This window comes from Salinivibrio sp. ML198 (assembly GCF_001996015.1).
Lineage (GTDB): Bacteria > Pseudomonadota > Gammaproteobacteria > Enterobacterales > Vibrionaceae > Salinivibrio > Salinivibrio siamensis.
The window spans coordinates 1-56,329 of the sequence record NZ_MUEZ01000022.1 but is presented as its reverse complement, the minus strand read 5'-3'; the positions used below and the strand labels follow the sequence as shown (position 1 = coordinate 56,329).

At 52.6% G+C, this 56,329-nt stretch carries 55 protein-coding genes, 2 tRNA genes, 1 pseudogene and 1 riboswitch; of the genes and pseudogenes, 16 read left to right on the top strand and 42 right to left on the bottom strand.

Features of this window, described 5'->3' with window-relative positions:
• Positions 1–311: pseudogene (locus tag BZG25_RS16090) on the bottom strand (hypothetical protein); the annotation flags it as partial.
• An 87-nt stretch (positions 312–398) separates the two neighbouring features.
• Here BZG25_RS16090 and rsmD point away from each other — a divergent pair.
• Positions 399–1,010, top strand: coding sequence for a 16S rRNA (guanine(966)-N(2))-methyltransferase RsmD (gene rsmD / locus BZG25_RS14215; protein WP_046074560.1), 612 nt, complete (start codon positions 399–401; stop codon positions 1,008–1,010).
• A 10-nt stretch (positions 1,011–1,020) separates the two neighbouring features.
• On the top strand, positions 1,021–1,287 hold the full coding sequence (locus BZG25_RS14210) for a DUF1145 domain-containing protein (protein ID WP_046074561.1): 267 nt from the start codon (positions 1,021–1,023) through the stop codon (positions 1,285–1,287).
• A gap of 3 nt (positions 1,288–1,290) precedes the next feature.
• Here BZG25_RS14210 and BZG25_RS14205 read toward each other — a convergent pair whose 3' ends face one another.
• From BZG25_RS14205 to BZG25_RS14190, 4 genes are all read right to left on the bottom strand, one after another.
• The gene (locus BZG25_RS14205) at positions 1,291–1,590 is read right to left on the bottom strand and encodes a DUF2007 domain-containing protein (protein ID WP_046074562.1); all 300 of its coding nucleotides are present in this window, start codon (positions 1,588–1,590) and stop codon (positions 1,291–1,293) included.
• A 1-nt stretch (position 1,591) separates the two neighbouring features.
• On the bottom strand, positions 1,592–2,227 hold the full coding sequence (locus BZG25_RS14200; RefSeq protein WP_046074563.1) for a lysoplasmalogenase: 636 nt from the start codon (positions 2,225–2,227) through the stop codon (positions 1,592–1,594).
• A gap of 139 nt (positions 2,228–2,366) precedes the next feature.
• Positions 2,367–2,726: a DUF4145 domain-containing protein gene (locus tag BZG25_RS14195; protein WP_046074564.1), complete on the bottom strand. Its 360-nt coding sequence runs from the start codon at positions 2,724–2,726 to the stop codon at positions 2,367–2,369.
• A gap of 144 nt (positions 2,727–2,870) precedes the next feature.
• Positions 2,871–3,881 carry an acyltransferase gene (locus BZG25_RS14190; protein WP_046074565.1) on the bottom strand — a complete coding sequence of 337 codons (1,011 nt, stop codon included), beginning with the start codon at positions 3,879–3,881 and terminating at the stop codon, positions 2,871–2,873.
• Positions 3,882–4,131: 250 nt separating this feature from the next.
• Here BZG25_RS14190 and BZG25_RS14185 point away from each other — a divergent pair, with 250 nt between their 5' ends.
• The 3 genes from BZG25_RS14185 to BZG25_RS14175 all read left to right on the top strand — a co-directional run bounded on the left by BZG25_RS14185 (position 4,132) and on the right by BZG25_RS14175 (position 7,797).
• Positions 4,132–5,730 carry an AbgT family transporter gene (locus tag BZG25_RS14185; protein WP_046074566.1) on the top strand — a complete coding sequence of 533 codons (1,599 nt, stop codon included), beginning with the start codon at positions 4,132–4,134 and terminating at the stop codon, positions 5,728–5,730.
• 136 nt (positions 5,731–5,866) lie between these two features.
• Positions 5,867–6,886 (top strand): alpha/beta fold hydrolase, encoded by a 1,020-nt coding sequence (locus BZG25_RS14180; protein ID WP_052708049.1) that lies wholly within the window; start codon positions 5,867–5,869, stop codon positions 6,884–6,886.
• Positions 6,887–6,987: 101 nt separating this feature from the next.
• Positions 6,988–7,797 carry a Cof-type HAD-IIB family hydrolase gene (locus BZG25_RS14175; protein ID WP_046074567.1) on the top strand — a complete coding sequence of 270 codons (810 nt, stop codon included), beginning with the start codon at positions 6,988–6,990 and terminating at the stop codon, positions 7,795–7,797.
• Between the two features lie 47 nt (positions 7,798–7,844).
• Here the strand turns inward: BZG25_RS14175 and BZG25_RS14170 are convergent, their stop codons facing one another.
• Positions 7,845–8,300 carry an EVE domain-containing protein gene (locus tag BZG25_RS14170; protein WP_046074568.1) on the bottom strand — a complete coding sequence of 152 codons (456 nt, stop codon included), beginning with the start codon at positions 8,298–8,300 and terminating at the stop codon, positions 7,845–7,847.
• A gap of 96 nt (positions 8,301–8,396) precedes the next feature.
• Here BZG25_RS14170 and BZG25_RS14165 point away from each other — a divergent pair, with 96 nt between their 5' ends.
• Together BZG25_RS14165 and BZG25_RS14160 are read left to right on the top strand one after the other, a co-directional pair.
• Positions 8,397–9,899: a hypothetical protein gene (locus BZG25_RS14165; protein ID WP_077639304.1), complete on the top strand. Its 1,503-nt coding sequence runs from the start codon at positions 8,397–8,399 to the stop codon at positions 9,897–9,899.
• 87 nt (positions 9,900–9,986) lie between these two features.
• Complete coding sequence (locus BZG25_RS14160; protein WP_077639303.1) at positions 9,987–10,697, top strand: tRNA-uridine aminocarboxypropyltransferase; 711 nt, start codon at positions 9,987–9,989, stop codon at positions 10,695–10,697.
• 57 nt (positions 10,698–10,754) lie between these two features.
• On the opposite strand, the gene BZG25_RS14155 is transcribed toward BZG25_RS14160, so the two are convergent.
• From BZG25_RS14155 to ftnA, 5 genes are all read right to left on the bottom strand, one after another.
• Positions 10,755–12,635, bottom strand: coding sequence for a methyl-accepting chemotaxis protein (locus BZG25_RS14155; RefSeq protein WP_046074570.1), 1,881 nt, complete (start codon positions 12,633–12,635; stop codon positions 10,755–10,757).
• Positions 12,636–12,873: 238 nt separating this feature from the next.
• Positions 12,874–14,058 (bottom strand): NAD(P)/FAD-dependent oxidoreductase, encoded by a 1,185-nt coding sequence (locus BZG25_RS14150; protein WP_046074571.1) that lies wholly within the window; start codon positions 14,056–14,058, stop codon positions 12,874–12,876.
• A 76-nt stretch (positions 14,059–14,134) separates the two neighbouring features.
• The gene (locus tag BZG25_RS14145) at positions 14,135–15,256 is read right to left on the bottom strand and encodes a mechanosensitive ion channel family protein (RefSeq protein ID WP_046074572.1); all 1,122 of its coding nucleotides are present in this window, start codon (positions 15,254–15,256) and stop codon (positions 14,135–14,137) included.
• Positions 15,257–15,353: 97 nt separating this feature from the next.
• Positions 15,354–15,701: a universal stress protein UspB gene (locus BZG25_RS14140; protein ID WP_046074573.1), complete on the bottom strand. Its 348-nt coding sequence runs from the start codon at positions 15,699–15,701 to the stop codon at positions 15,354–15,356.
• A gap of 52 nt (positions 15,702–15,753) precedes the next feature.
• The gene (ftnA, locus tag BZG25_RS14135) at positions 15,754–16,284 is read right to left on the bottom strand and encodes a non-heme ferritin (protein ID WP_046074610.1); all 531 of its coding nucleotides are present in this window, start codon (positions 16,282–16,284) and stop codon (positions 15,754–15,756) included.
• 221 nt (positions 16,285–16,505) lie between these two features.
• On the opposite strand from ftnA, the gene BZG25_RS14130 reads away from it, so the two are divergent.
• Together BZG25_RS14130 and BZG25_RS14125 are read left to right on the top strand one after the other, a co-directional pair.
• The gene (locus tag BZG25_RS14130; protein ID WP_046074574.1) at positions 16,506–16,931 is read left to right on the top strand and encodes a universal stress protein; all 426 of its coding nucleotides are present in this window, start codon (positions 16,506–16,508) and stop codon (positions 16,929–16,931) included.
• 153 nt (positions 16,932–17,084) lie between these two features.
• Positions 17,085–17,969: a carboxylate/amino acid/amine transporter gene (locus BZG25_RS14125; RefSeq protein WP_046074575.1), complete on the top strand. Its 885-nt coding sequence runs from the start codon at positions 17,085–17,087 to the stop codon at positions 17,967–17,969.
• A 98-nt stretch (positions 17,970–18,067) separates the two neighbouring features.
• On the opposite strand, the gene fre is transcribed toward BZG25_RS14125, so the two are convergent.
• From fre to trxA, 5 genes are all read right to left on the bottom strand, one after another.
• Positions 18,068–18,784, bottom strand: coding sequence for an NAD(P)H-flavin reductase (gene fre / locus BZG25_RS14120; RefSeq protein WP_046074576.1), 717 nt, complete (start codon positions 18,782–18,784; stop codon positions 18,068–18,070).
• 114 nt (positions 18,785–18,898) lie between these two features.
• Entirely contained in the window at positions 18,899–20,368 is a 1,470-nt protein-coding gene (ubiD, locus tag BZG25_RS14115; protein ID WP_046074577.1) for a 4-hydroxy-3-polyprenylbenzoate decarboxylase, read from the bottom strand.
• Between the two features lie 74 nt (positions 20,369–20,442).
• Positions 20,443–21,459, bottom strand: a complete 1,017-nt coding sequence (locus tag BZG25_RS14110) for a hypothetical protein (protein WP_077578170.1) — start codon at positions 21,457–21,459, stop codon at positions 20,443–20,445.
• 136 nt (positions 21,460–21,595) lie between these two features.
• Positions 21,596–22,861: a transcription termination factor Rho gene (rho, locus tag BZG25_RS14105; RefSeq protein WP_077578169.1), complete on the bottom strand. Its 1,266-nt coding sequence runs from the start codon at positions 22,859–22,861 to the stop codon at positions 21,596–21,598.
• Between the two features lie 183 nt (positions 22,862–23,044).
• Entirely contained in the window at positions 23,045–23,371 is a 327-nt protein-coding gene (gene trxA / locus BZG25_RS14100) for a thioredoxin TrxA (protein ID WP_046074579.1), read from the bottom strand.
• Positions 23,372–23,483: 112 nt separating this feature from the next.
• Here trxA and rhlB point away from each other — a divergent pair, with 112 nt between their 5' ends.
• Complete coding sequence (gene rhlB / locus BZG25_RS14095) at positions 23,484–24,773, top strand: ATP-dependent RNA helicase RhlB (RefSeq protein WP_077578168.1); 1,290 nt, start codon at positions 23,484–23,486, stop codon at positions 24,771–24,773.
• Positions 24,774–24,803: 30 nt separating this feature from the next.
• Positions 24,804–26,318, top strand: coding sequence for a guanosine-5'-triphosphate,3'-diphosphate diphosphatase (gene gppA, locus BZG25_RS14090; protein WP_077578167.1), 1,515 nt, complete (start codon positions 24,804–24,806; stop codon positions 26,316–26,318).
• Positions 26,319–26,386: 68 nt separating this feature from the next.
• Here the strand turns inward: gppA and prlC are convergent, their stop codons facing one another.
• Complete coding sequence (gene prlC / locus BZG25_RS14085) at positions 26,387–28,429, bottom strand: oligopeptidase A (protein ID WP_077578166.1); 2,043 nt, start codon at positions 28,427–28,429, stop codon at positions 26,387–26,389.
• A gap of 283 nt (positions 28,430–28,712) precedes the next feature.
• On the opposite strand from prlC, the gene gorA reads away from it, so the two are divergent.
• Positions 28,713–30,068 carry a glutathione-disulfide reductase gene (gorA, locus tag BZG25_RS14080; RefSeq protein WP_046074583.1) on the top strand — a complete coding sequence of 452 codons (1,356 nt, stop codon included), beginning with the start codon at positions 28,713–28,715 and terminating at the stop codon, positions 30,066–30,068.
• A gap of 85 nt (positions 30,069–30,153) precedes the next feature.
• Here gorA and BZG25_RS14075 read toward each other — a convergent pair whose 3' ends face one another.
• The 4 genes from BZG25_RS14075 to BZG25_RS14060 form a co-directional block, all read right to left on the bottom strand.
• Positions 30,154–30,507 carry an Hpt domain-containing protein gene (locus BZG25_RS14075; RefSeq protein WP_052708052.1) on the bottom strand — a complete coding sequence of 118 codons (354 nt, stop codon included), beginning with the start codon at positions 30,505–30,507 and terminating at the stop codon, positions 30,154–30,156.
• Between the two features lie 314 nt (positions 30,508–30,821).
• Positions 30,822–31,088 carry a hypothetical protein gene (locus tag BZG25_RS14070; protein WP_077606784.1) on the bottom strand — a complete coding sequence of 89 codons (267 nt, stop codon included), beginning with the start codon at positions 31,086–31,088 and terminating at the stop codon, positions 30,822–30,824.
• Positions 31,089–31,868, bottom strand: a complete 780-nt coding sequence (locus BZG25_RS14065) for a class I SAM-dependent methyltransferase (RefSeq protein ID WP_077606785.1) — start codon at positions 31,866–31,868, stop codon at positions 31,089–31,091.
• 35 nt (positions 31,869–31,903) lie between these two features.
• Positions 31,904–35,092 carry an ABC transporter substrate binding protein gene (locus BZG25_RS14060; protein ID WP_241828723.1) on the bottom strand — a complete coding sequence of 1,063 codons (3,189 nt, stop codon included), beginning with the start codon at positions 35,090–35,092 and terminating at the stop codon, positions 31,904–31,906.
• An 89-nt stretch (positions 35,093–35,181) separates the two neighbouring features.
• Here BZG25_RS14060 and asnC point away from each other — a divergent pair, with 89 nt between their 5' ends.
• Positions 35,182–35,643 (top strand): transcriptional regulator AsnC, encoded by a 462-nt coding sequence (asnC, locus tag BZG25_RS14055; RefSeq protein ID WP_046074586.1) that lies wholly within the window; start codon positions 35,182–35,184, stop codon positions 35,641–35,643.
• Between the two features lie 74 nt (positions 35,644–35,717).
• Here the strand turns inward: asnC and hemB are convergent, their stop codons facing one another.
• The 9 genes from hemB to rmuC all read right to left on the bottom strand — a co-directional run bounded on the left by hemB (position 35,718) and on the right by rmuC (position 43,713).
• Entirely contained in the window at positions 35,718–36,770 is a 1,053-nt protein-coding gene (gene hemB, locus BZG25_RS14050) for a porphobilinogen synthase (RefSeq protein WP_046074587.1), read from the bottom strand.
• A gap of 68 nt (positions 36,771–36,838) precedes the next feature.
• Positions 36,839–37,621, bottom strand: coding sequence for a TatD family hydrolase (locus BZG25_RS14045; protein WP_077639302.1), 783 nt, complete (start codon positions 37,619–37,621; stop codon positions 36,839–36,841).
• A complete protein-coding gene (tatC, locus tag BZG25_RS14040; protein WP_046074589.1) occupies positions 37,618–38,370 on the bottom strand; it encodes a twin-arginine translocase subunit TatC in 753 nt (250 codons plus the stop codon). The genes BZG25_RS14045 and tatC overlap by 4 nt, the downstream gene beginning before the upstream one ends.
• 38 nt (positions 38,371–38,408) lie before the next feature.
• A complete protein-coding gene (tatB, locus tag BZG25_RS14035; RefSeq protein ID WP_046074590.1) occupies positions 38,409–38,762 on the bottom strand; it encodes a Sec-independent protein translocase protein TatB in 354 nt (117 codons plus the stop codon).
• Between the two features lie 3 nt (positions 38,763–38,765).
• Positions 38,766–39,014 (bottom strand): Sec-independent protein translocase subunit TatA, encoded by a 249-nt coding sequence (tatA, locus tag BZG25_RS14030; protein ID WP_069361810.1) that lies wholly within the window; start codon positions 39,012–39,014, stop codon positions 38,766–38,768.
• A 53-nt stretch (positions 39,015–39,067) separates the two neighbouring features.
• Entirely contained in the window at positions 39,068–40,714 is a 1,647-nt protein-coding gene (gene ubiB, locus BZG25_RS14025; RefSeq protein ID WP_046074592.1) for a ubiquinone biosynthesis regulatory protein kinase UbiB, read from the bottom strand.
• Positions 40,711–41,325: an SCP2 domain-containing protein gene (locus BZG25_RS14020; RefSeq protein ID WP_077639301.1), complete on the bottom strand. Its 615-nt coding sequence runs from the start codon at positions 41,323–41,325 to the stop codon at positions 40,711–40,713. The genes ubiB and BZG25_RS14020 overlap by 4 nt, the downstream gene beginning before the upstream one ends.
• Before the next feature lie 9 nt (positions 41,326–41,334).
• Complete coding sequence (gene ubiE, locus BZG25_RS14015; protein WP_046074594.1) at positions 41,335–42,102, bottom strand: bifunctional demethylmenaquinone methyltransferase/2-methoxy-6-polyprenyl-1,4-benzoquinol methylase UbiE; 768 nt, start codon at positions 42,100–42,102, stop codon at positions 41,335–41,337.
• 72 nt (positions 42,103–42,174) lie between these two features.
• The gene (gene rmuC / locus BZG25_RS14010; RefSeq protein WP_077639300.1) at positions 42,175–43,713 is read right to left on the bottom strand and encodes a DNA recombination protein RmuC; all 1,539 of its coding nucleotides are present in this window, start codon (positions 43,711–43,713) and stop codon (positions 42,175–42,177) included.
• Positions 43,714–43,845: 132 nt separating this feature from the next.
• Here rmuC and BZG25_RS14005 point away from each other — a divergent pair, with 132 nt between their 5' ends.
• Positions 43,846–44,751, top strand: coding sequence for a DMT family transporter (locus BZG25_RS14005; RefSeq protein ID WP_077578163.1), 906 nt, complete (start codon positions 43,846–43,848; stop codon positions 44,749–44,751).
• 58 nt (positions 44,752–44,809) lie between these two features.
• Here BZG25_RS14005 and BZG25_RS14000 read toward each other — a convergent pair whose 3' ends face one another.
• Entirely contained in the window at positions 44,810–45,103 is a 294-nt protein-coding gene (locus tag BZG25_RS14000; RefSeq protein WP_046074614.1) for a hypothetical protein, read from the bottom strand.
• Positions 45,104–45,310: 207 nt separating this feature from the next.
• Positions 45,311–46,516: a multidrug effflux MFS transporter gene (locus tag BZG25_RS13995; protein ID WP_077578162.1), complete on the bottom strand. Its 1,206-nt coding sequence runs from the start codon at positions 46,514–46,516 to the stop codon at positions 45,311–45,313.
• A 98-nt stretch (positions 46,517–46,614) separates the two neighbouring features.
• On the opposite strand from BZG25_RS13995, the gene BZG25_RS13990 reads away from it, so the two are divergent.
• Complete coding sequence (locus BZG25_RS13990) at positions 46,615–47,595, top strand: LysR family transcriptional regulator (protein ID WP_046074598.1); 981 nt, start codon at positions 46,615–46,617, stop codon at positions 47,593–47,595.
• A 63-nt stretch (positions 47,596–47,658) separates the two neighbouring features.
• Entirely contained in the window at positions 47,659–49,446 is a 1,788-nt protein-coding gene (locus BZG25_RS13985) for an aminopeptidase P family protein (RefSeq protein WP_077639299.1), read from the top strand.
• 53 nt (positions 49,447–49,499) lie between these two features.
• Here BZG25_RS13985 and BZG25_RS13980 read toward each other — a convergent pair whose 3' ends face one another.
• The 10 genes from BZG25_RS13980 to BZG25_RS13935 form a co-directional block, all read right to left on the bottom strand.
• Positions 49,500–49,730 (bottom strand): glutaredoxin family protein, encoded by a 231-nt coding sequence (locus BZG25_RS13980; RefSeq protein ID WP_046074600.1) that lies wholly within the window; start codon positions 49,728–49,730, stop codon positions 49,500–49,502.
• A 13-nt stretch (positions 49,731–49,743) separates the two neighbouring features.
• On the bottom strand, positions 49,744–50,895 hold the full coding sequence (gene thiH, locus BZG25_RS13975; protein WP_077578160.1) for a 2-iminoacetate synthase ThiH: 1,152 nt from the start codon (positions 50,893–50,895) through the stop codon (positions 49,744–49,746).
• A complete protein-coding gene (locus BZG25_RS13970; protein WP_077578159.1) occupies positions 50,895–51,668 on the bottom strand; it encodes a thiazole synthase in 774 nt (257 codons plus the stop codon). Before BZG25_RS13970 ends, thiH begins: the two co-directional genes overlap by 1 nt.
• A 2-nt stretch (positions 51,669–51,670) precedes the next feature.
• Complete coding sequence (thiS, locus tag BZG25_RS13965; protein WP_046074603.1) at positions 51,671–51,868, bottom strand: sulfur carrier protein ThiS; 198 nt, start codon at positions 51,866–51,868, stop codon at positions 51,671–51,673.
• The gene (locus BZG25_RS13960) at positions 51,852–52,619 is read right to left on the bottom strand and encodes a HesA/MoeB/ThiF family protein (RefSeq protein WP_077578158.1); all 768 of its coding nucleotides are present in this window, start codon (positions 52,617–52,619) and stop codon (positions 51,852–51,854) included. Before BZG25_RS13960 ends, thiS begins: the two co-directional genes overlap by 17 nt.
• A complete protein-coding gene (gene thiE, locus BZG25_RS13955) occupies positions 52,603–53,271 on the bottom strand; it encodes a thiamine phosphate synthase (protein ID WP_077578157.1) in 669 nt (222 codons plus the stop codon). The genes BZG25_RS13960 and thiE overlap by 17 nt, the downstream gene beginning before the upstream one ends.
• Positions 53,268–55,244 (bottom strand): phosphomethylpyrimidine synthase ThiC, encoded by a 1,977-nt coding sequence (gene thiC / locus BZG25_RS13950; RefSeq protein ID WP_077578156.1) that lies wholly within the window; start codon positions 55,242–55,244, stop codon positions 53,268–53,270. Before thiC ends, thiE begins: the two co-directional genes overlap by 4 nt.
• Before the next feature lie 93 nt (positions 55,245–55,337).
• Positions 55,338–55,437: riboswitch (TPP riboswitch) on the bottom strand.
• 56 nt (positions 55,438–55,493) lie between these two features.
• On the bottom strand, positions 55,494–55,874 hold the full coding sequence (crcB, locus tag BZG25_RS13945) for a fluoride efflux transporter CrcB (protein WP_158010013.1): 381 nt from the start codon (positions 55,872–55,874) through the stop codon (positions 55,494–55,496).
• A 146-nt stretch (positions 55,875–56,020) separates the two neighbouring features.
• Positions 56,021–56,097 (bottom strand) — tRNA-Trp (locus BZG25_RS13940).
• A 148-nt stretch (positions 56,098–56,245) separates the two neighbouring features.
• Positions 56,246–56,322 (bottom strand) — tRNA-Asp (locus BZG25_RS13935).
• Between the last annotated feature and the right edge of the window lie 7 nt (positions 56,323–56,329).

The window sequence follows — 56,329 nt, the reverse complement described above, 5'->3', positions numbered from 1 at the left end:
GGCTCTGGCTCTGGCTCTGGCTCTGGCTCTGGCTCTGGCTCTGGCTCTGGCTCTGGCTCTGGCTCTGGCTCTGGCTCTGGCTCTGGCACGGTATTGACTTCGCTTTCGCTATCAGATGCAAGGGTTTCTTGCGGTTGTTGCGAGTTCGCCTCATCAATCGATGTTTCTACCGATGTGGTTGACTCTGCCGTCTCTTCCGCCACGTCTGGCGCAGTCGTTGGTGACGCTTGTTCTGGTTCAGGCTGTGTCTGGTCTTTTTTCCGACCCAGACCCAACCATGACATAAATCCACGTTTCTTTTTTTCTGCCATTGGCAAATCCTAAAGCATGCTTGATACAATCAGCGGCTCAATACCGAATCGGCATAGTCTATCACCTTCTTTACGGTCAAAAAATCTATGGTTAAACGCGCCAACCGCAAATCTTCATCAGCTCACGCTTCCCGTGGGGCTGGAGCTGTTCGTATCATTGCTGGCCGCTGGCGTGGCCGTAAGCTTGTCGTGCAAGACGCACAGGGGTTACGCCCCACTACCGACCGGGTGAAAGAAACCGTATTTAATTGGCTGGCGCCCCATCTTCCGGGAGCGCGCTGCTTGGATGTGTTTGCGGGCAGTGGTGGACTGGGCTTTGAAGCGCTCTCTCGCGGCGCGACTTGGACGCAGTTTTGCGAAAAAAACCCCGTAGCGGCCAAACAACTTCGAGATAACCTCGATCAGCTTGGCGCAGAGAATGCGCAAGTAGATAGCACAGATGCACTGACTCTACTCGCCGCGCCACCGCAAAACAGCCCGTTCGATGTGGTCTTTGTCGATCCCCCGTTTCATCAAGGGTTGCTTAACGACACCTTGGCTGCGCTCGCAAACAACGGATGGCTCGCACCTGGGGCATGTATTTACGTTGAAGCGGAAAGTGAGCTGGATGACTATCACGTCCCAGGAAACTGGCACTGTCATCGTGAAAAACGTGCAGGACAAGTCAACTTCCGTCTATATTTCAACGACCAAACGTAAGAGACACACTATGAAAGGACTAATTCTACTCGCCAAAGCGGCCATCGCCTTTGTTTGGATCGTCTTACTGGCCAACATCGTTCACCCGTTTCCAGGGGTGGCCGCCATGGCGCTCTATATCATGACCGGCTTTTTGTTGGTGATGCATGGGCTACAAATGCTGATTTTCTTAGGAGCATTTGGCGACAAAATTACCATGACGCGCTGGGAAAAATGGTCAATCCTGATTTTTGGGATTTTTGCGCTGCTCGATATTCGCCGCAAGCATATGATGTAAGTGTCATTCGCGACTATGCTGGCATTGCCAGCATAGTTCAAAACTGCCGGCGTTCTCTTCTCCACAGTGCTGGCATACCCAGTGTGTCTCGCTTTGCTCTTCATACGCCTGCAGTAATTGCCTTGCTTGAGCGACATTTTCTGGGGCAACCCATAAGGTTACGCCTTGCACATCAGTGGGTAACTCGCCCACTGCCGCACTCAGCGCTTCGCCTTTCAATACACAATCAATACGATGGCTGGATAACAGGCCTTTTAAGCTGTGCGCCTCCAAGGTGTTCATCGCTTGATAGACTTTTTCCATCTCACCCTCCTTGGGCGATCACCACCGAGGCACTGATCAGTGCTTGCGCTAAAAAATAACTCGACATCACCATCGCTTGTGCCGCACGAAATTCGCCCTTAAAACGCGCAAACGCCAGCACGGTATCTGACACCATAAAACAGATAGCACCGGCCAGTGCGAGTGCCGCCGCGGGGGAGTGAGTATTGAGCCAGTATTCACCGGCCGCCCATACCATCTGGGTGATCACGGCAATATACACGGCCACAGGCAGCGCGAGCTGCCCTAAGTTTGGGAGCAGTAAAAGAAAGACGATAATGCCCAGGCCAGACAACATGGCGGGCAGCCACCATACCATATGGCCGTCAAATTGCGCCCAAAACGCGAAGATATAGACCAGGTGTGCGAGTAAAAAACTGGTTAACCCCTGCACAAACCTGTCTTTGGGGAGCATTAAAAAGACATCGCCCACCACAGAGAGCAATAGCGCGACGAAGACCCATTGCGCATAATGAGAGACGCTAATGTGAGTGCCCACTATCGCCATGAGCATCACAATAGTCAGCGGTTTAAAAAGATAAAACTGCCAACGCGGGCCCCGGTAGGCTGCGGAGATATGCAGCAGTCCAGAACAACAGACAGCGAACCAGCTCCACATGAGTATCATTCCTTTCAAGACAAGGACGCCAAGTCTAGGCTGGCTGGCGGAGATGTCCAGCGTCCCTTGATGAGAACAAGATCCAGTTTAAAAAAATCGTAACGTTAACCGTGGGGTGACAACCGATTCTTGTGGTTAGCTAGCCACTCCATTGCGGCCACACTTGCGCGTAAAAACCAATTGCCCCCGCGGTAAACAGCAGGATAAGCCCCGCGGCAAGCCGCCAAATCAATCGGTTGCTTCGCGGTACTAATTCTGACTCACAATACTTACTCACCGATATAAATTCACGTATATCGTCCACTTCGTAACCCTCTTCATGAACGACTTTGTTACGAATAGTGGCGACAAAGCGCAGTTTTTTGATCACATCATGCGGCAGGCGTTTTTGGCTACTGTCGATGAGCTGATGGAGCCCCTTCCCTTCGGCGTGATAGTGCTCACGCAGCAAGCCTTCTAGGCGCTTACTGTGCTTAATCACGACTGCGACGTCATCCATGGTCTCTCTCCTTACCAGCTCCCATTTTATGAGTATGGTGGTTTTTATACCATTTAGGGGCATCAGGCTTCATGATTGCGATCTGATCCTGTCATCCTATATTCAATCAGTTATGACCGCCGTTGTCGTCAAAAGTGTCATCATTTATGGCACCAACCACGCGGTGGCGCGATATCGTTGCAATATAGCAGTGGTCAGCGCCGCCCCCGCAAAGGCATATAGCGTCAGCAAGGGGATCCAAACCATAGCGGGCGATAAAGTGGGCCAGTAAGCCCTGACGGGCCAAAGGAACACTGGGTGAATCAAGTAGATCCCTAGGCTATAACGACTCAGGGTTGCAACCCACGATGGTGTCGCTTTATTCGCTCGCCAATGTTTGACGGCAAGGAAAAGTGCCGCACTAATCAGCACCGTGTTGATCGTGGTATACGATAACCAACCCTCAGTGATATAACGCTGATGCGCAACACTGGTGGTTAACACGTGATACTCGGTCATACCCAAAGCCAGTAAGCCCAGCGCCCACCACAGTAACAACGCACGTGGCGCTTGGTGTAGCCAATAGCCTAACCATAAGTAGCCGCCATAGAGGATAAAATCATTCCGCCACCAGCCATGCGCGCCGGTTAAATACCAAGCCGTTAAGCTTATCCATGCTAATCCGATAAAAGCCACTGACCATGACGGTAAGCGTGGCATTAACGGGCGTAGCAATGGCACCCACAGCAGCAACGGGATGTAATAGTAGAAAAAGCCAAGGTGATAATAAGTTTCATGCTGAGGGGCCGCGCCCAATGTTTGGGTGACGGTCTGCCACGAAAAACCATCCGGCGTCAGTCCAGACAGACACGCAAACGCGAACGACCACACCAGAAAGGGCACCACCACCTTAACCACGCGGCGACGGATAAAATGGCGCAAGCGGAAAGGCCGCGTCGACGAGAGCAGCAGTAAGCCCGAAATCATAATAAAAATCGGCACCGCCCAGCGACTTGCACTGTTTAGCCCTACCGCGACCACCCAATCACTCAGCGCAATATCACCAATTTGAAACCGATACGGACCCAGTACATGAATCGCCACCACGAAAAAGGCAGCGAGGACACGCAATATGTCGAGGTAATCAATATGTGTCTGTGTTTCAGTCTGTTGCATTTGTTAACACTTTTAACCAGTGACCGGATCGAGCACGCATCCATCATACGCCAACTTCGCGTCAAATGATGTCCGTTAAAGTCATTATCCAGTCAAATATGTTTCTTTTTTGCCTCATTAGCAGCACGTAGATCGAGTTTTACGCTCACTAACTAGCTTTTAATCTTGCTATTTAAGTTAAAAAACAATTAACATTCGGCCTCCTTTTCCCATAGACGGGAAATGCAGTACAACCAAGGAGACCAACCCCATGCACTCAAGTACCACAGAGCAACAAGGTGGGCCGCACAAGCGCACACTGTTTACGCGCTTTCTCGATACCGTCGAGTGGCTCGGCAACCTGCTCCCTCATCCAGTGACCTTATTCGCGATTTTCTGTGTCGCTATCCTGATCGCCTCGGGTGTCGCTGGCTACTTTGATGTGTCTGTCGCCGATCCTCGCCCAGAGGGCGCAAAAGGACGTGCGGCAGATGGCATGATTTATGTGCAAAGCCTGCTCAACGCCGAAGGCTTGCAAATGATCGTCACCAACTTGGTGAAAAACTTTACCGGCTTTGCCCCACTCGGCACCGTGCTGGTGGCCATGCTCGGTGTGTCGGTCGCAGAACATTCAGGACTGCTGTCAGCCTCCATGCGCGGCCTGGTAATGGGCGCGTCGCGCCGTACCGTCACCTTTACCATTGTCTTTGCCGGTATTATCTCGAATACGGCTTCAGAGCTCGGTTACGTGGTTTTAATCCCGCTTGCCGCGATGATCTTCCATTCATTAGGCCGTCATCCATTAGCCGGGCTTGCCGCAGCGTTTGCCGGGGTATCAGGCGGTTACTCTGCTAACTTGTTGTTGGGAACTGTCGACCCCTTGCTGTCGGGGATCACCGAGTCAGCCGCGCAAATGATTGACCCAGACTACATCGTTGGGCCCGAAATGAACTGGTACTTTATGTTCGTTTCTACCTTCTTCATCGCGATTGTTGGTGCATGGATCACCGATAAGATTGTCGAGCCTAAGCTGGGCCAGTATGACCACGACCAAGCGTCTGAAGATGTCGCCGCCGCCTCCGCGAGCAAGCTTAATGATGACGAGAAACGCGGTCTTCGTAATGCCGGGATTGCGGTGCTGATTGTCAGCGGCATTTTAGCGCTCACCATCGTCCCTGAGTGGGGACCACTGCGTCACCCCGAGACCAATGAAGTGGCAGGCTCGCCGTTTTTGAAAGGCATTGTTGCCTTTATTATGGTGTTCTTTGCCGTTCCCGGTATTGTGTTTGGCCGTACCGTCGGCACCATCAATAACGATCGCGACGTGATTGATTCGATGTCTAAGTCGATGAGCGCCATGGGCATGTATATCGTGCTGGTGTTTTTCGCGGCGCAATTTGTGGCGTTCTTTAAATGGACCAATTTTGGTCAAGTGATTGCGGTCGGCGGTGCTGACTTTTTGCAAACCATCGGTTTAACAGGGCCTGCATTATTCTTTGCCTTCATCTTGATGTGTGGCCTGATTAACCTCTCGGTCGGCTCGGCATCGGCGCAGTGGGCCATCACCGCCCCCATCTTTGTACCTATGTTGATGCTGGTCGGTTATGCCCCAGAGACGATTCAATCAGCCTACCGGATTGGCGATTCAGTGACCAACATCATTACCCCGATGATGAGTTACTTCGGGCTGATTCTGGCGGTGGCGTGTCGCTATGTGAAAAACCTTGGCATAGGCACCTTGATTGCCACCATGTTGCCTTATTCGATGATCTTTATGGTGGGATGGAGCATTCTATTCTACGTATGGGTTTTCGTGCTCGGTCTGCCCGTTGGCCCTGGTGCAGAAACCTACTACAACTTCAACCAGTAACGTATCGTTATTCGGTGTTAAGGCAAGCGCTCGCGCTTGCCTTTTCTTTTTGGCGCGGCGCTTTTCCCATAAGTGTCATTTTCATCCATCCTTTAAGACGGTTATAGTAAACCTATCTCAGTGATGGTAAACCAAGATGACAGATCTCGCCGACAGTAAGGATCAGCCGGCTTTTGACGCGCACTCTCTCGCCCGTGAAGCAGTGCTGAGCGACGCATTTAAGCACCACATAACACCTTTTTGGCAACAGCGTGAACAAGGCTACTTCCACGGGGAAGGAGGGCTACGTTTACACTGGTGCAGCTTTACCCGTCCGCAGAATAGGCAAGCGGTCGTGGTGGTCAATGGCCGCATTGAAAGCGTGATGAAGTATCAAGAGATCTTTTATGACCTCGTTCAGATGGGCTATGACGTTTACAGCTTTGATCACCGCGGCCAAGGTTTGTCCGAGCGGCTCGTGATCAAACCGCGCGATCTGGGTCATGTCGAACGCTTTGACGACTATGTCACTGATCTGGCGACCTTCATGCAGTTTATCGGGGCGCACCGACAATACGACCATACCTTTATGCTCGCCCACTCTATGGGCGGGGCCATCGCCGCACTCTATGCGCATCGATTTCCCCACGCGATAGACGGGCTTGCAATGACCGCGCCGATGTTTGGCGTGCACGTCAGCCCGTGGCTTGGACGTATCGCGCCTTGGTTGTGTCGTTCGCTGGCGCGCTATCAGCATCCACCACGGTTTGGGCCCGGACAAGTTGGTTATCGTCATGTGCCGTTTGAGCAAAACCGCCTGACCCATTCTCGCGCACGGTATGCCTGGTTTCGTCAGCTCTACATCAACCAACCTCAACTGCAGATCGGCGGGCCTAGCGCTCGCTGGATTGCCGAGGGAATGGCCGCAGCCCAGCACTGCTTAGCCATCGCCCCCCAATTGGCCACTCCGACACTCATTTGCCAAGCTGGCGGCGAGCAGATTGTGTCTAATCCCGCGATGGCCGAGTTCCATTTTTTACGCCGGCAAGCCAATCAGCCGAGTCAATGGCAGTTTTTTCAAGGCTCACGACATGAAATCTTGTTTGAAACCGATACACATCGGCTGGCAGCGTTCACGGCCATTGATGATTTTTTTCAACGTCAGAGCCAACACTAAAAGCGGAAATCGCTCAGTGAGAGGGTTCTCTTTTTCACCGTCGTCAGTTGCAGTAGACTCAAACATACTGTGATTGTGATCGCCTAACTAATGAGGACATGATGTACAAACTCGTCGCTTCCGATCTCGATGGTACCCTGCTCACCCCAGAGCACAGTATCGCGCCCTATACCAAACAGGTGTTGGAACAACTGCACCAGCAAGGCATCCATTTTGTGTTTGCCACGGGTCGTCATCATGTTGACGTAGCGAGCATTCGTGAAACCGTTGGCATTCCTGCATACATGATCACCTCCAATGGCGCACGCGTGCATGACAGTGATGACAACTTGGTATTCCAACACAATGTTGACCCTGAGATTGTTGCCAACCTGATTAACGAGGTGAAGCAGGATCCGACCGTCACCATTCACCTCTACCGCGATAATGACTGGCTGCTGAGCAAAATGGATGAAGAGCTCGCCCGCTATCATAAAGACTCTGGCTTTAACGCCCAGGAGTTTGATGTGGACAACCCACCGGTCGATAACATCGCGAAGATTTTCTTTATTCGCCACGATCACGACCACCTACTCAAATACGAGCATCAGTTTTTGTCGCAGTATGGCGAGAACATCAGCGTGGCATTTTCGACGCCATTCTGCCTGGAAGTGATGGGCAATGGGGTGTCCAAAGGGGCCGCGTTAGAGGAAGTGGCGCGTCGTCATCAGCTCAACTTGGCGGACTGTATCGCGTTTGGCGATGGCATGAACGATGTCGAAATGCTACGTGCCGCCGGACAAGGCTTGGTAATGGCCACCGCACAAGCGCGCGTCAAGGCCACCCTCTCAGATAAAGCCATTATTGGTAGTCATGCTGATGAAGCGGTGGCGCGCTATTTGAAAGCGCACCTATTAGACTCACTTTTATAAGCGACCTGGCTCACACCGTGAGCCAACAGGCGCCTGATGGCGATGCATTATTCCCCCGCCATCGCCAGGATCGCCTGCCATTGCGCTGCGGTAACCGGCATCACACTCAGTCGGTTACCTTTTTTCACTAACGGCATCTCGGCCAGCGCCGGATTTTGCTTCATCTCTGCCAGTGCAATTAACGGCACATGACGCTGATATTCCACATCCACCATAAACCAACGTGGGGTTTCAGGTGTGGCTTTCGGATCAAAGTAGCCGCTATCTGGCTCAAATTGGGTATGATCGGGATAACAAGCGCGGACCACGGTCGCCACACCAGCGACACCCACTTGTTTGCACGAGGAATGATAAATCAGCACCTCATCGCCCACTTTGACCTCATCACGCAGCATATTACGCGCTTGATAATTGCGCACCCCTTCCCAGCATGAAACCTTTTGCTGCTTTAGTGTGTCTATCGAAAAGGTATCTGGCTCTGTTTTAAATAACCAATAACTCATGCTAGCTTGCTCTTAATCGGATGGTGGCGGCAATCTTGCCCTGCCTGCATTCAGGGCGCAAGCCTGCCTACTCTCGCTCAGTACAAGGAGTTTTTCGTGCCATCTCTTCGTCCCCTTATCATCGCCTCGATGAGTTTGCTTGCCCTCGCCGGGTGCGGTAGCACCTCTGGTCCGGTAGAGCTGGGCCATCGTAGCGACAAGGTTTCAACCGGCTTGGTTCACACACCGCAACCTTTTATGCAAACCGGCCGCATTTCTGTCAGCCCAGAAACGGCCAGCTTCACGCCGTGCGGCAGTCAAAAACAGTACTGGCTTGATTTAACCGCTGACCAACGCGCGACCTTATCGCAGCAGTCCGGTCCGGTATACAGTGAGTTTGAGGGCTATTTCACACCTGTGTCACGCCGCGGGTACAGTGCCGACTACCCTGCCGCGGTGACCATGACCCGCTTAAATATGCTCACCAGCGAATTAGAGGGATGCGCACAACCGCGTAATACCTTGTTGGCGGAAGGCCAAACCCCTACCACCTGGTCAGCCGCTGTCGGCCAAGGGCATCTGGCATGGGAAAGCGAGCCAGACTCACAAGAGCGCCCGCTCAGCGGACAAAGCATGAGCCAAGAGCAGGCACAATTCCGTGCTCAACAAGCCGCTTTAACGCTTAGCGCCCAAGGCTGCCAACAAAGCGCCAACACCCTCTATGGCTGGCAAGCACGCTTAAAAACGGCGAAAGGCACTTACCAAGGGTGTGCGATCTTACCTTCCGTGGATACCAGTCAGCATTGGGCGGGAGAATACCAAGGTACCAGCCAGTCGCCCGGCCAACCGACACTGACCACCCAACTGACGTTGCTGCCCGATCATAGCGCCATCACCAGCTACCACCCACAAGGGGAAGCGGTGACCAAAGAAACCGGGATTTGGCAGCCAGTTGGGGAGAACCAAGTCCAAGTGCTCACTACCCGTAGTGGTGAGCAAATGGTGGTGTCTGAGCGCATATATACACGTAACGGGTTTTCCCTCTCCGCCTCCGAGGAAACCTTTAATGGCAACAGCTACTCATTAGGTCATGACGGCTTAACGCTGAGGCTCAAAGTCGGGGATGCCGTGAACGTATCGAATCAAGCCGGCATTAAAGGCAGCGCCGAGAAAAACCCGCGCGTTGAGCAAGCACTCAAAGACTATCTTAGCGATAATGGCCAAACCGGCCCCCTCACCTATCGCTGGCTTACCCACGACCTCAATCAAGACGGGCAAGCTGATCTGTTGGTTTTGACCGACAGCTGTGGCAGTGGCGGCTGCACCTTATTGGTGTTTAAAGGCGACGCGCAAGGCTGGCAGTTTAATAGCCGCATGACACTGGTGCATGTGCCCCTTTTATTAGCACGCAGCCAAAACAAAGGTTGGCATGATTTGATCGTGCCGGTCGGTGGCGGTGGTGCACCGGCCGGCCACCATGTGATGCAATTTGATGGGCAGCGTTATCCACTCAACCCCAGCACTGCACCTCGCGCACCTAAACCGGATAGCTCAGACACAGCATTATTTGCCGATGGCATCTATGCCACCCAACAAGGGGCGGTATTAGGCGAAGAATAACGTAGACGCGAACGACCATGGCACGTGGGCTCGCATTCCTTGTCGGACTTGCGCACAATAGCAACCTGACACCTTGAGGAGAGTCTGATGGCCCGTTCGCCCTGCCGCCAATGCGGTTTTACCTATCACTGTATCTGTCACTGCTATTGGCCGCTGGAAAGCCAATTGCAATGCGTGCTGGTGATGCACGAAAACGAAGCGGCGCGCCAATCCAACACCGGCAAACTGGTTAAAGCGGCGCTGCCCCACACTCAGATAGAGATTTGGCAACGCAAACAACCACCGCAAGCCTTGCTCGACAGCTGGGCGCGCGGTGATGTGTCACCTTGGTTGTTGTTTCCCAGTGACGATGCCGTCCCCGCCGATAGGCTATTTGCTGACGTGGCTCGGTCTGTCTCTTGCGCGAATAGGTTAGTTTCTTGCACGGATAGTTCAGCTTCTTGCGCAGAGGCATTAGCCGCCACCAATGCACCTCGCACGCCGTTACAGTTTGTGGTGCTGGATGCCACTTGGCAGCAAGCGCGAAAAATGCTCAATAAAAGCCCGTGGCTCAATGGTCTGCCACGGGTCAGTTTGCCGTCGACAGCCGACTCGCAATATACGCTCAGGCGCAACCAGCCACCGGGACACCTGTGTACCAGTGAAGCGGTGAGTGCATTGCTGCGAAGCCAAGGTGACGTAAACGCCGCTACGCAGCTGGACCATTTTCTTGCCCACTTTATGGAGAGCTACGAGGCCGATCGCCACCATCACACTACACCACTCCCCGCCCCCAAGGTGCTGACGCCAAACACGTGAACAAAAAAACGCCGAGCACGGCGCGCTGCCATGCTCGGCGTTTACGTCGTTTATGGGCTACAGCTTAAAGCGGCTGATCTCTTGCTCGAGGCTATGAGAAAGCTCGGATAACGTCGCGGCTTGACGCGCGGCTTCATCCGCTTCGGTCGATAGCTCATTGGACACATCGCGAATGCCCTCTGAGTTACGGGTGATCTCCGCGGTGACGCTCGATTGCTCTTCCGCTGCCGAGGCAATTTGGGTGGCCATATCGCTAATTTGGCTCACCGCCGCGACAATCTGGCTCAAGCTTTCGTTCGCCGCGCTGGCATCTTCCACACTGGCATGCGCACGTTGCTGGCTATCTTGCATCATGGTCACCGCGCGACCGGTTGCCTGCTGCAAGGTATCAATCATCTGCTGAATTTCGGTGGTTGAAGCATGAGTACGCTGGCTCAATATCCGTACCTCATCGGCCACTACCGCAAAGCCACGGCCATGCTCACCGGCGCGTGCTGCTTCAATCGCGGCATTCAATGCCAGCAGATTGGTTTGCTCGGCCACTTCTTGAATGGTCGACAAGATGCTGGTGATGCTGTGCGCATGCTGATCCAGCTCACCAATCACACCGGTCGCCGCTTCTACTTCACGGGCAAGCTCGGTGATCGAGTGCTTACTTTGCTCCACTTGCTGGCCGCCATCGTTGGCTACGCTTTCAGTCTCTTGGGCGGTGCGCGCGGTATTATCGGCATTGCCGGCAATATCTTGGGTCGCCGAGGCCATTTCATGGATAGCGGTCGCCACCATATTGATTTCATCTTGCTGATGACCAATCCGGGTGGAGCGCTCTTCCGCTTGCGCCGCAGTTAGCTCGGCTTGTTGCTTGAGCGAGCCAGACAGCTGACGTAAGTGCGACACCATAGTGTGCATGTTGCCGACAAAGCGGTTGAAGTTGTTGGCAAGTTTGCCAATTTCGTCATTACTGTGTGGCTCTAGGCGCTGGGTTAAGTCCCCTTCACCGGAGGCAATTTCTTCTAGCGCGGCGGATACATTGAGCAAGTCACGGAACAACACGTGCATCAACCACGTCACGGCACCGGCCACCAGCAAAGTGATCACTACCGCGGTCAGCATTAGGTCGAACAAGGTATCACGCTGGCTGGCGTATTCAGTGCGCTTATCCAGCTCAATCGCCAGTACCCAATCGGTGTTAGGAACAGAGGCAAAATAAAACAGTTTATCAACGCCATCGACAGGCAATTCCACCAGCGATTGCTGTGCCAACGCCTGACGCACGCGGTTTTCATTCAGCTCAGGAGACAGGCTGCGATACGGTTTTAGCAGGCGCGCTTTGTCTTTGTGAGCGAGAAAAGTGCCATCAGCACCTAGCAGCATCGCGTTCGCATTTTTGCCCACTTTTAATTGGGTCACGTCACGGATCAGCTGGTCAATCAACACATCTGCGCCCACCACACCGATTAATTCGCCATTACGACGTACTGGCTCGGCCAAGGTCACCAGCATCGCACCGGTAATCGCATCACTGTAAGCAGTGGTAATAATCGGGCTACCTGCGCTCACGGCTTGCTTGTACCACGGACGGACGCGAGGGTCATAATCATCGCGGTTGCGCTCAGGACGCGAACGATACATGGCGCCTTTTGGGGTGCCAAAGTAGATATCGTCAAACCCACCGGCCTCACGCGCTTGCTGCAAATAGCTCACACGATGGCTACTGCTGGTGTAATCGGTAAAGGCACTGGTGATATCAGCACGGATTTGCACCCAACCGCTGATCGATTCAGTCGCCGCATCGGCGATACCACTGACGCGGCTATAGATGCTCGACTGGGTTTGGGCTTGAATTTGGCTTACAGCAAGCCAGGTGAGAAAGGCGGCCATCAGCAATACAGCAGATAAGCATGCCCCAATTAATTTTTGTTTTAGTGATAACTGCATGGGAACGGCTCTCAAAGCAACGACAGGTTAATTCCAAACTCCCCGATAACCGAGGTAGCAATAGTGAACAGCCGTCACCCCGTCCCTAGGGTACCGCGAGCCCATCCTGCGCGTCGCGGGTTCACAGCGCCGGATGATTTTTATCCGGCATGGCAAGCGCGCTAATGTATCAACACTGAGACAGGATTGCTATTTTTAAGTTAAAAAACAGTCAACTAGAGAGCACTTAGAATCAAGATCACACATGCTGCCCGGCTACCCAGCCGGAGCTCCAGGCCCATTGGAAGTTATAGCCGCCGAGCCAGCCGGTGACATCTAGCACTTCACCGATAAAATACAGGCCGGGGATATCTCGCGCTTCAAGGGTTTTCGAGGAAATTGCGTGGGTATCTACCCCGCCAAGCGTCACTTCTGCGGTGCGGTAACCTTCAGTGCCGTTTGGGGCAATTGACCACTGGTGAAAGTAGTGATGAAGTTGATCGAGCTGCTTGTCATCGAGCTGCTTGAGCGGTTTATCCGGCAAGCTATCGCGCGCAATCAAGACCTCGACCAAACGTTTGGGGAATAGGCGAGACAGTGAGGTTTTTAAGGTTTGGTTGGGATGCTTATCACGCATCGCCACCAGCACGTCTTTTAGCGACTCACTAGGGAGTAAATCGATGGTGACCGCTTCGCCCGGCTGCCAAAACGAGGAGGTTTGCAACACCGCCGGTCCCGATAAGCCGCGGTGGGTAAAGAGCAGGTTCTCGGTAAAACACACACCCGATTCGGTGGTGATCGAACACGGCACCGACACCCCGGAAATATCGGCAAAGCGAGTTTTGTCCTCTTGGTGCAAGGTATACGGCACCAAGGCGGCGCGGGTGGGCAGCACTTTTAAACCAAATTGTTCGGCAAGCTGATAACCAAAGGGGGTGGCGCCGAGCTTGGGCATCGAAAGGCCGCCCGTGGCAACCACCAACGACTGGCAGCGCACCGGCTCGCCATTGAGTTTAAGGCGAAAGCCGGCTTCTTCTTGTTCGATATCATGCACTTCACAGCGATAGCGTTGACTGATGGTGGCTTGGTCGCATTCGGCCAAGAGTAGATTGACGATATCTTTGGCGCTGTCATCACAAAACAGCTGGCCGTGGTCACGCTCGTGATAGGCCACACCATGGGTGGCCACCAGACCAATAAAGTCCCATTGGCTGTATTGTGCCAATGCGGATTTGACGAAGTGCGGGTTTTCACACAGGAAGTTACTCGCGGTGACATCATAGTTGGTGAAATTGCAGCGTCCGCCGCCTGAGATCAGGATCTTGCGGCCCGGTTTTTTGGCATGATCCACCACCAAAACACGGCGGCCACGTTGGCCTGCTTGTGCCGCACACATCAATCCTGCCGCACCGGCGCCAATCACAATTACATCATACTCAGTCACACGCTTACCTGTTTATTCTCTGCTCACCCTGTGGGAGCGGCATTGTAGCAGCCCGCACGTAAGCGGCAAGCGCGATTTAACGCGCCTGCGCTTCGGGCGGTGGCACCATGACACCTGCGTTTTGCTCAATCATACGAGGGTCCATATGCAACGTACGGGTTGGGAAGGCAATATCCGCACCGTGCTGATGAATAATACCAATCACTTGCAGCAGTACATCCTGCTTCACGCGGTGATAACGTTGCCAGTTCACCGTTTTGGTGAAGGTGTAAATAAAGAAATCGAGCGAGTGTGGGCCAAAGCTGTTGAAGTTCACAATCAAGGTTTGTCGCGTTTCAATGTCTGGGTGGGCTTCAAGCATGGCATACACATCGTCAATCACCGCGCTGATTTTATCGGCGTCTTGGTAACGTAGCCCGATGGTTTCATAGATGCGGCGGTTGAGCATCCGCGAGGGGTTCTCGACCACCACGTTACTGAATACCGAATTGGGAACGTATAAAGGGCGCAAATCGAAGGTGCGCACCACCGTCATACGAATACCAATTTTCTCCACTGTGCCCTCAATGTTGCGATCCGGCGAGCGCACCCAATCACCGACTTTAAACGGGCGATCAAAGTAAATCATCACCCCACCGAAGAAGTTCGACAGCAAGTCCTTAGCGGCAAAACCAACAATTAAACCCCCGACACCCCCGACGGTCAGTAGACCTGAGACGCTAACGCCCAGGCTTTTCAGCAAGGACAAGGCCCCGAAGCACACAAAGAGGGCGCGTAAGACATTCCCCAAGGTATTGATAGTGGTGTGGTCGCGTTTGCTCGTCTCAATCATCACCTGCTCGCTGCTGTTAACTAGGCGTAACAGCACCCAAATGATGACCCAGATCACCACCAAATCTTGCACCAAGGTAAGCCAACTGAGTGAGACATTGCCTAAGGTGTTATCGACAATGATTTCCAGCGAATGAGAAGCTGGCCATAGCCAAATCAACACACTTAAAGGCGTATCTATCGCCGGCCAAATGATGTCGTCCCAGCGGGTGATGGTCTTTTCCGCCAAGGCTTTCAGCCGCCCAACCAGTACGTGCCAAATCGTCCATGCAATGGCACTGATGCCCGTTAACGTGACAACATCCGAGATCCATTCCCACGCCGCTGCCTCATGAAGCGACTGCCACCATTGGAGTAGGCTTTGCATGATTCCCTCAATTACGCTGTGATCCGAGTAGTGGCGTCAGGTTAACAAAAAAAATGCTGACCGAGGTCAGCATTTTGTCGAAATTGTTGGCGTCCGCTTACCAGCCCGCAAAAGCGACAAGAAAAAAGGTCGCGAGCAAGGCACCAGACAACGCAGCATTGAGGATGAACAAATGGCGCACTTTGTTGCATTTGCTCACGAATATTTCATCGTGATGATGGAGATACTCCTGACTACGAATGTACTGGTACAAGCGCTTTTGGCGCGAGATATCGCCTTGGGGTGAGAGTGAGAAAAAGTTGTTATCTCCGCGACAAATTTGCTGATAAAGCAGCGGATTCGCGTCGCGCAACATCACAACGAGCGCGCGCAGTGAAGACAGGTAGCGCGCGAAATTAACCAGTGTGACGGTAAAAACTGCCACGATTAGGATATCACCGTTCATAGACCTCTCCCTCCGCTACGCCGGATAGCGCTCAGAGGGAGAGGTAACCAGATTACTGCCCTGCTGAGCCGTCCATCACTGACGTAGACTCTTCAACCGCCATCGATGCCAAGTCTTTGTCAATAAAGAACAGTGCCTTGCCATCTTCGCCGACTAACTCGATCTTATCGAGTATGCCTTTAAACAGCTTCTCTTCTTCATGCTGCTCCGCTACATACCACTGCAAGAAATTGAAAGTAGAATAATCTTGTGTGGTAAACGCAACGTGCGCCAAGCTGTTAATTTTTTCCGTAATCAAGCGCTCGTGTTGATAGGTTTCGCGAAACACTTCGCCCAGTGATGCGAACTCATGACGTGGTGCGTCAATCGAACCCAAAATAGGCATCGCCCCTGTCTCACTGACGTACGTAAAAAGGCGCTGCATATGCTGCATCTCTTCTTGTGCGTGCTTATGCAGGAATCGCGCGGCTCCTTCGAAGCCTTGATCCTCACACCAAGCGCTCATTTGTAAGTATAGATTTGATGAGAAAAACTCCAAATTGATCTGCTCATTGAGCCTGTCAACCATGGCAGGTGCTAGCATATAAAACATCCTCTTTATTTGGGGTTAGCTGCCATTCTGACCAGCAGCACGTTGGTTTTCAAGCGGATCACGCCGACTAACCGCATCGAGACCGAGTCTTGTATCGAATTTATGACTCGTGTCATCGTCGAGTTGTTGATCGGAATGCGATCACAGTGACTGTTTTTTATACGCAAGCTCGCTAAACTGCGATGACAGCCAGATAGAAAAAGGATAACCCTATGTCATACAAGCATATTTTGGTTGCTGTCGATTTGTCAGATGACAGTGAACGCCTGCTCAAGAAAGCCGATGCCTTAGCCAGTGCCCTCGACGCCCAACTTTCCTTAGTCCATATCGACGTTAATTACGCCGAGCTCTACACCGGGCTCATCGACATTAACTTAGTCGAGTCGCGTAACCGTGTGATTGAAGAAGCGCAGCAAAAGCTGAATCAACTGGCCAGTGACGCGCAAAGTCCAGTGACACATACCTTGGTCAGCAGTGGCGATCTTGCCGAGGAAATCACTGAATCGATTCAAAATATGGGGATCGATCTGGTCGTGGTCGGCCATCACCAAGACTTTTGGAGCTCGTTGCTCTCCTCCACCAAGCAGTTACTCAATAAAACACCGGTGGATCTGTTGATGGTGCCTATCCGCGACTAACAGAACCACTTTCTTCCCCCGCGAAGGCGGTGATTCCGCCTTCTTGCTGCCATCATCGCTTTATCTACTACTCACACCAAGATGAACCGATTGCGTCCCCGCGATGAAACGGTACACTGCCCTTTTTACCATTTTATCGAAGGAACCGAAGTCATGGGGTATCTTAGCGGCGTCACACTGCTGTGGGCCTTTTCATTTAGCCTGATTGGCGTGTATCTCGCCGGCCAAGTAGACAGTTATTTTTCTGTGCTGATGCGCATTGTATTGGCTGGACTGGTGTTTTTGCCCTTTTTGCGCCCTCGCCAAGTACGCCCTGCCTTTGCCGCAAAATTGATGCTGGTCGGTGCATGTCAACTCGGCATTATGTACTGCTTTTTCTATCAATCCTTTTTATTTTTGTCGGTGCCAGAGGTGCTGCTGTTTACCGTCTTTACCCCGCTTTACGTCACCTTGATTTACGATGCCTTAAAACGCCAGTTTAGCGCCTGGTATCTCGTCACTGCCGCGGTTGCAGTGCTTGGCGCCGTGGTGATCCGCTATGCGACCGTCAATCCTGACTTTTTAATCGGCTTTTTGGTGGTGCAAGGTGCGAACCTGTGCTTTGCGATTGGCCAAGTTGGTTACAAATACCTGCTTGAGAAAGAACAAACTCAGCTGCCTCAGCATGCGGTATTCGGTTGGTTTTATCTTGGCGCCTTAGTGGTGGGTGTGCTGGCTTTTGCCTTGCTGGGCAACAGCGACAAGCTGCCCACGACACCCACCCAGTGGGGTGTATTGATTTATCTAGGCACTATCGCCTCAGGACTGGGGTATTTCTTTTGGAATAAAGGTGCGACGCTAGTTAATGCGGGGGCACTCGCGGTGATGAACAACGCCCTGATCCCAGCCGGCATTGTGGTCAATGTACTGATTTGGAATCGCGAGGCAGATCTCATGCCATTACTCAGTGGCGGGGTGTTGATTTTAGCTGCGCTGTGGTTCAACCAAACCTGGGTCAAACGCCACGTTGCCGCGCAACGGAGTGCCGCCCCACGGTAGGCCGCCCCACGGTAGGCCGCCCCACGGCCTCTGCCACCCAAACACAAAACAGGCAGGGAAATCCCTGCCTGTTCACTTATCCGAGAGAGAAGACGCGATCAGATAAAGGCAAACGCGTCTGAGTAAAGGTGATCGCGGCTCACGCCACGCTCTTTGCAGAACATGTCACGCGCCACACCCGCCATTTCAAAACGGCCAGCGATATAGATGTCGTAAGCGCCCAGGCTGACAAAATCTTCCATCACCGCTTCCAATACATTACCCACTTTGCCGCGCCACTCGCCTTCGGCTTGTTCCACCACTGGCATAAAGGTGATATTACTGTGTGACTCAGCCAGTGCTTGCAGCTCATCATGCGCATAGAGCTGACAAGGGGTGCGGGCGCCCCAATAAATAAAGATCGGAGACTGTATACCTTGGCTAATACAGTGATCGACCATGCTGCGCACGTAAGAAAAACCAGTACCACCGGCAATCAGCAGCAAAGGACGCTCGCTCTCACGTAGCCAAGCATCACCGGCAGGCTCAGTAATTTCAAAGTCCGCTTGACCACTTTCTAACGCGGCTTTGGCCTTTTCAACCACTTCTAAGGCAAACGGGTTTTCATCTGCCGCGCCAACGTGCAGCTCAAGCTCTGCACCCGCTTCACGACATGGGCTGCTTGCCAGCGAAAACGGGCGCTTATCTTTTTCACCCATCACCGCCATCACGTATTGCCCCGGCTGATAGCTCACCGCCTGCTGCGGCTTTAGGATAATGCGGTAGGTGTGACACGCCAACGGCTCAACGGCGGTCACTTCACATAGTATCGACATTCTGTTCCTCTGTTTGTTATTGCTACAGCCGATGAGGTTATTAGAGGCGGCATCACTACCGCCTTTGGCTGTGTTTGTATCGTTAATGGTGAATGCTAGCGCATTCCAATAGGATTAGTCTAAGATCCCTAATTCATCCCAAATCGCGTCGACACGTGCGACGACCTCTGGATCTTTAGCAATAGGCGTCCCCCACTCACGGTCGGTTTCCCCTTGCCATTTATTGGTGGCATCGAGGCCCATTTTCGAGCCGAGCCCAACCACGGGAGAGGCAAAGTCAAGCGAATCAATAGGGGTATTATCCACCATCACGGTATCGCGCGACGGATCCATACGCGTGGTTATTGCCCAGATCACGTCATTCCAATCACGCGCGTTGACGTCGTCGTCACACACTATCACAAACTTGGTGTACATAAACTGGCGCAAGAACGACCACACGCCCATCATCACCCGCTTGGCATGACCAGGGTATTGTTTTTTCATGGTTACCACCGCCATGCGATACGAGCATCCTTCAGGCGGTAGGTAGAAATCGACAATCTCTGGGAACTGCTTTTGCAAAATCGGCACAAACACCTCGTTAAGTGCCACGCCTAAAACGGCAGGTTCATCCGGTGGACGCCCCGTGTAGGTGCTATGGTAAATCGGTTTTTTGCGCATGGTCAGATGCGTCACAGTGAACACATGGTGACGCTCAACCTCATTGTAATAACCGGTATGATCGCCATACGGCCCTTCATCCGCGTACTCATTAGGGTCGATATAGCCTTCCATCACAATTTCCGCACTGGCCGGTACATCCAAGTCGTTGCTGATACATTTGGCCACTTCGGTTTTACTGCCCCGTAATAAGCCGGCAAACGCATACTCGGACAAGGTATCCGGCACGGGCGTCACCGCGCCTAGAATGGTGGCAGGGTCAGCACCATAGGCCACGGTCACTGGGAAAGGTTCATTGGGATGGGTTTGCATCCAATCATGCAAATCTAACGCGCCACCGCGATGGGCCAACCAACGCATGATCACTTTGTTTTTGCCAATCTTTTGCTGGCGATAAATACCCAAGTTTTGCCGCTTTTTGTTAGGGCCACGCGTGATTGTCAGTCCCCAGGTAAGCAAAGGTGCCACATCACCCGGCCAACAGCGCATCACCGGAATGGTATCCAGATCGACCTCATCGCCGCTCAGCACCACCTCTTGGCAACGAGGGCGGCGTACGGTTTTCGCCGGCATGTTGAGCACTTGGCGAAAAACGGGCAGTTTATCGAGTGCATCACGAAAGCCCTTGGGCGGCTCTGGCTCTTTGAGATAAGCAAGCAATTTGCCGACTTCACGTAGCTCGAGGACGTCGTGACGCCCCATGCCCAAAGCAACACGCTTGGGGGTACCAAACAGGTTCGCCAGCACCGGCATGTCATAGCCCACGGGATTTTCAAACAACAGTGCGGGACCACCAGCTCGTAACGTGCGGTCGCAAATCTCGGTCATCTCAAGATCGGGATCAACCGGCTGGCTAATGCGTTTTAGCTCGCCTTGGGTTTCAAGATAGTCAATAAAATCGCGCAAATCGGAAAGTTTCATATCAGGCTCAAGGGGTTAATGGTCGCCTCTATGATACCAAGTTAAGCGGTATCCGGATCGGTAAAGGCTCGACATTAGCGCGACGGTAACGCAGATGCAATGTGCTGTTGGCCAAGCGGCCCGAGCTGGTCTTGTAATCCGCTCAACCAATCCCCCTTGCCCGCTTCCACCAGCAGTTGTGCCACTTCTTTACCTTGACGCAACGACAGCTGTGTTAGCAAAAAGTCGGCAACGGGTGCAGGTAACGGCGACAAATTGGCCAGTTGTCGAATCGCAGGTCCTCGCAGCGAGGGGTTGTCAGCCGCCGCCATCATTTGCCGCAGTGCAAAGGGATCAGTTCCCCGCTCACGCAGCGCGTGCAAGGCCGCAAGGCTATACTGATCGGTGCCTCGGCGCCACAATCGCTCATACAGCGCAGAACGCTCAGTGGCTTGTGCCAACGCCGCCAAAATAGCATTGTCGGGCATCCACATTAGGGTCGGATCATTGAGGTACTGATCGGCCAAATACGCTAAGCCATCGGCGTCATAATCGGCAATCATGGTCACCAAGGCGTCACGGCGTTGACGATAGTCAGACTGATCGGGGTCAATCCACTCGGTCATCACTAATTGGCGATAGCTCAATAGCATGCCGAGCTCTTGGGTTAATTGCTGCTGACGATAGCGATTAAGCTGCTTGCGGGCCGCGGCGGCATAATGAAATGCTGGCGTGGTCACCCAGTAACCATCTTGTTGATGACGCAATAAGAAGTGCGGCTGCTGCTGACTTAAAGTAGCAAGGTACTCACGCCACTTGTCGTTATCAAGCCGCAGAGGCGAAGAAAGCAGCCGATATAAGGTCGCTTCTCGGGTGAGCGGCGGCAGTTGGCGGATGTGCGACTCAAGCGCGCTGATCTCGCCATTGGCTTGGAGGGTAAAGGCAGTCCGCATGGCATCTATCGTGCTCGCTTTATCTAACACTTGCTCGATAAAAGGCTGAGTCACAATTTGGCCCTCTGTCGCTGGCGCGTTGGCCGACACAGAGAGCGAGAAAAGGCCCACTAGACCTAGGCCAATCCCTAATAACTTGATGCGAAAACGTCTTGCCATCCGTTGCAATCCTATCTTCGGTGCCACGCGTCCTGCGTCACCTTTCCTTGGTGACAATGATTGTGCGAGCTCAGTATCAACGGGGCAATAAAAAAGCACTGCGAATGCGCAGTGCTTAACATTATTGCGTTATCAGTTACGAGTTTTGCCGACGCATGGCGTCAAAGAACTCATTGTTGGTTTTGGACATCGCCAGTTTACCAATCAAGAACTCCATGCCTTCCAGCTCGCCCATCGGGTGGACGATTTTGCGCAGGATCCACATTTTTTGTAGTTCATCAGGCTTGGTCAGCAACTCTTCACGACGGGTACCAGAGCGGGTGAAATCGATGGCAGGGAAAACACGTTTTTCAGCAATCTTACGCGACAGGTGTAATTCCATATTACCCGTGCCTTTAAACTCTTCGTAGATCACTTCGTCCATCTTCGAGCCTGTGTCCACCAGCGCAGTGGCAATAATGGTCAAGCTGCCACCTTCTTCCACATTACGCGCCGCACCAAAGAAACGCTTAGGACGGTGCAAGGCGTTGGCGTCAACACCACCGGTCAATACTTTGCCTGACGAAGGTACAACCGTGTTATAAGCACGCGCCAAACGGGTAATCGAGTCCAGCAAGATCACCACGTCTTTTTTGTGCTCCACCAAGCGCTTGGCTTTTTCGATAACCATTTCAGCCACTTGCACGTGACGGTTCGCTGGCTCGTCAAAGGTTGACGCGACCACTTCACCCTGTACCAAGCGCTGCATCTCGGTCACTTCTTCTGGGCGCTCATCAATCAAGAGCACCATCAGTTCACAATCCGGATGGTTGAACGCGATGCTTTGCGCAATGTTTTGCAGCAGCATGGTTTTACCCGCTTTTGGCGGTGCCACAATCAAGCCACGTTGCCCTTTACCAATCGGCGAGGCTAAGTCGAGTACACGGGCGGTGATGTCTTCGGTGGAGCCATTCCCACGTTCCATCACCATGCGCTCGCTGGCGTGCAATGGGGTCAAGTTTTCAAACAGGATTTTGCTGCGAGCATTGTCTGGCTTGTCACTGTTAACTTGGTTAACTTTTAATAGCGCAAAGTAGCGCTCGCCGTCTTTTGGCGGCCGAATTTTACCCGCGATGGTATCGCCTGTGCGCAGGTTAAAGCGACGAATTTGGCTTGGCGATACATAAATGTCGTCCGGGCCGGCCAAATACGAGCTGTCTGCGCTGCGCAAGAAGCCAAACCCGTCTTGAAGAATTTCCAGTACGCCATTGCCGAAAATATCTTCACCGCTTTTTGCGTGCTGTTTGAGGATCGAGAAAATGATGTCCTGTTTACGCAAGCGAGCCAGGTTTTCAAGTCCCATGCTTTCGCCAAGCGCAACCAGCGTCGAGACGGGTTGAGTCTTCAGTTCGGTAAGATTCATAGTGGTGAGTGTCTTGTTTGTCAAAGTTGAGGTCTGAAATTAGTTAGCGTGTCGAGACCAGTGGTATGTTCGAGAGATGAACAGAAGTACAAATTCCGTGCAATAAGGTAGCACCTAAATGGGGTATCGTCTAGTTAGCAGAAAAACAACCGCCGCTGAGAGGCAGCGACGGTTACTTTAGCATTAGAGGTTGGCGTCAAGAAACTCTTTCAACTGAGTTTTTGACACTGCACCAACCTTGGTTGCTGCTACGTTGCCATCTTTAAAGAGCAGCAACGTTGGGATACCACGGATGCCGAACTTAGGCGGTGTACCTGCGTTCTGGTCAATGTTCAGTTTTCCGATGGTGACTTTACCTGCGTATTCTTCAGCGATTTCGTCCAGGATTGGCGCGATCATTTTGCAAGGTCCACACCATTCTGCCCAAAAATCTACCAATACAGGCCCTGCAGCTTTTAGAACGTCTGCTTCAAAGCTGTCGTCGGTTAGCTGCATAATTTTGTCGCTCATCTTCTACTCCAATACATGTTTTTGTTACTGGCTAAATTGCGACCAGTAAATTATGGGACTATTTGACTGGATTCGCTTCCGTATTGCAAGCCTAAGCTGATATTCTATCCGGATGAAAATGACGCATATCACAGAGCAGAAATTTGCCGAGCTCGGCTTGCACGCCGATGTTCTTAAGAGCTTGGAGGCCAAAGGGTTTACTCAATGTACCCCAATCCAAGCCTTGGCATTGCCGGTCCTGCTCACCGGCCAAGACATTGCAGGACAGGCGCAAACGGGGACAGGCAAAACCCTGGCGTTCCTGGCTGCGACGTTTCATCACCTCCTTACAACCGATGCCCCTGCATCGCGTAAAAAGAATCAACCGCGTGCCATCATATTAGCTCCTACGCGTGAATTAGCGATTCAGATCTATAATGATGCGGAGCCGCTATTAGCCAATACGTCGATCAGCGCAGGACTTGCCTATGGTGGCGAAGGCTACGACAAACAGCAACAAACACTTGAACAGGGTGTCGACATTTTAATCGGAACCTGTGGTCGAATCATCGATTTTTACAAAAAGAAAGTGATTGATTTGCATGGTATTCAAGCCGTAGTGCTTGATGAAGCCGACCGTATGTTTGATCTCGGTTTTATCAAAGATATCCGCTTTTTGTTTAACCGCATGCCCGCCCCCGATCAGCGCTTGAACATGCTGTTTTCGGCGACCTTGTCGTATCGCGTTCAAGAACTGGCCTTCGAGCACATGACGAACCCAGAGCATGTGGTGGTCGAGCCCGAACAAATTACCGGCCATCGCATCAAAGAAGAGTTGTTCCAGCCATCGAACAAGGAAAAAATGCCGCTGCTGCAAACCTTGATCGAAGAAGACTGGCCTGAACGCGCGATCATTTTTGCCAACACTAAGCATCGCTGCGAATCGATTTGGGCGCATCTAGCCGCCGATAACCACCGTGTAGGCTTGCTTACGGGTGACGTGCCGCAGAAAAAACGGGTTAAAATCCTCGAACAATTCACTAATGGTGAGCTGGATTTGTTGGTGGCGACTGATGTCGCGGCGCGCGGCCTGCATATTCCGCAGGTGACCCATGTGTTTAATTATGATCTCCCAGACGACGCACAAGACTACGTGCATCGCATTGGCCGAACGGGGCGTGCAGGCGCCAGTGGTAGCTCCATCAGCTTTGCGTGTGAAGAATACGCCGTCAATCTCCCCGCGATTGAAGAATACATCGAACACAGTATTCCAGTCAGCGAATTTGACCGCAGTGCACTGCTAAAAGATTTGCCGCCGCCCAAGAAAATGGCCAAGCGCCCCAATACGCAGCGTCGCAGCAACAACAAAGGTGGCGGAAATAACCGTAACCGCCAACGTCGCCGCCCGCAAAAGTCGGCATAAGGTTTAACGGCACATAGGTCAGAGCGCATCATGAGTGGTCACGGACATCCCACATCGACCCCGTCGCTGTACGCCGCGATTGATTTAGGCTCCAACAGCTTTCATATGCTGGTGGTGCGCCAAGTGGCAGGCAGCGTGCAAACTCTCGCGAAAATTAAGCGAAAAGTTCGTCTCGCCGCAGGTATGGACGACCAACAACAGCTAAGCGACGAAGCCATGCAGCGTGGCTGGGATTGCTTGGCCTTGTTCGCCGAGCGCCTGCAAGATTTCAACACCGATAATATCCGTGTCGTCGCCACGGCGGCCCTACGTCGCGCAAGCAACGCGGATGCGTTTTTAGCCCGAGCTAACAAACTGCTTGGCCACCCGATTGAAATCATTTCGGGGGAAGAAGAGGCGCGTACCATCTACCAAGGGGTCGCGCATACCTCTGGCGGAGCGGGCAAACGCTTGGTGGTCGACATCGGTGGTGCCAGCACCGAGCTCATCATCGGTGAGCAATTTGAGCCTACCTTACTGCAAAGCCTCAATATGGGCTGTGTCACCTTTTTAGAAGACTATTTTGCCGATCGCGTGCTCAATCAATCGGCGTTTGATACCGCGATTGCCGGCGCCAAAGCCGAGTTAGCCCCGCTGATTGCGCAATATCGTGCGCTCGGTTGGGACTGCTGCGTAGGCGCCAGCGGTACCGTGCAGGCACTGCAAGAGATCATGGTCACCCAAGGCATGGATGAAGTGATTACACTCGATAAACTGCATCGTTTGCGCGATCAAGCCATCGCCTGTGGGCAAATGGACGCATTGGATATCGAGGGATTGACGTTAGAACGTGCGCTGGTGTTTCCAAGCGGCTTATCGATACTGATCGCCATTTTCGAGTGCTTAGAGGTGACACGCATGACCCTAGCGGGTGGGGCGCTGCGAGAAGGCTTGGTGTATGAAATGATGACCGCGATGCGCCATAGCGATATTCGTGCCCGCACCATTGCCAGCATCCAGTCTCGCTATCAGCTGGATGAAGCACACGGTATCAATGTCGCCGACACCGCCTTGGAGCTGCTCAATCAATGTCCGGCATCCTGGGTACCTGAGCCGGAAGCACAAAGCTTGCTTCATGCCGCCGCCTGCGTGCATGAAATTGGTTTAAGCATTGGCTTTAAGCAAGATGGTGATCATGCCGCGTATTTGATCACCCATCTCGATCTGCCCGGCTTTACGCGAGCACAGAAACAATTGGTCGCCACCTTGCTCCGCTACTATCGAGAGCAACTGGTGCTCATTGATGGCCAGCACGCGCTGTCTACCACCAGCGCCAATCGTCTGTTGCGCCTGCTGCGAATTGCGGTGATCTTATGCCATCGACGCGACAGTCGCGTCCGACCGATGCTAGCCCTCACTGCCGAGGAGGATGCTCTTACCCTCCACTTGGACACCACATTACTCGAGGCCAGCCCCTTGTTGCGTGCCGAGCTAGAGCAAGAGGCCTTGCGCCAATCAAGCCTTGGGTTGCCCCTAGTGGTGCTCACTGACGAAACTCGCATCTAACACCGGCGATGAATAAAAAAGCCCGCACCAGTGATGATGCGGGCTTTTTTTATTGAAGATCTGCGACACTACGCGGTGGTGATCCCGCTATGACGCAATAAGGCGTCAGGGCTTGGTTCGCGACCTCTAAAGCGCACAAACAAATCTTTCGGTGCCTCACTGCCGCCACGGCTGAGAATATGATTCAGGAAGTCCTCGCCGGTGTCGCGGTTAAAGATCCCTTCTTCTTCAAAGCGCGAGTAAGCATCGCTCGATAGCACTTCTGCCCATTTATAGCTGTAGTAACCTGCACTGTAGCCACCGGCAAAAATATGGCCAAACGCGTGCGGGAAACGGTTCCACTCAGGCGCGGGGACCACAGAGACCTGCTCACGCACCGCACTGAGTGTTTCCATGATCCGCGGGCCGACCTCTGGGTCAAACTCACTGAACAAACGGAAGTCGAATAAACTGAACTCAAGCTGGCGCAACATCGCCATCGCCGAATTAAAGTTCTTCGCGGCGAGCATTTTTTCTAGCATGTCTTCCGGTAAGGCTTCTCCCGTTTGGTAATGCCCCGAGATAAAGCTCAGTGCCTCTTGCTCCCAGCACCAGTTCTCTAAAAACTGGCTTGGCAGCTCAACCGCATCCCAAGGCACACCATTGATCCCTGACACATCCGCCACGTCGACTTGCGTCAACATATGGTGAATGCCATGACCAAATTCGTGGAATAAGGTGACCACTTCGTCATGGGTAAACAGCGCAGGGTCATCGCCCACTGGTGGGTTAAAGTTGCAGGTTAAATACGCCACTGGCGTTTGTAGCTCACCGTCTGCTTGACGACGACGAACGCGACACTCATCCATCCATGCGCCGCCACGTTTGTTTTCTCGCGCATACAAGTCAAGGTAGAAGCTACCGCGCAGGGTGCCTTGGCTATCATGAATATCATAAAAGCGCACACTGTCATGCCAGGTGTCGATGCCTTTACGCTCGGTAATCGTCATGCCAAACACACGATGCATCACTTCAAACAAGCCGGAGAGTACACGTGCTTCAGGGAAGTAAGGGCGAAGCGCTTCATCAGAGATGGTGTAGCGTGCTTGCTTGAGTTTTTCACTGTAATAAGGGATATCCCAAGGCTCGAGGGCATCAACCCCAAACTCTTCTTTGGCATAGGCTTTCACTTCCGCGAATTCACGCTCGCCTTGTGGGCGCGCTTTATCGACCAGATCATTCAAAAAGCCCATCACCTGGTCTGGGGTTTCCGCCATTTTCGTGGCGAGGGATAGTTCACTGTAGTGATTAAAGCCAAGTAGACGTGCTAACTCATGCTTGAGGCGCAGCGACTCGTTCATCAGCTCAGTATTGTCCCACTGCCCCGCCTGCGGCCCGCGATCAGAGGCGCGCGTGGTAAAGGCTTCGTACATTTCCTGACGCAGCGCTCGGTTATCACAGTACATCATGACGGGCAGATACGAAGGGATATCCAGGGTAAATAAGTAACCTTGTTGCGACTTGCTCTCGGCTTGCGCTTTTGCCGCGTTGCGCGCCGATTCGGGTAACCCCGCTAAGTCACTTTCATCGCTAATCAGCTTGCTCCACCCCATGGTGGCATCGAGCACATTGTTGCTAAACGATGATGATAGCTCCGACAACCGCTTTTGAATCTCACCAAAGCGGTGTTGCTGGTCGGCTGGCAAGGCAATTCCGGACAGTTCAAAGTCTTGCAGCGCATCGTTAATCGCTTTTTGCTGTGCCACATCGAGGGCGGAAAACTCAGCACTGTCTTTCATCGCTTTGTATGCTTGGTATAACCCCTTGTGCTGACCACGCCAGGTGGAGTATTCCGACAGTAACGCCAGGCAGCTTTCATACGCCTCACGCAATGGCTGACTATTGACCACCGCATTCATATGGCTCACCGGTGACCAGATGCGGCCAAGTCGATCTTCCGCCTCTGTGACAGGCACACTGACCGAATCCCAGCTGGGTTGCTCAGTCGCCGCCGCGGCATCTACCGCTTGGCGACAGTCAGCAATCGCGGCTTCCACTGCTGGTTTGACATGCTCTGGCTTAATGGCGGAAAACGGAGGTAAATCCTCAAATTGAAGAAGCGGGTTGGACATAGTGCCTTCCTTTTTGCTGATAAGGCGCTCGCATCGCGAGCCCCGGGCAGATAAGTAACCTTATTTATATGCCGTCTCTCTCTACGCTTTTCAATCCCTCCCCGTTTAGCGGGGTGTATTGCGAGCGTTACAAAATGATTCTGAGACTGCTGCCGCACTGTCGGTTTGGTATGCTATGTCTTTAGGGGTCAGAGATAGTGGCTTTACAAGCGACGCCAAACACGACAAGCTGACCTCGATATCAATGCCAGTGGCACCCAGTGCCTATAAGATGGAGAAAGACATGGCGAAGCATTTCGACTACATCTGTATCGGTGGCGGCAGCGGCGGTATTGCCTCAGCCAACCGTGCCGCGATGCACGGTGCTAACGTCGCCCTTATTGAAGCAAAGCACCTTGGTGGCACCTGCGTAAACGTAGGCTGTGTCCCTAAAAAAGTCATGTGGCACGGTGCTCAAGTTGCCGAAGCCCTTAACCTTTACGCATCAGACTATGGCTTTGATGTGGACGTGAAAGGCTTTAATTGGTCGACCTTAGTGGATAACCGTGAAGCCTACATTAGCCGCATTCATAAGGCTTACGACAACGTTCTGGGTAAAAACAATATCGATGTCATTCGTGGTTTTGCCCGCTTTGTCGATAACAACACGGTAGAAGTGGATGGCGAGCACTACACCGCCGATCACTTTCTGATTGCCGTGGGGGGCACACCCACTATTCCGAACATTCCAGGCGCAGAGTTGGGGATTGACTCCGATGGCTTCTTTGCCCTCCCCGAGCAACCTAAACGCGTGGCCGTGGTCGGTGCGGGTTACATTGCAGTCGAAATCGCCGGCGTACTGCATGCCTTGGGCTCTGATACCCACTTATTTGTGCGTAAAGACCGCCCATTACGCACCTTCGACCCCATGGTCACCGACACCTTGGTCGAGGTAATGGAAAAAGAAGGCCCCACTCTTCACACCCAGCATGTCCCCGTGTCGGTCACTGAAGAAAGTGATGGTAGCCTGACTCTGGCCTTTGAAAACGGCACCACCCACAACACGGACACCCTGATCTGGGCGATTGGCCGTCACCCGACGACCGATAAAATCAACCTCGGCGCCACCGACGTGCAGACCACGGCCGATGGCTACATCAAGGTTGACCCCTATCAGACCACCAGCGTCCCACACATTCACTGTGTCGGGGATATTATGGATGGCGGGATTGAGCTGACGCCTGTCGCCGTCAAAGCTGGACGTCTACTCTCAGAACGTCTGTTTAACGGCCAAACGCATGCCAAAATGGACTATGATTTGGTTCCCACCGTGGTATTCAGTCACCCACCCATTGGCACCATTGGTTTGAGCGAACCAGAGGCGCGTGCCAAATACGGCGATGACAATATTAAAGTCTATACCTCCAGCTTTGCGGCCATGTACACCGCCGTCACTCAGCACCGTCAACCCTGTAAGATGAAACTGGTTTGCGCAGGCGATGAAGAAAAAGTGGTCGGTCTGCACGGTATTGGCTTTACCGTTGATGAAATGATTCAAGGTTTTGCGGTGGCGATGAAGATGGGCGCCACCAAAGCGGACTTTGATAGTGTGGTCGCGATTCACCCCACCGGGTCAGAAGAGTTTGTTACCATGCGCTAAACCGCGCGAAATGGGCTCACATCAAAACGCCGTGTTCAACACGGCGTTTTTTATTGGTCACTCGCGAGCATGATGAGACAGGCGACTAGTGAGTGAGCTGCGCACAAAATCGTGCTAAGCCTTCTTTAATGTCCGCTAACGCAGCAGCGGCTTGGTCGGCGGCCTCTTGCTTTGCCGCTTGCTCGAGTGTCAATGCTTGCTGATGCAGCTCGAGCGCCGCTAAATTGCCAGCGCTGCCTTTCATTTTGTGCGCTTCGCGCGCCAAGGCGGTGTAGTCGGCGTTAGCAAGCTGCTTTTCCATGCTTGGCAGTTGTTGCTCACTTTCTTCAACAAATATACTGCAAGCCTCATCAAGAAGCGCCGGGCTATCCATTAGCCGGCTTAAGGCTTCTTCTTTATCCCAAACCGATACATCGGCTTTTCCTTGATTGACACTCATGATGGACCCTTTGTACTGATAGACCTATGTGCCACGGGGGCTGTTTGATGGCTTTGTCGCCACCTTGTTTCTAATCGTTACTAAGCTTAACTGTCTACGTCTAGCACATTGAGAATGTCGCTAAACTCAGGCTCAATCATGCTCGCTTTTCCCCCAATTCATAACAAAGAAGTGAGTGCAGAACATGATGGATATGTTGCCTTGGCTAATCGTTTCTGGCCTGATTGTCTCAGTGATCACCGGACTACTGACCGTACTGATGGTAAAAGGCCTCGACTAAGCCCTTCAAGGCTCCTTAGTTCGCTATGGAGCCTTTATTTTTCCTTCCTTTTTTTGCCTTTCTTTTTTTCTTTGTTCGCTTTTTTGCCCTTTTTGTCTTTCTTGTCCGCTTTATTCTTGGCTTTTTGCGCTTTTTTATCCCCGTCACTGGCAAGAGGCACAGGGCGACAGAGATAACCTTTTTCACTGGCGACTCGCGCACACTTACTGCAAGCCGCTCGCGGTGGCGTGGTAATCGATGCGAGCGCACTTAAGTTGGCCTCAACCTCACCCCGTCGCCATTTGCACAAAGACTTAGCCATTTACGCCTCCGCACTTAACGCTGCGTTGATATACATGTCAAAGCGGTTCTTCTTGGTGGTAATACTAGAGTGTGGTGGCGTTGCCGCCAAGGGCTCAGCATAATCTGGACGCTTAACCACTACGCGGCTACGCGCGAGCTGGCACGCAGGCGCTAACAAGGCATCGGCGTCCGTGTCAGCGCCCACCAAAGCTTGGAACACACGCATTTCTTTTTTCACTAAGGCTGCTTTTTTCTTGTGGGGATACATAGGATCTAAATAGACCACATCAGGTCGTTGTAGCCCAGGGGTCTGCGCCATATCGGTAAGTGCTTGCTCACTACTGGCATGCAGCAGTGTCATGCGCGATTGCATCCATGTACCAATCTCACTGTCTTGATAGGCGCGCTGTAGCCCATCGTCGAGCAATGCGGCGACCACTGGATGCCGCTCAATCATTTGCACCTGACAACCTAAGGATGCTAATACGAACGCATCACGACCCAAGCCAGCCGTGGCATCCAACACCCGTGGCGTGACGCCTTTGTTGAGCCCCACCGCCTTCGCGATTGCCTGCCCTTTGCCGCCACCGAACTTACGCCGATGGCCGACCGCACCGCCAACAAAGTCGACATACACAGCGCCTAACTTAGGCTCATCCTGTTTGCGCAGCTCAAGGCGTGTCGTGGTCATGATCAACGCAAATGACGAATCAGGTGTGTGTGTAAGTGACCACTTGCTTTTTAGTCCCTCAAATTGCTCGGACTTGTCAGGGGCGTCGCAAATCAAACTGAGTTGCACATTGGCTCTCCGCGGCTGGTTATGCGCCGAGTATATCAGAGATGGATTTTTTCCTTTATCGTCTCTCGACGCGTCGACCAATTTTTTACCTGCTCGCCTAAGGGCGCGGGTACGCTAAAGTGATAGCCTTGGGCATAATCCACATCCAGCGCGCGTAGTTTGTTGAGAATACGGGCGTTCTCGACAAACTCCGCCACGGTTTGTTTCCCCATTTGTTTAGCCAACTCATTGATTGCTTTCACCATCGCATAATCGGTGTCATCGGTGGCGATATCGCGGATAAATTGGCCATCGATTTTAATGATGTCGACGGGCAAGCGCTTCAAGTAACCAAACGACGAAATGCCCGCGCCAAAGTCGTCCAAGGCAATCACACACCCCAAGGCTTTTAGCTGCGAGAAAAGCTCGATAGCACTGCTCATGTTGGTAATCGCCGCGGTTTCAGTGATCTCCAGACAGATGCACTCGCTAGGCACTTGGGTTTGCTTAATCGCGGTGATTAAGAAGGTGACAAAATCTTTTTGGGTGATTGACCGTCCCGACAGGTTAATCGAGATTTTACCCAGCTTGGCAATCTGATCCGGGTGAGCATCAAACCACGCCAGCGTTTTGGTCACCACCACAGTGTCGAGTTGATGTGCCATATTGTAGCGCTCGGCTGCTGGGATAAACATGCTGGGCGGCAACCAACCGCCTTGGGTATCGCGCATCCGCACCAACGCCTCGATGTAGAGCGTATCTTGTCTACCTGGTCGGATATCGACGATCTGCTGTGCATAGATATCAAAGCGGTCGTGAGCAATGGCATCATGGATGTGGCTGACATATGCCATTTCTTGCTCACGGCGTTGCAGCTCCTCATCATCCGGGTGATAAAGGTGTAAACGGTTACGCCCTTCGTCTTTGGCGGCATAGCAGGCGGTGTCCGCTTGCGCGTGTACCTGCTGCGGCGAGCCGGCGGTGCGATCCAGAAGGCGAATCCCCAACGAGCACGCTAAGCGCATGCGACTGCCGTGCCAGAAAAACTCACTGTCCGCCAAGGTTGCCAGGAGTTGGTGCCCCCAACTCAACGCGCTCTCGGCCGAGTGATGATAGACAATCACACCAAATTCATCCCCCCCGAGTCGCGACAAGACCGCACCTGTTGGCAGATGTTGCTGGATGATCTGGGCAACTTGTTTAAGTGCCTCGTCCCCCGCTTCATGTCCGGCGGTGTCATTAATCAGCTTAAACTGGTCCATATCGATGTAGTACATCGCGTGACACTGATCTTCTTCTCGCGCTTGTAACAGCGCGGCGGCGAGCTTTTGTTCAAAATAACTACGATTATACAGCCCCGTTAAATAGTCGTGATGGGCTTGATAAGTCAGCTGGTTTTCCATTTCTCGATGCGCGGTGATGTCTTCGCCCACCACCAGCAGCTGCGTCTGATTATGCATCGCGCGCACGGTTTCCCGAACCCACAAGGTATGACCATTGCCGGCACGATAAGGTATCTCACGCCGCCACACCTGCTCTTGGTTGTTGTGATCCCGTTTAATCATTCGATGGGGAGGCACTTGATGATCCGCATATAAGGAGGTGATCTTGTGCCCTAATAACGCGGCTTTATCATAACCAAACAAATCAGCGGCATACTGATTGAGCGATTGAATACGTGCTTGGTAATCAATGGTTAATAGAATGACAGGCTGCTGTTCATACAACATGCGGTATTCAATTTCGCTGCGCTGTAGCTTCTCTTCGGTTTGTTTGCGCTGGGTAATATCACGAGCTTCTAACAGCACGCGACGTTGACCGTTTTCGCTGGGAAACCCTTTGACCGCCACGTCCAAAATCACCTCACGATGCGCTTCACTGAGGCAAAGCTCAAACCGGCGAGGCTGGGAGAAATCGGTAAGCTTGAGGTGCTCCTCGAGGCGGGCGGGATTGCGCCAAATCGGCCAAAACCACAAAGGTCGTCCACGATACGGGTGACTCACGCTGATTAATTGATTAAAGCTGGCATTGCCTGACACCAAGATCCCGTTCTCATCCAACAGTGCAATAAACTGGTTACTTTGATCAAAAATACCTTTAAGCATTGCTCGGTGACGCTTTAACGCTGACTCACTGCGACGTAACTGGCGAATATTGGCACCGAGCATGGCTATCACGCTTCCCAATACCAACACCGCCAATGCCACGGCTTGAAACGCAACTTGGTGCTTTTGCCAAAGCGGCTGAGGCTTGTTAATCACCTCAGCGTCTTCGATGGCGCTCACATCCACATCCCAATCTTTCAGTGCGGGGTAATCGAATAACGTCAGATTAGTACTGTCTCGTTCAGGGGGGAGGTTGCCCGCCAGTACATCCAACAGCAGCTGACCTTGGTGCTGACCTTGAGTTCTGCCATCGATCACAATGCCACCGATCACGCCCTGACCCAGCATAAAGCTCATCGCACCATAAATCGGTACAGGCGAATCTTGGGTAAGAGTATGAATACCACTGAGTCTATCGAGAAAGGTGCCGTTCGCATCGCGAAAATAGGACAAGTAATACACCGCCTCGCCCGGCTGCATCGCTTGAATACGGTCACGTAAACCTTGGAATGGCAGGTTGGACAGCCTCACAATCTCGAGGCCTGACTGACCCGCCTTTCTCAGTTGCGCCTTCACCACATTCCAATACTGACGACTGGAGAACGTCTCATCGAGCAGTACATACACCCGCTTTAAATCTGGATGCAAGCGCTTCATTAGCGCCAAGTTGCGCGGTAGGTCTATTTCTTCTTTCACCCCCGTGACTTTGGGCAGTAAGGGGTAATGTTGACGACCAAAGTTATTGAGCCCCGCATAGACGACCGGTGTATCGCCCACGTACTCATGCAATTCATGGATCAGCCATAATGCGGCATTATCCGTGGTCAGAATGGCATCAAAATCATGGTTGGTCAGTTTATGGATATAAACATCTTTGAGCTGTTCGCGATAGGCATCCGATTGGTAGCGTTTACTTTCTAGGTAGGAATGCTGGAAAGCGATCTCTTCGCCTTGCGTGGCCGTTTCCAACCCTTCAACCAACGCCTGGTTCCAAAAGAAACCAGGATGATAGGAGTGCACTACCAGCACATCTTTTTGTGCGGCATTGACGCTACTGGCGATGAGCAGTAGTAAGCCACCGAAAACGTATTTGATCCCCACATCCCCTTCCTGTTGGTTTGTTGGTATCTTGCTAAACAACGCGATACCCTACATTAGGCGTTAACGAAGTGGCTAAGCAACCGCGTTAACGAAAAATCTGGCCATGCTATAACTAAAAGACTAAAACAATGAACGAGTTGCCAAAATTGGATGACCTAGATCGTCGTATTCTCTCTACGCTGTTGGATGACGCGCGCGTCCCCTACGCAGAAATGGCAAAGCGCTTTCATGTCAGTCCCGCCACCGTTCACGTGCGGGTTGAGAAAATGAAAGCCGCGGGCATCATCGAAGGCACGGAAATATTGGTCAACACCAAAAAACTCGGCTACGACGTGTGCTGCTTTATCGGCATCAATCTTAAAGCGGCGCGAGATTATCACTCGGCACTAGAAAAACTCAATCAGCTCGACGAGGTGGTAGAAGCCTACTACACCACGGGGGCCTATAATATTTTCGTTAAGCTCATGTGCCGCTCTATCGAAGAGCTACAGTTTGTGTTGATTGACAAGCTTCAAGCCATCGACGAAGTACAATCCACAGAAACACTGATCTCACTACAGAACCCCATTAACCGCAATGTGATCCCTTGAGTTTTGTGGGGTCATCCAGGGCAGGCTAAAAAAACGCCCTTGCTCGTGGCAAGGGCGCTTTCATAAAAGGCGAGTTAACCGACCGTCTCTTCCGGTCTGGGAGGCAAGGTGGCACCCGCGTCTTCCGCTAACCACTCGGCCACTTGCTTAGCAAAGTAGGTGAGGATCCCATCGGCCCCCGCACGCTTAAAGCACAATAATGACTCCATCACTGTCTCGCGCTCTTTTAGCCAGCCATTATCAATGGCCGCCTTGTGCATCGCATACTCGCCCGATACCTGGTAGGCAAACGTCGGCACTTTAAGCTCATTTTTTACCCGGCGTACCACATCCAAATACGGCATCCCGGGTTTAACCATCACGGTATCAGCCCCTTCAGCAATATCCATCGCCACTTCGTGCAAGGCTTCATCGCTGTTGGCCGGATCCATTTGATAGTTGGCTTTGTTACCCCCTTTCAGGTTCGCCGCCGAGCCTAATGCATCGCGAAACGGGCCGTAGTAATTGGACGCATACTTGGCAGAATACGCCATGATCTGGGTATTGATATGACCATTGGCTTCCAATGCCTCACGGATACGACCAATCCGTCCATCCATCATGTCAGAAGGCGCGACAATATCGACGCCCGCTTCGGCATGAGATAGGGCTTGTTTGATCAGTACCTCGGTGGTGGGCTCGTTCATCACATAGCCGTCTTCATCAATGATCCCGTCTTGGCCGTGCACGGTGTAAGGGTCTAGTGCCACATCGGTGATCACGCCCATTTGCGGCACATGCTCTTTGAGTAAGCGCACCGCGCGTGGCACTAACCCTTCGGGGTTAAATGCCTCCGAGGCACAACTGGTTTTAAACTCTTTCGGGATCACAGGAAAGAGTGCAATGGCAGGGACACCCAGCTTGGCAAGGTAATCGGCTTCATGGAGCAATAGATCAATCGAGAGTCGCTCGATGCCGGGCATGGATGCCACTGGCTCACGACGATTCTTACCCATGAGCACGAAGATTGGGTAAATCAAATCGCTTGCGGACAATGAATGTTCCGCCACCATACGGCGGCTAAAGTCAGTTTTGCGTGTACGACGCAGGCGTCGAGCAGGAAAGGCGCCTTGAATGGATACGGTCACTGTATCCTCCTTTAAGTTGCAGACCTGGGCTTTGGGGCAGCGAACTGCCTCGTGTAGTGTTCACCCAGTCACTGAATAGAAAAGCAGCGCTGAGTGTTTTTTATTGTGCAATCAATAATATGTTCGACAGGCTGTTGACGTAATCGTGCCACTGTTTGGGCGATATGGGGCAAGTATTTCGGCTCATTACGACTGCGTTTAGGTCGCGGCCGTATATCGCGAGGCTGTAAATACGGCGCATCGGTTTCTATCATCAACCTGTCATCGGGCAACCAGCTTACCTGTTGCTGAAGCTGCTGTCCGCGGCGCTCGTCGCATAGCCATCCCGTTACCCCTATATATAAACCGGCATCGAGGCAATCGCGCAGCGCGCGGTCATCGCCAGTAAAACAATGCAGCACCGCCGCGGGCAGTTTGTCGAGCCATGGACGCAAAATGGCGAACCAGCGATCGTGGGCATCACGACAGTGCATAAACACCGGCATTGAAAGCTCAGCCGCTAGCGCAAGCTGCGCCTCAAAGACCGCTTCTTGTTGTGGCCGCGGCGAAAAGTCCCGATTAAAATCAAGCCCACACTCACCGATTGCGACCACCTCGGGACGCTGCGCTAATTGCTGAATCGCGCTTAAATCTGTCGCCTCGACCGATTTGGCATCATGCGGGTGAACACCCGCCGTGGCATAGGCAAAACCAGGATAAGAGCTCGCAAGCGCGGCGGCTGCTTGGCTCTCATCGATACTGGTGCCGGTCAGAATCATGCCCGTGACGCCCGCCTGTTTGGCATCAGCCACCACGGTCTCTCTGTCTTGATCAAACCGTGTGCTTGTCAGGTTAACACCAATATCGATCATTCACTGGCCTCCTCGGATTCTGATTTCTCACGTGGGACATAAAAGCGCGATAGCACCACGCCCAGCTCGAACAGCAAGCACATGGGAATGGCCAGCAAGGTTTGTGAAATCATATCCGGTGGCGTCAGCATCATCCCCACCACAAACGCAGCCACTACCACATAGGGCCGCTTGCGGGTTAAGCTTTGTGCCGTGGTCGCCCCTGTCCAAACCAGCAGTATAATCGCGATAGGGATCTCAAAGGCAATGCCAAAGGCGAGAAAGAGCGCCAAGATAAAGTCGAGATAACTGGCAATATCCGTTGCCACTTGCACCCCTTCTGGCGCAATAGACGTGAAAAAGCCAAACACCAATGGCAGCACCACCCAGTACGCAAATGCCACGCCCGCGTAGAACAGCAACGAACTCGACACCAAAAGCGGCATCACTAACCGCTGTTCATGCTTATACAGGCCGGGAGCAACGAACGCCCAGATTTGATATAGCACCACAGGGATGGCGACGAAGACGGATATGACCAAAGTCAGCTTAATTGGCGTAAAGAAGGGAGACGCGACATCCGTAGCGATCATGCTCGCCCCTTCGGGCAGTTTGTCGATCAGCGGTTGGGCTATCAGGCTGTAAATATCATTGGCAAAATACACCAAGCAGGCAAAGACCACTAAGATGGCGATAATTGCGCGAAGCAGGCGGTTACGAAGCTCCATCAAGTGGCTGATAAGGGGCTGAGTATCGTTCACAGAAGACATAGTGGTTTGTTCACCGAAAACATAAAGCGTCTGACTCGTTATCGCTTATCCGTTGATGGCGCATCGTCGCCTTCATCGGGGTGATGAGAAGAAGGCGATGCTGCATAAGGGCGTTGTACATCCGCCGCGCGTTGACGTAGGGTGTCGACCGACTCTTGTAGCTCAGGTGACAAATCTTTCATCCCCGCTTGTTCGGCCTTGTGTAAATTGTCTTGGAGCTCTTTTAGCTTGAGCTCTTGTTCAAGCTCATCACGGACAGATCCTGCCATCCGTTTCGCCGCCCCCACCCAGCGCGACACATTGCGTATCGCAACCGGTAATCGCTCCGGGCCAAGCACCACGAGGCCAATAATGGCAATCAGCACTAACTCCCAGAAACCTATATCAAACACGGCTTACACCTGCTCTTTATCTTTGCGTGCTTGCTCTTTTTTCGACGCGTCGCTATCGCTGCTATCCAACGACTGCTGCTGAAAATCCGCATCTTTGTCAGTGGTCTTTGCGTCGTCATCGTTCATCGCTTTTTTAAAGCCTTTGACCGCCGAGCCAAGATCGCCCCCCATGTTACGTAGCTTCTTGGTACCAAATAACAACACCACAATCACCGCAATGATCAGCAACTGCCAAATACTAATTCCACCCATACCGGTTCCCTTTCTTCCGTTTGGTTAACTTGATGTGCGCAGCAGTGTAACTGCTATTTATTACAGGTTTTATTACAAAGTCGCCAGCCCCACAACCAAAAGATAACCGCACCTGCAGCGGCGACACTCGGTAAGGTCTCGACTCGGTTGGCAAACAAAATGGTCGCCGTCAGCAGTAACGTCGCACCAATCCCGAGCATATAAGTGGCGCGCGAGTGACGCTGTTTGGTCTGCAAGTAACCGTGATAATAGGCTTCTAAACGCTGATTGACCTGACGACCTTGCCGTAAGCCGTCGTACACCAGTTCTGGGATCTCGGGGAGTTTTTCCGCCCAAAACGGTGCCTTTTCACGCACCGCCGCCCAGACAGCTTGCGGCCCCACTTGCTGTTTCATCCACGACTCTAAAAATGGCTTCGCCGTGGTCCACAAATCTAACTGCGGATAGAGCTGACGCCCAAGCCCTTCAATATAGAGCAAGGTTTTTTGCAACAACACCAGCTGTGGCTGCACTTCCATATTAAACCGGCGCGCGGTGTTAAAGAGGTTTAATAAAACATTACCGAACGAGATTTCGCACAATGGCTTTTCGAAAATGGGCTCACACACGGTGCGAATGGCAAACTCAAAATCATCCACGTTGGTGTCGTGCGGCACCCAGCCAGAGTCAACATGCAGCTCCGCCACTTTACGGTAATCGCGGTTAAAAAAGGCGATAAAGTTTTCTGCCAAATAGCGTTTATCGTCGCGATTAAGGGTGCCGACAATCCCGCAATCAAGCCCAATCCACTGCGGATCATGCGGGTGCTCGTAGGAGACAAAGACATTGCCTGGGTGCATATCCGCATGGAAAAAGCTGTCTCGGAATACTTGGGTAAAAAAGACCTCAACCCCACGCTCGGCCAGCAATTTCATGTCAGTACCATTGGCTTCTAGCGCCTCGATATCCGACACTTGAATGCCATAGATTCGCTCAGACACCATCACGTCTTTGCGGCAGTAGTCACTGAACACTTCGGGCACATACAGCGCCGGGTCGTTTTCAAAATTGCGGCGCAGCTGAATGGTATTGGCCGCTTCACGCATCAAATCCAGCTCATCGAGCAAGGTTTTTTCGTACTCGCGGATCACTTCGACCGGTTTTAAGCGACGCGCATCAGGCAGAAAACGCGCCACCAGCCGTGCCACACGATACATCAAGCGCAAGTCAGCTTGGATCACTGGCAAAATATCGGGGCGGATCACCTTCAGCACCACTTCACGCCCATTCGATTTGAGCGTAGCGGTGTGCACTTGCGCGATCGACGCAGAGGCGAGTGGATGGGGATCAAAGTCGCTAAACCAGGTTTCTAACGGGCCGCCTAACGAGGCTTCGATTTGCGCTTTGGCTTTGTGGCCATCAAAGGGTGCGACTTTATCTTGTAGTTGCGCCAACTCGTTGGCGATATCCGCGGGAAACAGATCACGACGCGTCGACATCATTTGCCCAAGCTTCACCCATACTGGGCCCAAGCTTTGCAGCGCCAAACGCAGTCGCTCCCCCACCGGCTTATCTGGGTGCTGATTCTTCAGCCAAAACAATGATTGGCGGCCAAGATGCGCCAGCCGTGTTAAGGGTTGTTTGGGGAGTAAAGCATCCACACCATAAAGCAGTAAGGTACGGATGATAAAATACAAGCGACGAATTTCATTGAGTGTCATGCAGACTCCACCCGTTCTACCAACTGCTTAAACCTGGCTTCCAACCGCGCGACATCGCTGCGCAGCTCGTCCACTTGGTCACTGTATGACGCCACTTCTAATGGCCCAGGCGCTAAGCGCCATTCTTCCGTAATCACCTCTCCTGCATAGCGCTGTTGCCGTTGAGCCAATTGCTGCAATTGCTGCCAGCGCTGCTGCGCCTGACTCACCACCGTATGCGCAATCACATCGCCGGTGTAAGATGCCAGCCACTCTGCCACGTCTAGTTCGATACCACTGAGCAACTGAGAAAACTGCTGGGCGACATCGATATCCCCCTCCAACGTGAGTTTATCCGCTTTGATTAAGGCGGTTAAGTTTGCTTTTTGCTGTAGCTGTGGCAGTGCTGACAGTGACAACGATAGCGCCGCGTCGCATTCACCTTCGTAATGGCTAAGTACATCAATACGTTGGCCGAAGACAAAAATCAGTTGGCGATCAAGCTCTTGTAGAGTGACTCCGATACAACGCCCTTTTAGCCGAGCAAGGCGACGCTGGCTGTCGGCGTCTTTAGCAATCACAGCATTGAGCGCTGTTTCCAGGGCCGCGCACAACAGTGAATCAAGTGCCATGTTGGCTCCTTAGAATTTATATCCACGGTGCAGCGCCACGATCCCACCTGTCAGGTTGTAGTAGCTGGTTTGTTCAAAACCGGCTTGCTCCATCATTCCTTTTAAGGTTTCTTGATCAGGGTGCATGCGAATCGATTCGGCCAAATAGCGGTAGCTGTCTGGATCGTTAACAATCAGTTGCCCCATTTTGGGCAATACATGGAAAGAGTAGGCGTCGTAGACTTTTGACAACGGCTCGGCAACGGGTTTGGAGAATTCCAACACCAATAAACGCCCACCAGGTTTAAGCACACGGAACATCGAACGCAAGGCCGCATCTTTATCCGTCACGTTACGCAGCCCGAAGGCGATGGTAATGCAATCAAAGTGGTCATCAGGGAATGGCAGCGCTTCTGCATTGGCTTGTACGTAGCTCACATTGCCGACAATGCCTTTATCACGCAGTTTATCGCGGCCCACTTTGAGCATTGAGTTATTAATGTCGGCGAGTACGACTTCACCACGCTCGCCGACAAGACGCGAGAATTTTGCGGTGAGATCGCCCGTACCACCGGCTAAATCGAGCACTTTTTGCCCAGGGCGGACACCACTGCAGTCAATGGTAAAGCGTTTCCAGATACGGTGAATGCCCATCGACATCACATCGTTCATCAGATCATATTTTGCAGCCACCGAATGAAACACATTGGCCACGAGGCTTTCTTTTTCTTGGCGTTTCACTTGTTGGTAGCCAAAATCGATCGTCTCTTGATCCTGGTGCGCGTTTTTATCTGTCATTTTATTCCCCTAACGTATTGGCCCCAGTTTACTTTATCGCCCATCCCGACTCCAAGCGTACGACCAAGTTTATTATGATTCTTGCGGATTTGTGTCCCGCTCTGCCTGTGTAAGATTAAGAGGCTCATCAGGCGCAGGGTCGGTGGCAACACTGGCCAGCGACGGGCTGATGTCCCGTTTCACCTCCACGCCCAGCGCTTTAAACCCCTCTGCTTGGCGAATAATATTACCGCGGCCTTGGCTAAGTTTGTTCATCGCCCCTTGATAACTGTCACTGGCTTTACCCAACGCATTACCCAACGCTTCCATATCACTGACAAACAGCCGCACCTTGTCGTAGAGCTTGCTCGCTTTTTCGGCAATCTGTTTGGCATTTTGGTTTTGGTATTCATAACGCCATAAGTTATTGATGGTGCGTAGTGCCACCAGCAAAGTGGTGGGACTGACCAACATAATATTATTATCCATCGCCTCGCGGATCAGGCTGGCATCGGCTTCCACGGCCACTTGGAAAGCTGGCTCCACCGGAATGAACATCAACACATAATCCAGTGAACGCACACCATGAAGCTGATGATAGTCTTTGCGTCCCAAGCCACGAATATGCTGGCGAATGGCTTGGACATGCTCTTTTAATGCGGCATCTTGCTCAACCAAAGTGTCTGCGTTGTAGTAGCGTTCATACGCGACCAGCGCCATTTTGGCATCTATCACCACGTCTTTATCTTGGGGTAATTTCACCACCACATCGGGCTGGTAGCGCTTGCCTTGCTCGTTTTCAAAGCTCACCTGGGTTTGATACTCACGCCCTTCACGCAAGCCGGACTCTTCCAAAATACGCGCCAACACCACTTCGCCCCAGTTGCCCTGTTGCTTGTTATCACCTTTAAGCGCTTGAGTTAGGTTATGCGCTTCCCGCGTCATGTCCGCATTCAGTTGCTGGAGGTTTTTGATTTCATGGATCAGGGTGTGACGCTCTTTGGCTTGTTCACCAAAGCTGTCAGTGACTTGCTTTTTAAACCCTTCCAACTGCGACTTAAGTGGTCCAAGTAAGCTCTCTAAGCTCATCTTGTTTTGCTCATCAACGGAATGGACCTTTTGCTCAAATACCTGGTTGGCCAGCTGCTCAAATTGGGTACGCAGCCTTTCCTCCGCATTTTCTAATAAGGCGTGCTTTTCTTTCGCGGCATTGAGTTGTTGCTCCGCGCTGGCTTTGACCTCGCGCAGCTCAGCGAGCAGCTCAGACTTTTCCTCTCGCACCGCATCAAGTTTGTGGGTCAACGTTTGATTGTCTTGGCGCAATTGTTCCAATTGACGCAACTTCTCACTCGCGGAGGTTAATTTGCCGTAATACTGGCGCAGCTCTTGTGTCAGACGATCGCGCTCTACATCTAAGCTGTCTAACTCTTGTTGTTGCTGCTCCAGTTGCTGATGAAGCTGTTGTTGCTGTATATCAGCCGTTGACTGCTGTTGAGCATATTGGGTATCAAACCAATGTTGATACTGAGCGACCACGCGTCGATGCAGCCAATAACTCAACCCGGCGGCACTGATCACGCCAAAACAGAATGTGAGAATAGCTAACGTCGGTAATGACAGGCCAGAAAGCATAATGGGTTCTCTATTGTGCGGTCATCAATGTCAGCAAGGCTAATGGGATACTGGATAGATGTCCAGTCTATCTCGGTGCGTACGAATACCGTAGACTGCCTAGCTTAAAAGGCAGATTTGCAGGGAGGCAGTATGCACAATGAACGTAAAGCACTGATATTTGGATTATCTGCAGTGCTATTGTGGTCAACGGTCGCGACCGCATTCAAAATTACCTTAAGCTACATGACCCCGATTCAAATGCTGGCCGCTGCCAGCGTGGTCTCTGTACTGGTATTGACCGCTATTGCCGCGGTGCAAGGCAAGCTATCGGCACTTTGGCCCACTTTTCGTCGTCGACCTGGCTATTATTGCCTACTGGGGATGATTAACCCTTTGATTTATTATTTGGTTCTTTTCAAAGCCTATGATCTTCTTCCTGCCTCTTTGGCCCAACCATTAAATTACAGCTGGGCCATTACGTTGACCTTAATGGCAGCAGTATTTCTCGGCCAAACCATTCGTCGCCAAGATTGGATTGCGGCGGCGTTAGGCTATTTTGGTGTGGTAGTGATCGCTACAAAGGGCCAGCTTTTATCGCTTCAGTTCGATAGCCCGCTTGGCATTGGGCTCGCGTTGCTCTCCACGCTATTGTGGGCAGGGTTTTGGGTACTAAACACTAAAAACCCTGCCGACCCTGTGCTCGGCATTCTGTTGAGCTTTACGCTGTCATTACCTGCATCTTTATTATTGGCGGGGATAACAGCATCTTGGAGCGGTATCCCATGGCAAGGCTGGCTAGCGGTGAGCTATGTGGGGCTTTTTGAAATGGGGATAACATTTATGCTGTGGCTGAGCGCGATGAAATATACCCAGAATGCCTCTCGGATCAGCAATCTGATATTTATCTCGCCATTTATTTCCTTGATGCTATTGGCCACCATTATTGGTGAGACAATCCATATCAGCACCCTAATCGGTCTTAGCTTTATTGTCGTGGGTCTGCTGATTCAGCAACGCAAACCCAAAAAAAGCAAACAGCCAGCGGCGAGTACCTAACGCTTCTGGCGCCACACGCCGCTCTGTCATCTTTATCCTTGTGAGTGATGGGCGGCGATCAGCCCATCTTGCGTTGGATTATATACTCATAAAGCTCGTCAGCAGATAAACCGTCTTGCGCCAAGCCTTGGGTTATTTCTTCAATACGCTCAGAACGGCGCTCTTCAATTACCTGATTAAATTGATAAACCAGTTCGTGTAAATATTTCAGTGGCACCTGATGAGCGGCGCTACGTACACGCTCTTCACTTTGGCTGCCTAATTCTGCCAGCAATTTGCCAAACATGATTTTCTCGGGCGATTCCTCAAGTTGCTCAAGGACGCGCGCCATTTCGATTGTCGATAATGACATAGTGTGTAACTGACCTTTGGATATAAAACGAAAAGGAATGAGCATTAATTCGGTTTGCTTAGTAAATATACTCTTAACTTGGGGCTTTTAGCAAAATAAAAAAACGCTGGCCGAAGCCAGCGAAAAGGGATGATGGGTTGTCGAGACCCCAGCGTTTTGCACGTCTTATTATATTTTGCCAACTGAGCGGTTGTTTTTACTGATTATTTAATCTCTTACCGCTTTCGCATGCCATTGCTTACCTTTCGGCGACCACAAAATCAGTAGCCCAGGCAGCAATAGCCACATATGCACTGTCATCAGATCACTGGCCGATAATCCCAAGCGCTGGGTTAAGCTGACTAAAAGGCCAGCGCCACTCATTTGGAACAGTCCCAACAAGGCTGCCGCCGTGCCCGCCCGGTCAGAAAATGGCGCCAATGCCGCACCCGCTGATGCGCCCAGCACCCAGGCAAAGCCGAATGACGAGGTGAAAATCGGCAACATAAAGGCCCAAGGGGCAGCAATAGGGCTGAGTGCCAGCATTAATCCACCAGAGCCCACCAGCATCATCAAGCCAATATTGAGCGCGCGGCGGCTGCCAAATTGTTGCATATAGCGTGGCGCCAACATCGCTGCGGCAATGTTTAATGCCGCGTTGGCGCCAAACCAAAAGGTGAAGCTATTCATGGAAATACCGTACCTGTCCATCAGCAATACAGGCGCAGAGGTGACATACGCTAAGATCACCGCCATCGCCAGCATGCAAAGAATGATGTGGTAGGTAAATGTTGGCACGCGTAGTACTTGCCAATACCGACGTAAGCTGAATAAGCGCCCAGCGTTATCTGTGTGTGTCGGGCGCGTCTCAGGCAAAAACACGCTAACCAAGACCAAACCCAATGCCGCATAACCCAGCATAAAGCTAAAATTAGCCCGCCAATCAAACATTTGTGTCAGCCAGCTTCCTAACAGTGGCGCCAAGGCGGGCACAAAGCAAATCGCGCCATTTAAGTAGCTAATCATGTGGCCGCTGCGCTCAGCACCGAATCGGTCACGCACCGCTGCAAATGCACACACGGAAGTCGCACACGCGCCAAAACCTTGTAGCAAACGCGCCACCAGCATCATATCCATCGAGGTCGCGAGCCACGCCATCAATGAGCTAAGGCCGTATAGCGAAATACCAATTATCGCGACAGGCTTACGACCAAAGCGGTCAGCCAATGGCCCCGCAAACAGCTGGCCCAAACCCAAACTAAACATAAACCAAGTGACGGTATCTTGCGCCAACGTTGGGCTCACATTAAAGTCACCGGCCATATACGGTAATGCAGGCAGGTAAATATCAATCGCCATCGGACTAAACAGCACCAGTAGCACCATTAAGGCGACCAGCAAACGATTCGATGTCGGTGAATCAGTGTGTGTCATTGGTTACTCCTCTATACAGGCACGCAGTATAGTGGTTTCACGATATGAACCATAATGGTTTATAGTAAAAGCAGATATTCCAAAGGAGAATACCAGCAATGGATTTGGATCAGCTGCAGCGCACCGACCTCAATTTATTGGTGTGCCTACATGTATTGTTGGAAGAGTGCAATGTCACGGGCACGGCGAAACGCCTCCATTTAAGCCAATCGGCGGTAAGTAAAAATTTGGCCCGACTAAGAGCGCAATTTAACGACCCACTTTTTACGCGAGCGGCCCACGGGCTCAAACCCACGGTTCGGGCGCAAGCCTTACAAGCGAAACTACGCGCTTTACTCAATGATGTTGCGGCGATGACCGAGCCGGATCACTTTCAGCCGCACTTAAGCGATCGCTGTTTTCGCTTTGCCCTCGTCGAGAGCGCCTATCCATTGCTACTGCCACAGTTTATTGGCGATATGCTAGAAGCGGCCCCAGCTATCACCCTTAATACCGCTGCTTGGGATCAAACCACCTTTGATGGGCTTGCGCGAGGCAATATCGACTTTGGCATCACCGGCAAGGACTTAAATCCCGCCGATGCCATGTTGACCATGATGCCGCCTAAGGGCGTGCGCTACCAAGAGCTTTGCCAAGATCACCAGTGTGTGTTGATGCGTGCCGATCACCCTGCACTCAAGGGACCATGGGATGAAGCGCGTTACCTTGGACTGCGACATGTACAGGTTAAGTGTGATGGGAATGACCGCTGGCTGTTGGACTATAAACTGGCAGAGCGTAATATTGAGCGTGACATAGCCATGTACGTGCCAGATTTCAACAGTGCGGCGAGCCTGTGTACCTATACCGACCTGGTGTTTACCTCACCAAGCCAGTTTGCGCATTATATTGCCGCATCGCTCAATTTGGTGGTACGGCCGTTACCGACGCCAATACCGCCGATGGCGTACACCTTGTTTTGGCATCAAAATCAAGAAAATGACCCAGGGCACCAATGGCTGAAAGCCTTGATTATTTCGCGCTGTCAGCAATTTAGCCCAGCAAAATTGCAGCCTATTGCCAATCGCGCTAGGGTCTAACCCACCGGCTTTTCACGCGTGGCCGAACATGGCGAGTTCACCCTATACAAAGAAGGAAGAATAATGGACGCGACCCTTACTAAGCGTATTGAGCAGCTAAGACACTGGCTGGCTCAACACGACTATGACGCCCTACTCATCCCCCATGAAGACGAATACCTCGGTGAGTATGTGCCTGAGCATAACGAGCGCCTGCATTGGGCAACCGGCTTTACCGGCTCCGCAGGGGCCGCGGTGATCACCCGTGACAAGGCAGCGATTTTTGTTGATGGCCGCTATGTGGTTCAAGTCCGTAAACAAGTCCCCGCTGGCCTGTTTGACTACTGCCATCTGATTGATGAGCCACCGGTGCAATGGGCCCAACAACAATTGCCCAAGGGTGCTAAGCTGGCTATCGACGCTCGCATGCATAGCGCCGCTTGGTACAAACGCACTCAACGCACGCTGGATGGGGCTTTGACTCTGGTGAGTGTTGAGCAAAATCCGATTGAAAGCCTGTGGGATGATCGCCCTGCCCCGCTTAATAGCCCGGCCATTTTACTGGGTGAAGAGAAAACCGGCCGCGCCAGCTTGGATAAACGTCAAACCATTGGACAGCAGTTAGCCGATCAGAATCTTGATGCCGCGGTACTCACTCAACCCGATGCCGTCTGTTGGCTGCTCAATATCCGTGGTCGCGACATCCCACGTTTGCCGGTGGTGCTAACCCAAGCGATTATCAAGCAATCCGGTGACGTCACCGTGTTTATCGACCCTGACCGTCTCCCCGAAGGCTTTGATGCACACGTGGGCCAAGGCGTGAGCGTCGCGCACCCAGACAGTCTGGTTGATTCCCTGCAAGCGCTGAGCGGTCAACGTGTATTGGTCGACCCAAACGGTGCCAATGCCTGGACACTGGACACCCTCCAACAAGCGCAAGTCACCGTGGTGGAAGCGCAAGACCCGTGTGCGCTTGAAAAAGCGGCCAAGAACCCGCAAGAAATCGCCGGTATGCAAGCCTGCCACGTGCGCGATGGTGTTGCCGTGACTCGCTTTTTGGCCTGGTTTGACCGTCAAGTCGACGCCGGTGAACGCCCTGATGAAGCCGTGCTCGCAGACACCCTGTATCAATTCCGCCAACAAGACGATCAACTGGTCGACTTAAGCTTTGATACCATTTCCGCCGCCGGTGGCAATGCGGCCATGTGTCACTATAACCACAACAATCAGCCCAAACCGAGCGTGATTGAGAGCAACAACGTCTACTTAGTCGACTCAGGCGGCCAATACTATGACGGCACCACCGACATTACCCGTACGGTGCCGGTGGGCGAGTGCAGCGCTGAGATCAAAAAGGCCTTCACGCTGGTGCTTAAAGGGCATATTGCGTTGGCTACCGCGCTGTTCCCGAAAGGGACGTCAGGCAGCCAGCTTGATGCCTTGGCACGCCAGTATTTGTGGCAACACGGCTATGATTTTGACCATGGCACCGGTCACGGTGTGGGACATTTCTTGGACGTGCACGAAGGTCCACAGCGCATTTCCAAAGCGCCCAATAGCGTCGCGCTATTGCCGGGTATGGTGGTGTCAAACGAGCCGGGCTACTATCGCGCCGAGGCGTTTGGGATCCGGATTGAAAACCTCGAGTTGATTGAAGAAAAGCCCACCGAGGGCGACATGACGATGCTCGGGTTTGCCTCACTCACGCGTGCGCCGATCGATCGTCGTTTGGTCGATGTGAGCTTGCTCAGCGAGGCGGAAATTCAGTGGTGGAATCGCTATCATCAAACCGTGTGGGATGAAGTCAGCCCGCACCTCGATGATCAAGACCAAGCTTGGTTAAAACAAGCGACAGCGCCGCTAAGCCGTTAAGTCGCGTCTTCACCGAGTGTGAAAAACAAAAAGCGTCCGATTGGACGCTTTTTTTATTCCCCTTTCAGGGCTTTCTCGACCGCTTTAGGCGAAAAGCCGCGCAAGGTGGTATCGCCAATGCAAATCACCGGGACACCCCGCGACCCTGTTGCCGCCAGCAGCTTCTTGCCTTTGGGCGTGGCCGTATCGACGACACGATAACGCAGCCCCTTTTTATCCAAGTAAGCTTTGGCCGCCTCACAGTGAGGACAGCGCGGGCCCATATATAAAGTAATACGTTTCATACCCGCATTGTCGCTAACCCGCTGCCGTTTGTGAAGCCATTTGCGCCTGACGCGCGATATCGTAGATGTTATCCCAATCTTTCCATACCACCTCAAAACCGAGCGCACGAACGCTGGCGGCTACCTCTGCCGCGCTGCGCTCATCACTGATAGCAAACTGCTCCAATTGTGGCTCCGGGTTCGCGTAGCCGCCCGGTTGGGTTTTTGACGCCGCGGATAAGCTCGTGACCCCAAGCGGTAACACATTGTCGCGAAAGTGGGGTGACTCGCGTGTCGATAGCGACAGCTCCACCTGCGGATTCCACAACCGATAGGCGCAAATCAGCTGAACCAGTTGCTTGTCGGTCATCACCGATTTCGGCTGCAGCGCGCCCGCGCAAGGACGTAAGCGTGGAAAGGACAACGAATAGCGGCTTTGCCAGTATTGCTTTTCCAAATAATCCAGATGCTGGGCGGTAAAAAAGCTGTCGGTACGCCAGTCCTCAAGGCCAATCAAGGCGCCCAAGCCGATCTTATCGACCCCTGCTTGTGCCAACCTATCTGGGGTTTGCAACCGATAGTGAAAGTCGGTTTTATTCCCGCGCTTGTGGTGTTCCCCATAGGTTGGAGCGTGGTAGGTTTCTTGATACACCATTACCGCATCCACCCCCTGTGCCACCAAGGCGCGATACGCCTCGGTATCCAGCGGCTGCACCTCCATCGCCACATGATGAAAGTATTGCTTCACCACCGGTAAGGCGCGGAGAAAATACTCGAGCCCTACCTTGGTTTCATGCTCACCGGTCACCAAGAGCACACTGTCAAAGCCCATTTTTTTGATCGCTTCACACTCGGCGGCGATTTCGGCTTCATCCAGCGTGCGCCGTTTGATTCGGTTTTCCATCGAAAAACCGCAATAGGTACACACGTTGGCGCACAAATTGGAGAGATACAGCGGAATATAAAACCCCATGGTGTAGCCAAACCGCTGCCGCGTCAGCGCCGCAGATTGCTGAGCCATGGCCTCGAGATACCCTTCAGCGGCAGGACTGATAAGGGCGGCAAAGTCGTCCAAATTACGCGATGACTTGGCCAGCGCCCGCTCGACATCTTGGCGCGTTTTGCTGTAAATCGAAAGCCGATGATGATCCCAATCGAGTGCTGCCCACCGCTCAGAAAAACTCATCACGCCTCCTTAGCGTCAAGAAACGCGGTTAAAGGGCTAGAAGCGTGGGCGTGATTGTGTGTGCCCGCCAGTCCAGCGCGATACGCGCAGCGTCCTGCTTCAACCGCTTGTTTGAACGCCGCGCCCATGGCAATCGGATCGCCGGCGGTGGCAATCGCGGTGTTCACCAAGACGGCATCGGCGCCCCGCTCCATCGCTAACGCCGCATCTGACGGTGCACCAATGCCGGCATCAATGATCACCGGCACGCGAGCTTGCTCGATAATGATGTCGAGAAACGCCATTGAGGCCAGCCCTTGGTTGGAGCCAATCGGTGACCCAAGGGGCATCACCGCCGCGCAGCCCACCTCTTCCAAGCGCTTACACAGCACAGGATCAGCATGACAATATGGCAGCACCACAAACCCCTCATCCACAAGGGTTTTCGCCGCTTGAAGGGTTTCAATCGGGTCAGGCATCAAATATTTGGGGTCGGGGTGAATCTCCAACTTCACCCAGTGCGTTCCCAATGCTTCTCGGGCAAGACGCGCGGCAAAGACCGCTTCTTGCGCATTCTTCGCTCCCGAGGTATTGGGCAGCAGGTGCACACCTAGCTCGCGCAGCGGGGTTAAAATATCATCTTGTATGGCATGGACATCGACTCGCTTTAGCGCCATGGTGACCAGTTCAGTACCACTGGCCGCCAGTGACTCGGCCATGGTCTTGCGACTAGCAAACTTGCCGGTGCCGGTTAACAGCCGAGATGAAAACGTCGTATCCGCAATGGTTAACATGATTATCCTCCGGCAATCGCTTGAAAGACCGCCAAGCTATCGCCAGCGGTGAGTGACGTGGATGACCAAGCATCACGCGCAATAATGGTCTGATTTAGCGCCACTGCGACTGATTCGGCCGGCACCTTCATCTCCTCAATCAATTGCGCGACAGTTGTGGCATTGACCTCTGTCGGCGTGTCATTAATGGTTAACTGCATCGCTTACCTCCCGCTTTGGCTGACAAACCGCACAATGCGGATCCACGGGCAGCGAAAAGTGCTGCCATGTCATGGTTTGTCCATCCAGTCGTGACAAGCGATTGGTCCTGACCGCCTGCCCTAATAACAGCTTTATTGCTTCCAGCGCTTGCGCGGTGGCCATCATGCCGACCACAGGTCCCATTACCCCAGCTTCAGCGCAGCGTGTGGGTTCAGAAAGCGTCACGTCTGCGAAGGCGCACGCATAACATGCGCTATGCGGTTGATAAACCAATAACTGGCCTTGCCAACCGATCGCCGCCGCGCTCACCAAGGGTGTACCAGCCTCTACACAGGCTTGATTGACTGCATGGCGAGTGGCGAGATTATCACTGCAATCGAGAACCACATCCGCCATCGCTACTTCAAGCGCCAGACGCTCACCTTCTAGATAGGCATTGATGGCTCGGCACTGGCAATGTGGATTCAGCGCGACCAAGTTAGCGGCTAGCGACGCGGCTTTATCGGTGCCGATTTGCGCCTCCTGATACGCCACCTGACGCGCCAAGTTAGATAGCTCAATGTGGTCCGAGTCAGCAATCGCTAACTGACCCACGCCAGCGCCTGCAAGATAGAGGCCCGCGGTGGTTCCAAGCCCACCGGCACCGACCATCAACACGCGCGCATTGCTAAGTGCCTGCTGCCCGCTCTCTCCGACTTCTGGCAGCATGATTTGCCGGCTATAACGCAGGTATTCACTGTCCGATAACATCGCGCTCTCCTTGCTGTCTGGATGGATTAAGACAGCGATTAAATGCGTCAATGCGCGCCGCTAAATCAGGCGCTTGCGTCACGGCACGGACCACCGCAATGGCGTCCACGCCGGTGCGCCAAACGTCAGGGGCTCGGTTGAGATCAATACCGCCAATCGCCACCGTCGGGAAGCGGCCATCCACAGTCGCCACCTGCTGCGCTAACGCAGAAATGCCTTGTGGCGGCTCGGCGAGCTGTTTGGTGGTAGTGGGAAAAATATGGCCGATGGCGAGATAACTGGGCGAGAGCGCAATCGCTGCAGCAAGTTGTTCGGGACTGCGTGTCGATACGCCAAGGCGCACGCCTTGCCGCGCAAGTCGGTCAAGATCCGCCTCTTGTAAGTCTTGCTGGCCCAGATGAACGCCATAGGCGCCAGCTTCAAGCGCAAGCTGCCAGTGATCGTTGATAAACACCTGCGCATGGTGCGTGCGGCCCAAAGCCACCGCGCGCTGTACCCAGTCTGCCAATTGTGGATGGGCTGGCTGCTTCACACGCAGTTGTACGGTTTTCACCCCCAAGCAAAGTAAGCGTTCAAGTAAATCCACGTCGTCTACCACCGGATATAATGGGCCTATGCCTTCCGACATAGGCGCAAACGGGGTCAGGCTCATGATTCCACCTTATCGCTGTCGCTTATCTCAGCGCCTTGTTGTGACGAATGATGGGATTTTTGCAGGTAGAGTTCACTGCCCTTTTCTCGAAACTCTTGCGATTTTTGCTGCATGCCTGCTAACGGGTCTTCCAGCATGGTGACATCAATCGCTTCGCCCGCAGCGGCATAGCCATTTTCTTTGGCGTAATCGCGGACTTCTTGGCTGATTTTCATAGAGCAGAATTTTGGCCCACACATGGAGCAAAAATGCGCGACCTTGCCCGACTCTTGAGGCAGGGTTTCATCGTGATAAGCACGCGCCGTCACCGGATCTAAAGCAAGGTTAAACTGATCTTCCCAGCGAAATTCAAAGCGCGCTTTGGAAATGGCGTTATCCCGCACCTGCGCGCCCGGATGTCCTTTGGCTAAGTCGGCGGCGTGTGCGCACAACTTGTAGGTGATAAGCCCAGTTTTAACATCCTCTTTATTGGGCAGACCCAGATGCTCTTTAGGCGTGACATAGCAAAGCATCGCACACCCAAACCAACCAATCATCGCCGCACCAATCCCAGAGGTGATGTGGTCGTAACCCGGCGCGATATCGGTAGTCAGCGGGCCTAAGGTATAGAAAGGCGCTTCGTGGCAATGGGTGAGCTGCTCGTCCATGTTCTCTTTGATCATGTGCATGGGCACATGGCCAGGGCCTTCAATCATCACCTGCACATCGTATTCCCATGCCACCTTGGTTAGCTCGCCTAGGGTACGTAGCTCACTGAACTGGGCTTCGTCGTTCGCGTCAGCTACCGAGCCCGGGCGTAATCCATCGCCTAACGACAGCGATACATCATACGCGGCACAAATTTCGCAGATTTCGCGAAAATGGGTATAGAGGAAGCTTTCTTGATGATGCGCCAAGCACCATTTGGCGATAATCGAACCGCCACGCGAGACAATCCCAGTCACGCGATTGGCAGTCATGGGCACATAGTGCAAACGCACCCCGGCGTGAATGGTAAAGTAGTCGACCCCTTGCTCGGCTTGCTCTATCAAGGTATCGCGCATCACTTCCCAAGTCAGGTCTTCGGCAATGCCATTCACTCTCTCAAGCGCCTGATACATAGGCACAGTGCCAATCGGGACTGGGCTATTACGTAAAATCCACTCGCGAGTTTCGTGGATATTGCGTCCGGTCGATAAATCCATCACCGTATCCGCGCCCCAACGGGTCGCCCACACCAACTTTTCGGTTTCTTCCTCAATGGAGGAGCTCACCGCCGAGTTACCAATATTGGCATTCACTTTCACGAGAAAGTTACGCCCAATAATCATCGGCTCCGCTTCTGGGTGGTTAATGTTGGCCGGAATAATCGCACGCCCTTCAGCAACTTCTTGGCGCACAAATTCGGGAGTGATGTTTGAGGGTAAATGAGCGCCAAAGCTTTCTCCTGGGTGCTGGCGATTTAGCTGCTCTTCACGATACTGCTGGCGCCCCATGTTTTCCCGGATAGCGATAAATTCCATCTCTGGGGTGATAATGCCTTGGCGTGCGTAGTGAAGTTGGGTCACACATTGGTTAGGTTTCGCCCGACGGATAGGCGGTAAGGCACTAAAGCGAAGATCATCTAAGGTTTCATCACTGAGGCGGGTCTGCGCATAGTCTGAGCTCACTGCACCAAGAAACTCTGTATCGGCACGCTCATCAATCCAGGCTTTGCGCAGTGGCGCTAAGCCTTGGTAAATATCGATAGCACTCTGTGGGTCAGTATAAGGCCCTGATGTGTCATAAACCCGAATGGATTCATTGGCTTCATACTGCGGATTGTCTTTACTGCCACCCACAAAGGTCGGAAACAAATGGATCTCTCGCATCCCTACGCGAATATCGGGTCGCGATCCCTCGACATAGACTTTTTCCGAGTTGGGGTAGGTTTGCGCAGAGAGAGAATCGATAAAAGATTTGGCCTCAAGACGGGCCTGTTTACGGGTCGACATAGCATTACTCCGGTGTTCATTATGGGAATTAATGCTTGCCGGAAAACGCTGAATTGAGATGTGAGCAAACTGGCAGACGCGTACGGCCTGTGATCTGATGCATCTCTTGTTCCCTTCGCTGGTCCTAACCAGATCAGGTTCAACGGATCCCACTTGATGTGGTCTCAGCCAATTGGCACTCCGACAAGTTCAACGCCAGTATAAGAAATCACCGCCGCAACAACAAGCGACGTAACACGATGTTTTCACTTAACCGGTAATGCGTCCTAGCAGCCAAGCCCCCATCGCGGCCGCTCCCAAGCATAACGCAAGGTTGAGACCCACGTTTAACAAGGCTTTCACCGTCTCACCATGTTGGAACAGCATCAAGGTATCTACTGAAAAGGTCGAGAAGGTAGTAAATGCGCCCAAAAAACCAATCGCAACCAGTTGGCGCCAAGGCACCGGAGCAATCACCTCTTGACTCATCGCCGCTAAAAAGACGCCCATCGCTAATGACCCGAGTACATTTACTATTAAGGTACCGTATGGGAATGCACGACCAAGCACCGCAACGCTCCACTCTGATACGAGAAAACGCGAGGATGCCCCTAATGCGCCACCAAGCCCTACCCACAATATGCTTACCACAGGGTTGCTCCTTTCGATTGGTAAAAAGTCATCATACCGCGACATGTGAACAAGAAACAGGAGGAAGAAAAAGGCTAGAGAGGTGTGGTTGCTACCACAGAGAGTAGATACAAAAAAAGCACCGACAATGTCGATGCTTTGGTATTTGGCAGGGGTAGAGGGATTCGAACCCCCAACACGCGGATTTGGAATCCGCTGCTCTGCCAATTGGAGCTATACCCCTGTAGATAGGTGCCTATTGTAGCGATCCCGCGACAAATTACCACCACCAATTACTCTTCAGACGTTTGATCGCTTATTTATAAAGCAAATCTTTCCCAGAAGCTCAATAACAAAAAAACCCTACTAAATTTAGCAGGGTTTCTAAGTAGTGGCGGAGTGGACGGGACTCGAACCCGCGACCCCCGGCGTGACAGGCCGGTATTCTAACCAACTGAACTACCACTCCGCACCAA

Bases quoted from the DNA above. Each gene is read 5' to 3' on its own strand.
- BZG25_RS14145 (WP_046074572.1), bottom strand. From the start codon at position 15,256: ATGCAAAGCCTACTCCAATGGTGGCAGTCGCTTCATGAGGCAGCGGCG.
- BZG25_RS14140 (WP_046074573.1), bottom strand. From the start codon at position 15,701: ATGAACGGTGATATCCTAATCGTGGCAGTTTTTACCGTCACACTGGTT.
- BZG25_RS14000 (WP_046074614.1), bottom strand. From the start codon at position 45,103: ATGTCATTATCGACAATCGAAATGGCGCGCGTCCTTGAGCAACTTGAG.
- thiC (WP_077578156.1), bottom strand. From the start codon at position 55,244: ATGTCGACCCGTAAACAGGCCCGTCTTGAGGCCAAATCTTTTATCGAT.
- BZG25_RS14170 (WP_046074568.1), bottom strand. From the start codon at position 8,300: ATGAGTTATTGGTTATTTAAAACAGAGCCAGATACCTTTTCGATAGAC.
- BZG25_RS13960 (WP_077578158.1), bottom strand. From the start codon at position 52,619: ATGTTATCGGACAGTGAATACCTGCGTTATAGCCGGCAAATCATGCTG.
- rhlB (WP_077578168.1), top strand. From the start codon at position 23,484: ATGAAAATGACGCATATCACAGAGCAGAAATTTGCCGAGCTCGGCTTG.
- rho (WP_077578169.1), bottom strand. From the start codon at position 22,861: ATGAATCTTACCGAACTGAAGACTCAACCCGTCTCGACGCTGGTTGCG.
- ubiB (WP_046074592.1), bottom strand. From the start codon at position 40,714: ATGACACTCAATGAAATTCGTCGCTTGTATTTTATCATCCGTACCTTA.
- BZG25_RS13980 (WP_046074600.1), bottom strand. From the start codon at position 49,730: ATGAAACGTATTACTTTATATATGGGCCCGCGCTGTCCTCACTGTGAG.
- thiH (WP_077578160.1), bottom strand. From the start codon at position 50,895: ATGAGTTTTTCTGAGCGGTGGGCAGCACTCGATTGGGATCATCATCGG.
- rmuC (WP_077639300.1), bottom strand. From the start codon at position 43,713: ATGCTTTCTGGCCTGTCATTACCGACGTTAGCTATTCTCACATTCTGT.
- trxA (WP_046074579.1), bottom strand. From the start codon at position 23,371: ATGAGCGACAAAATTATGCAGCTAACCGACGACAGCTTTGAAGCAGAC.
- BZG25_RS13985 (WP_077639299.1), top strand. From the start codon at position 47,659: ATGGACGCGACCCTTACTAAGCGTATTGAGCAGCTAAGACACTGGCTG.
- fre (WP_046074576.1), bottom strand. From the start codon at position 18,784: ATGTCGATACTATGTGAAGTGACCGCCGTTGAGCCGTTGGCGTGTCAC.
- BZG25_RS13970 (WP_077578159.1), bottom strand. From the start codon at position 51,668: ATGTTAACCATTGCGGATACGACGTTTTCATCTCGGCTGTTAACCGGC.
- ubiD (WP_046074577.1), bottom strand. From the start codon at position 20,368: ATGAAACTTTCCGATTTGCGCGATTTTATTGACTATCTTGAAACCCAA.
- BZG25_RS14205 (WP_046074562.1), bottom strand. From the start codon at position 1,590: ATGGAAAAAGTCTATCAAGCGATGAACACCTTGGAGGCGCACAGCTTA.
- BZG25_RS14210 (WP_046074561.1), top strand. From the start codon at position 1,021: ATGAAAGGACTAATTCTACTCGCCAAAGCGGCCATCGCCTTTGTTTGG.
- BZG25_RS13995 (WP_077578162.1), bottom strand. From the start codon at position 46,516: ATGACACACACTGATTCACCGACATCGAATCGTTTGCTGGTCGCCTTA.
- asnC (WP_046074586.1), top strand. From the start codon at position 35,182: ATGAACGAGTTGCCAAAATTGGATGACCTAGATCGTCGTATTCTCTCT.
- thiE (WP_077578157.1), bottom strand. From the start codon at position 53,271: ATGAGCCTGACCCCGTTTGCGCCTATGTCGGAAGGCATAGGCCCATTA.
- BZG25_RS14200 (WP_046074563.1), bottom strand. From the start codon at position 2,227: ATGTGGAGCTGGTTCGCTGTCTGTTGTTCTGGACTGCTGCATATCTCC.
- prlC (WP_077578166.1), bottom strand. From the start codon at position 28,429: ATGTCCAACCCGCTTCTTCAATTTGAGGATTTACCTCCGTTTTCCGCC.
- BZG25_RS14190 (WP_046074565.1), bottom strand. From the start codon at position 3,881: ATGCAACAGACTGAAACACAGACACATATTGATTACCTCGACATATTG.
- ubiE (WP_046074594.1), bottom strand. From the start codon at position 42,102: ATGACAGATAAAAACGCGCACCAGGATCAAGAGACGATCGATTTTGGC.
- rsmD (WP_046074560.1), top strand. From the start codon at position 399: ATGGTTAAACGCGCCAACCGCAAATCTTCATCAGCTCACGCTTCCCGT.
- tatC (WP_046074589.1), bottom strand. From the start codon at position 38,370: ATGTCTTCTGTGAACGATACTCAGCCCCTTATCAGCCACTTGATGGAG.
- BZG25_RS14180 (WP_052708049.1), top strand. From the start codon at position 5,867: ATGACAGATCTCGCCGACAGTAAGGATCAGCCGGCTTTTGACGCGCAC.
- ftnA (WP_046074610.1), bottom strand. From the start codon at position 16,284: ATGCTAGCACCTGCCATGGTTGACAGGCTCAATGAGCAGATCAATTTG.
- thiS (WP_046074603.1), bottom strand. From the start codon at position 51,868: ATGCAGTTAACCATTAATGACACGCCGACAGAGGTCAATGCCACAACT.
- BZG25_RS14075 (WP_052708052.1), bottom strand. From the start codon at position 30,507: ATGAGTGTCAATCAAGGAAAAGCCGATGTATCGGTTTGGGATAAAGAA.
- BZG25_RS14110 (WP_077578170.1), bottom strand. From the start codon at position 21,459: ATGGCAAGACGTTTTCGCATCAAGTTATTAGGGATTGGCCTAGGTCTA.
- BZG25_RS14175 (WP_046074567.1), top strand. From the start codon at position 6,988: ATGTACAAACTCGTCGCTTCCGATCTCGATGGTACCCTGCTCACCCCA.
- BZG25_RS14195 (WP_046074564.1), bottom strand. From the start codon at position 2,726: ATGGATGACGTCGCAGTCGTGATTAAGCACAGTAAGCGCCTAGAAGGC.
- BZG25_RS14020 (WP_077639301.1), bottom strand. From the start codon at position 41,325: ATGGCACTTGATTCACTGTTGTGCGCGGCCCTGGAAACAGCGCTCAAT.
- BZG25_RS14070 (WP_077606784.1), bottom strand. From the start codon at position 31,088: ATGGCTAAGTCTTTGTGCAAATGGCGACGGGGTGAGGTTGAGGCCAAC.
- BZG25_RS14125 (WP_046074575.1), top strand. From the start codon at position 17,085: ATGGGGTATCTTAGCGGCGTCACACTGCTGTGGGCCTTTTCATTTAGC.
- BZG25_RS13990 (WP_046074598.1), top strand. From the start codon at position 46,615: ATGGATTTGGATCAGCTGCAGCGCACCGACCTCAATTTATTGGTGTGC.
- BZG25_RS14130 (WP_046074574.1), top strand. From the start codon at position 16,506: ATGTCATACAAGCATATTTTGGTTGCTGTCGATTTGTCAGATGACAGT.
- gppA (WP_077578167.1), top strand. From the start codon at position 24,804: ATGAGTGGTCACGGACATCCCACATCGACCCCGTCGCTGTACGCCGCG.
- gorA (WP_046074583.1), top strand. From the start codon at position 28,713: ATGGCGAAGCATTTCGACTACATCTGTATCGGTGGCGGCAGCGGCGGT.
- BZG25_RS14045 (WP_077639302.1), bottom strand. From the start codon at position 37,621: ATGATCGATATTGGTGTTAACCTGACAAGCACACGGTTTGATCAAGAC.
- BZG25_RS14160 (WP_077639303.1), top strand. From the start codon at position 9,987: ATGGCCCGTTCGCCCTGCCGCCAATGCGGTTTTACCTATCACTGTATC.
- tatA (WP_069361810.1), bottom strand. From the start codon at position 39,014: ATGGGTGGAATTAGTATTTGGCAGTTGCTGATCATTGCGGTGATTGTG.
- BZG25_RS14155 (WP_046074570.1), bottom strand. From the start codon at position 12,635: ATGCAGTTATCACTAAAACAAAAATTAATTGGGGCATGCTTATCTGCT.
- BZG25_RS14005 (WP_077578163.1), top strand. From the start codon at position 43,846: ATGCACAATGAACGTAAAGCACTGATATTTGGATTATCTGCAGTGCTA.
- BZG25_RS14185 (WP_046074566.1), top strand. From the start codon at position 4,132: ATGCACTCAAGTACCACAGAGCAACAAGGTGGGCCGCACAAGCGCACA.